General features: G+C 48.2%; 46 protein-coding genes and 1 tRNA gene (2 of these 47 only partly in view). 14 read left to right on the top strand and 33 right to left on the bottom strand.

The genetic code is table 11. The annotated features are described in order from the left end of the window. Positions 1-8: the end of a DNA polymerase I gene (gene polA / locus PKOR_RS05650; protein WP_046309628.1), read on the top strand. It extends 2,839 nt beyond the left edge of the window; 8 of the gene's 2,847 nt are visible here — the last part of the coding sequence; its start codon lies beyond the left edge, outside the window; its stop codon occupies positions 6-8. Positions 9-116: 108 nt separating this feature from the next. On the opposite strand, the gene PKOR_RS05655 is transcribed toward polA, so the two are convergent. Both PKOR_RS05655 and PKOR_RS05660 read right to left on the bottom strand, forming a co-directional pair. After that, positions 117-1,559: an SGNH/GDSL hydrolase family protein gene (locus PKOR_RS05655; protein WP_046309630.1), complete on the bottom strand. Its 1,443-nt coding sequence runs from the start codon at positions 1,557-1,559 to the stop codon at positions 117-119. A 12-nt stretch (positions 1,560-1,571) separates the two neighbouring features. Continuing rightward, the gene (locus tag PKOR_RS05660; RefSeq protein WP_052738733.1) at positions 1,572-2,801 is read right to left on the bottom strand and encodes an OmpP1/FadL family transporter; all 1,230 of its coding nucleotides are present in this window, start codon (positions 2,799-2,801) and stop codon (positions 1,572-1,574) included. Positions 2,802-3,169: 368 nt separating this feature from the next. Between PKOR_RS05660 and PKOR_RS05665 the strand changes: the two genes are divergently transcribed. Further along, the gene (locus PKOR_RS05665; protein WP_046309633.1) at positions 3,170-4,063 is read left to right on the top strand and encodes an NAD(P)/FAD-dependent oxidoreductase; all 894 of its coding nucleotides are present in this window, start codon (positions 3,170-3,172) and stop codon (positions 4,061-4,063) included. 142 nt (positions 4,064-4,205) lie between these two features. Here the strand turns inward: PKOR_RS05665 and PKOR_RS05670 are convergent, their stop codons facing one another. Together PKOR_RS05670 and PKOR_RS05675 are read right to left on the bottom strand one after the other, a co-directional pair. Further along, a complete protein-coding gene (locus tag PKOR_RS05670) occupies positions 4,206-5,021 on the bottom strand; it encodes a cyanophycinase (protein ID WP_046309635.1) in 816 nt (271 codons plus the stop codon). 105 nt (positions 5,022-5,126) lie between these two features. Next, positions 5,127-6,017: a sterol desaturase family protein gene (locus tag PKOR_RS05675; protein ID WP_148561637.1), complete on the bottom strand. Its 891-nt coding sequence runs from the start codon at positions 6,015-6,017 to the stop codon at positions 5,127-5,129. 312 nt (positions 6,018-6,329) lie between these two features. Here PKOR_RS05675 and PKOR_RS24990 point away from each other — a divergent pair, with 312 nt between their 5' ends. The 3 genes from PKOR_RS24990 to PKOR_RS05680 are packed head-to-tail and all read left to right on the top strand — an operon-like array spanning position 6,330 to position 6,940. Then, positions 6,330-6,494, top strand: a complete 165-nt coding sequence (locus PKOR_RS24990) for a hypothetical protein (protein ID WP_158453743.1) — start codon at positions 6,330-6,332, stop codon at positions 6,492-6,494. Between the two features lie 53 nt (positions 6,495-6,547). After that, positions 6,548-6,712, top strand: coding sequence for a hypothetical protein (locus PKOR_RS24995; protein WP_158453744.1), 165 nt, complete (start codon positions 6,548-6,550; stop codon positions 6,710-6,712). A 48-nt stretch (positions 6,713-6,760) separates the two neighbouring features. Then, positions 6,761-6,940 (top strand): hypothetical protein, encoded by a 180-nt coding sequence (locus PKOR_RS05680; protein ID WP_046309636.1) that lies wholly within the window; start codon positions 6,761-6,763, stop codon positions 6,938-6,940. A gap of 95 nt (positions 6,941-7,035) precedes the next feature. On the opposite strand, the gene PKOR_RS05685 is transcribed toward PKOR_RS05680, so the two are convergent. After that, positions 7,036-7,608 carry a hypothetical protein gene (locus PKOR_RS05685; protein ID WP_046309637.1) on the bottom strand — a complete coding sequence of 191 codons (573 nt, stop codon included), beginning with the start codon at positions 7,606-7,608 and terminating at the stop codon, positions 7,036-7,038. 87 nt (positions 7,609-7,695) lie between these two features. After that, a complete protein-coding gene (gene arfB / locus PKOR_RS05690; RefSeq protein WP_046309638.1) occupies positions 7,696-8,109 on the bottom strand; it encodes an alternative ribosome rescue aminoacyl-tRNA hydrolase ArfB in 414 nt (137 codons plus the stop codon). 240 nt (positions 8,110-8,349) lie between these two features. Between arfB and PKOR_RS25000 the strand changes: the two genes are divergently transcribed. Together PKOR_RS25000 and PKOR_RS05695 are read left to right on the top strand one after the other, a co-directional pair. Then, positions 8,350-8,499, top strand: a complete 150-nt coding sequence (locus PKOR_RS25000; protein WP_158453745.1) for a hypothetical protein — start codon at positions 8,350-8,352, stop codon at positions 8,497-8,499. A gap of 88 nt (positions 8,500-8,587) precedes the next feature. Continuing rightward, a complete protein-coding gene (locus PKOR_RS05695) occupies positions 8,588-9,667 on the top strand; it encodes a site-2 protease family protein (RefSeq protein WP_046309639.1) in 1,080 nt (359 codons plus the stop codon). A gap of 48 nt (positions 9,668-9,715) precedes the next feature. Here PKOR_RS05695 and PKOR_RS05700 read toward each other — a convergent pair whose 3' ends face one another. From PKOR_RS05700 to PKOR_RS24025, 11 genes are all read right to left on the bottom strand, one after another. After that, complete coding sequence (locus PKOR_RS05700) at positions 9,716-11,506, bottom strand: hypothetical protein (RefSeq protein WP_046309641.1); 1,791 nt, start codon at positions 11,504-11,506, stop codon at positions 9,716-9,718. Between the two features lie 12 nt (positions 11,507-11,518). Then, positions 11,519-11,971 (bottom strand): DUF1905 domain-containing protein, encoded by a 453-nt coding sequence (locus PKOR_RS05705; protein ID WP_235337262.1) that lies wholly within the window; start codon positions 11,969-11,971, stop codon positions 11,519-11,521. 478 nt (positions 11,972-12,449) lie between these two features. Beyond that, positions 12,450-14,693 carry a DUF4175 family protein gene (locus PKOR_RS05715; RefSeq protein WP_158453746.1) on the bottom strand — a complete coding sequence of 748 codons (2,244 nt, stop codon included), beginning with the start codon at positions 14,691-14,693 and terminating at the stop codon, positions 12,450-12,452. After that, the gene (locus PKOR_RS05720; RefSeq protein ID WP_071843116.1) at positions 14,621-16,120 is read right to left on the bottom strand and encodes a BatA domain-containing protein; all 1,500 of its coding nucleotides are present in this window, start codon (positions 16,118-16,120) and stop codon (positions 14,621-14,623) included. Before PKOR_RS05720 ends, PKOR_RS05715 begins: the two co-directional genes overlap by 73 nt. Positions 16,121-16,182: 62 nt before the next feature. After that, entirely contained in the window at positions 16,183-17,076 is an 894-nt protein-coding gene (locus PKOR_RS05725) for a DUF58 domain-containing protein (RefSeq protein WP_046309649.1), read from the bottom strand. A 54-nt stretch (positions 17,077-17,130) separates the two neighbouring features. Continuing rightward, complete coding sequence (locus PKOR_RS05730; RefSeq protein WP_046309650.1) at positions 17,131-17,670, bottom strand: hypothetical protein; 540 nt, start codon at positions 17,668-17,670, stop codon at positions 17,131-17,133. Positions 17,671-17,752: 82 nt separating this feature from the next. Continuing rightward, on the bottom strand, positions 17,753-18,748 hold the full coding sequence (locus PKOR_RS05735; protein WP_046309651.1) for an AAA family ATPase: 996 nt from the start codon (positions 18,746-18,748) through the stop codon (positions 17,753-17,755). A 230-nt stretch (positions 18,749-18,978) separates the two neighbouring features. After that, positions 18,979-19,596: a DUF4159 domain-containing protein gene (locus PKOR_RS05740; RefSeq protein ID WP_046309652.1), complete on the bottom strand. Its 618-nt coding sequence runs from the start codon at positions 19,594-19,596 to the stop codon at positions 18,979-18,981. Between the two features lie 97 nt (positions 19,597-19,693). Beyond that, positions 19,694-21,010: a TldD/PmbA family protein gene (locus PKOR_RS05745; protein ID WP_046309653.1), complete on the bottom strand. Its 1,317-nt coding sequence runs from the start codon at positions 21,008-21,010 to the stop codon at positions 19,694-19,696. 31 nt (positions 21,011-21,041) lie between these two features. Then, a complete protein-coding gene (locus tag PKOR_RS05750; RefSeq protein WP_046309655.1) occupies positions 21,042-22,688 on the bottom strand; it encodes a TldD/PmbA family protein in 1,647 nt (548 codons plus the stop codon). A 221-nt stretch (positions 22,689-22,909) separates the two neighbouring features. Next, the gene (locus PKOR_RS24025; protein WP_071843117.1) at positions 22,910-23,437 is read right to left on the bottom strand and encodes a septal ring lytic transglycosylase RlpA family protein; all 528 of its coding nucleotides are present in this window, start codon (positions 23,435-23,437) and stop codon (positions 22,910-22,912) included. Between the two features lie 304 nt (positions 23,438-23,741). On the opposite strand from PKOR_RS24025, the gene PKOR_RS05760 reads away from it, so the two are divergent. Continuing rightward, positions 23,742-24,650 carry a DUF72 domain-containing protein gene (locus PKOR_RS05760; protein ID WP_046309657.1) on the top strand — a complete coding sequence of 303 codons (909 nt, stop codon included), beginning with the start codon at positions 23,742-23,744 and terminating at the stop codon, positions 24,648-24,650. Positions 24,651-24,807: 157 nt separating this feature from the next. Here the strand turns inward: PKOR_RS05760 and PKOR_RS05765 are convergent, their stop codons facing one another. The 5 genes from PKOR_RS05765 to dgt all read right to left on the bottom strand — a co-directional run bounded on the left by PKOR_RS05765 (position 24,808) and on the right by dgt (position 32,420). Next, positions 24,808-26,898, bottom strand: coding sequence for a M16 family metallopeptidase (locus PKOR_RS05765; RefSeq protein WP_052738734.1), 2,091 nt, complete (start codon positions 26,896-26,898; stop codon positions 24,808-24,810). A 138-nt stretch (positions 26,899-27,036) separates the two neighbouring features. After that, positions 27,037-28,371 carry a M16 family metallopeptidase gene (locus PKOR_RS05770; RefSeq protein WP_046309658.1) on the bottom strand — a complete coding sequence of 445 codons (1,335 nt, stop codon included), beginning with the start codon at positions 28,369-28,371 and terminating at the stop codon, positions 27,037-27,039. Between the two features lie 220 nt (positions 28,372-28,591). After that, positions 28,592-29,809, bottom strand: coding sequence for a hypothetical protein (locus PKOR_RS05775; RefSeq protein ID WP_046309659.1), 1,218 nt, complete (start codon positions 29,807-29,809; stop codon positions 28,592-28,594). Positions 29,810-29,821: 12 nt separating this feature from the next. Further along, on the bottom strand, positions 29,822-30,529 hold the full coding sequence (locus PKOR_RS24705; protein ID WP_148561638.1) for a hypothetical protein: 708 nt from the start codon (positions 30,527-30,529) through the stop codon (positions 29,822-29,824). 517 nt (positions 30,530-31,046) lie between these two features. After that, positions 31,047-32,420 (bottom strand): dGTP triphosphohydrolase, encoded by a 1,374-nt coding sequence (gene dgt, locus PKOR_RS05785; RefSeq protein WP_046309662.1) that lies wholly within the window; start codon positions 32,418-32,420, stop codon positions 31,047-31,049. A gap of 680 nt (positions 32,421-33,100) precedes the next feature. Here dgt and PKOR_RS05790 point away from each other — a divergent pair. After that, positions 33,101-33,562 (top strand): Hsp20/alpha crystallin family protein, encoded by a 462-nt coding sequence (locus PKOR_RS05790; RefSeq protein WP_046309663.1) that lies wholly within the window; start codon positions 33,101-33,103, stop codon positions 33,560-33,562. A 66-nt stretch (positions 33,563-33,628) separates the two neighbouring features. Here PKOR_RS05790 and PKOR_RS05795 read toward each other — a convergent pair whose 3' ends face one another. From PKOR_RS05795 to PKOR_RS05835, 9 genes are all read right to left on the bottom strand, one after another. Further along, the gene (locus PKOR_RS05795; RefSeq protein WP_046309664.1) at positions 33,629-35,791 is read right to left on the bottom strand and encodes a T9SS type A sorting domain-containing protein; all 2,163 of its coding nucleotides are present in this window, start codon (positions 35,789-35,791) and stop codon (positions 33,629-33,631) included. Positions 35,792-36,000: 209 nt separating this feature from the next. Further along, complete coding sequence (locus PKOR_RS23360; protein WP_052738735.1) at positions 36,001-37,923, bottom strand: M56 family metallopeptidase; 1,923 nt, start codon at positions 37,921-37,923, stop codon at positions 36,001-36,003. Next, positions 37,920-38,309 carry a BlaI/MecI/CopY family transcriptional regulator gene (locus PKOR_RS05805; protein ID WP_046309665.1) on the bottom strand — a complete coding sequence of 130 codons (390 nt, stop codon included), beginning with the start codon at positions 38,307-38,309 and terminating at the stop codon, positions 37,920-37,922. Before PKOR_RS05805 ends, PKOR_RS23360 begins: the two co-directional genes overlap by 4 nt. Positions 38,310-38,613: 304 nt before the next feature. After that, positions 38,614-40,605, bottom strand: a complete 1,992-nt coding sequence (locus tag PKOR_RS25930; RefSeq protein ID WP_275451606.1) for an OmpA family protein — start codon at positions 40,603-40,605, stop codon at positions 38,614-38,616. A gap of 16 nt (positions 40,606-40,621) precedes the next feature. After that, complete coding sequence (locus PKOR_RS05815) at positions 40,622-41,590, bottom strand: PorP/SprF family type IX secretion system membrane protein (protein ID WP_235337264.1); 969 nt, start codon at positions 41,588-41,590, stop codon at positions 40,622-40,624. Positions 41,591-41,594: 4 nt separating this feature from the next. Continuing rightward, positions 41,595-46,610: an ice-binding family protein gene (locus tag PKOR_RS05820; RefSeq protein WP_084694733.1), complete on the bottom strand. Its 5,016-nt coding sequence runs from the start codon at positions 46,608-46,610 to the stop codon at positions 41,595-41,597. Between the two features lie 525 nt (positions 46,611-47,135). Then, positions 47,136-48,098: a PorP/SprF family type IX secretion system membrane protein gene (locus tag PKOR_RS05825; protein WP_046309667.1), complete on the bottom strand. Its 963-nt coding sequence runs from the start codon at positions 48,096-48,098 to the stop codon at positions 47,136-47,138. 3 nt (positions 48,099-48,101) lie between these two features. Further along, positions 48,102-51,740, bottom strand: a complete 3,639-nt coding sequence (locus PKOR_RS05830; protein ID WP_046314142.1) for a T9SS C-terminal target domain-containing protein — start codon at positions 51,738-51,740, stop codon at positions 48,102-48,104. A 456-nt stretch (positions 51,741-52,196) separates the two neighbouring features. Next, entirely contained in the window at positions 52,197-52,910 is a 714-nt protein-coding gene (locus PKOR_RS05835; protein ID WP_046309668.1) for a DUF8091 domain-containing protein, read from the bottom strand. Between the two features lie 267 nt (positions 52,911-53,177). On the opposite strand from PKOR_RS05835, the gene PKOR_RS25480 reads away from it, so the two are divergent. From PKOR_RS25480 to PKOR_RS05850, 5 genes are read left to right on the top strand one after another with little or no spacing between them, the layout of a single operon-like run. Continuing rightward, the gene (locus PKOR_RS25480; protein WP_235337266.1) at positions 53,178-53,522 is read left to right on the top strand and encodes a hypothetical protein; all 345 of its coding nucleotides are present in this window, start codon (positions 53,178-53,180) and stop codon (positions 53,520-53,522) included. Further along, positions 53,503-53,892 (top strand): glycosyltransferase family protein, encoded by a 390-nt coding sequence (locus tag PKOR_RS25485; protein ID WP_235337268.1) that lies wholly within the window; start codon positions 53,503-53,505, stop codon positions 53,890-53,892. Before PKOR_RS25480 ends, PKOR_RS25485 begins: the two co-directional genes overlap by 20 nt. A 26-nt stretch (positions 53,893-53,918) precedes the next feature. Then, positions 53,919-54,413, top strand: coding sequence for a glycosyltransferase (locus tag PKOR_RS25490; protein ID WP_235337270.1), 495 nt, complete (start codon positions 53,919-53,921; stop codon positions 54,411-54,413). 17 nt (positions 54,414-54,430) lie between these two features. Then, positions 54,431-55,621, top strand: coding sequence for a UDP-galactopyranose mutase (glf, locus tag PKOR_RS05845; RefSeq protein ID WP_046309669.1), 1,191 nt, complete (start codon positions 54,431-54,433; stop codon positions 55,619-55,621). After that, on the top strand, positions 55,608-57,149 hold the full coding sequence (locus tag PKOR_RS05850) for a glycoside hydrolase 5 family protein (RefSeq protein WP_200897430.1): 1,542 nt from the start codon (positions 55,608-55,610) through the stop codon (positions 57,147-57,149). Before glf ends, PKOR_RS05850 begins: the two co-directional genes overlap by 14 nt. A 175-nt stretch (positions 57,150-57,324) precedes the next feature. Here PKOR_RS05850 and PKOR_RS05855 read toward each other — a convergent pair. Beyond that, positions 57,325-57,397: transfer RNA gene (locus PKOR_RS05855), tRNA-Met, on the bottom strand. An 83-nt stretch (positions 57,398-57,480) separates the two neighbouring features. Next, positions 57,481-57,671, bottom strand: the final stretch of a protein-coding gene (locus PKOR_RS05860) for a BamA/OMP85 family outer membrane protein (protein WP_235337278.1). The gene runs 1,630 nt beyond the window's last position; the window shows 191 of its 1,821 coding nt (coding positions 1,631-1,821); its start codon lies off the right edge, out of view; the stop codon is at positions 57,481-57,483.

Raw genomic sequence — 57,671 nt, forward strand, 5'->3', positions numbered from 1 at the left:
CGCATTAACATCTTATTTATACCTCGTGGCGCACGAAGCTTCTGTGAAGGAACTGCAGACCACCAACAAAAAAAGCACCTCTTGCGGATGTGCTTTTTTTGTTGGTGGTCTGCAGTTTACTGACCCCCTGGGAATAGTACTGTATTATATTGAGTAATATCTGCCTTCGGCACGTTAGCATTATATTTGGCGTTAATAACATCGATTACCTCATTTGCCACAACTGCATAACCTCTAGGGGTTGGATGGATACCATCCAACGAAAACAGGTTACCACTAATAAAGGCAGGAGAATAGGCCACATTATTAGCGGCAAAGCCTGCTTTTATAGATTTAAAATAAGCGTTAGCATCAAACAGAGCCAGATCACGGGCAGTAGCCTGCGCCTTGATAATTTGATTATAACCGTCTGTGGCAGCTTTTATTTTAGCCTGCTCTGTTGGGTCTAGCACTAAAGCACTTGGCAGCGGATTACCGGCTGACAAGCCAAACAGAGCAGTAGTATCAATAGCATAATTAGCCAAAACACCTGCTAATGTAAGTCTTACCACAAGTGGGTCTTGGCTTGGGCTTAGCTGTTTTGCTAAGTCTCTCCAGTACTTACCTGTTGGTTGGCCAACCAAAGTGGCATAAGAGGAAGCTGTAAGCGGGAAGTAAATGCCATTTTCTGCAGCACCAATTTGAGCAGCCGTAAACGGAATGCGGTCTCTGCCTGATCCTGTAAGTGCTACCATGCCCGGAATGCTGTTTGCTTCCAGTAGCTGCTTAACAGAAGCGCCAAGTGTTGTGAAGAAAGGGACAGAGGTAACATCTGGCACAGTCATCAGCACGCCTTTCTGACTATCCGCTGTTAACACATTTAGTAACTCAGTAAATTTAGCATCGAAGTCAGCAACTGGAGTAATTTTATACCTGTTATCGCTTTCGAAAGCACCACCAGAAGTAGCGTAACCAAGTACATCGTTCTCGGCTATCCATACACTGAAGAACGTATGGTTAGCTGCCTGCGCTTGCTCCTGCACATACTGGAGGTAAGTTTGGCTAGGGTTATTAGTTAGACGCTCAAAGTAGGGGTTGCCTTGCGTACTACCATAACCTACTGTTTTGATATCAGCCGCCTTGATACCTGGGATTGCCAGGTTGTTGATGTTCTCAGTGTATTTAGTGTAAAGAGTGTCACCTTTCTCATTCTGCCCACGCACCGCCAAACCTGTTTTAACTCTTTGTGTTATTGGCTGCCCCTGCGGTGTGAAACCGGCTAGTCTTAAGTAGCCAGAGCCGTTAGCCTGCTCCTCAGAGAAGAGCGGCTGTTCAAATTCTCCCCCACCAGCTTTCTCGAACTGGCGAGCCAGAATGGCTGGGAGAGATGCCTCTTGCCCCGGACGTGTTAAACCATTATCGGCATATCCTGCACTAAGAGAGTTACCAACAGCAACATAAGAACTAAAGTCTGCTGTGCCTGAGCTTGATGATGGCGTATCGATCTCAGGGTCGCAGCTAGTAAGTAGCGCACTGGCAAAAAAGGCCAGCACACCAGTTTTATAGATTAAATTCTTCATATTCGTCTAGAACTAGAAATTATAAGTTAAAGCAAGACCAGGTATGTATGCTACCGCCTTATAAGTACCGCCTATACCTCCTGATTTGTCAGAAGCATCGGTACGCTCTTTTTTGTTGATGTATAGAAAGGACGCATCCAATTTGATGTTATCAGAAACTCTATAGCCTAAACCTACAGACAAACCACGTGCGTCTGAGTCTGGTGTCTCTGGCGTCAGGTACCCGTCCTGCACAGGGGAACTGTCATAATAGGCACCGGCACGCAGAGCTAGAGCGTCTGTGGCTTTATACTCTGCACCGATACGGTAGATGTAGGCATCTTCATAGTTGCGAGCATTCTCCGTGAAGTTGCTGCCGTTCACTGCATCCTGATAATCAAAGCGCAGGCTCTTGTAAGCACTCCACTCCACGCGGTTAACATCTACAGCAATGGTCAAGGCCTCTGTCGGCATAAAACCAATACCAAGCGACAGGGTGGCAGGCAGTGGTAGCGAAGCCGAAAATTTTGTATCCGGGAAGCGTGATTTAAGCGACGCAGCCACGGTAAAGCTGGCATCACCTTCTTCCACATCCACGTCTACCTGCGAGCGATAGTTAATGCCCAAAGATAGCTTATTGGATGGCTTAAGGTAGATACCCACATTGTATCCAACACTTGTTCCGTCGCCATCAAGCTCAGCACGGCCATAATTGCCCGCCTCATCTTGAATTGGAATACCACGTTGCAGATTCACTTTTCCTTTAACATAGGTAAGGCCGGCGCCAATACCAATCTTGTCTGTGATAGCGTAGCTCAAGGTAGGCTGGAAGTAGATAGCAGAAAGCGACAGCTCTTCTAAGCCAAAACGGCCGCTCCACTCAGTGCCCCACTTGGCAGTACTGCCAAAAGGGGTATACACGCCTAGTCCAGCTGCCAGCTTATCGTTAATCTTGTACACAGCGTAAACTTGGAACGGCGTACCCACAGGGTTATCGGTTCGAGCGGTAACCTCATTACTCTCAGGAGCTGAATAAGCAATTTTAGAAATAAGTCCACTTGCCCCAATCGTCACACCATTTTCCTGAAGGTAGCTCATTGCACCCGGGTTAAAGAAGATGCTGGAAGTACCCGTTTGGATACCAGTACCGGTATGGCCCATACCTATCTGCCTCTGGCTGGCCAGGTTTACCTGGTATCCTCCGGCCATGGCCGACGCCGAGAGAAGGGTGCTCCCGAGTAAGGCTAAAATTCTGCTTTTCATAAGGTCTAATTAGTTAATTAGGATAATAATTGCTTAAACAAATATATGCTTAATACAGCGGCCGGCAATAATTTTTCAAATAATTTTCAAAACGAGTCGAAAAATAAATATAGTTAAATTATATACTAAGGCTCACCAGACATAATAGGATTTCCGTTTATACCCAATGCCCACCTTTGCCACAGGTAAATTTTCTACCGACACACTTTTACCCCATATCACCTAAAAACATAAATACCTGTAATACAACATGATTCGAAACAACTTAGAATTTTATGTCGCGGTAAAGTATAATATTATCCTTCCTCTAGCTCTATCTTATTTTTTCGCCTTCCGTTAAAAAGCTTCTGGAACAGAAAAAGAACAACATGTACGATGTTATAATTATAGGAGGAGGGCCGGCCGGCTTAAATGCAGCCATGTTGTTGGGGCGTTCGCGCCGCAAGGTAGTAGTGTTGGATAGCGGTAAACCACGCAACCGTTGGGCCATAAAAATGAACGGTTTCTTGTCTAGCGACGGCATGAACCCACGTGAATTCATAGAAAGAGGTAGAGCGGAACTGGAAAAGTACGGGGTGGAATTAGTAAGCGTAGTTGTAAAAACTGCCACCTATACTAAAGGCGAGTTTGTGGTGAACGACGAGAACGGGAAAGTATATCGTTCGCGAAAACTATTATTGGCTACTGGCTTGAAAGATAATTTGCCAGAGCTGGAGGGTGTGGAGGAAATGTACGGTAAAAGTATACACCACTGCCCATACTGCGATGGTTGGGAAAGCCGTGATAAGGCCATAGCTGTGTATGGGCCCGAGCGCAAAGGCATTGGCCAGGCATTGGCCATGAAAAACTGGAGCGACGATGTTACCCTCTACACCGACGGAACCGACAGCCTTCGCCGGGAAGACATGGAGCTTCTGAACCGGAACGGGGTAAAAGTACAGAAGGAGAAGATTGTGCGACTGGAGGGGGAGGAAGGCATGCTACAGCACATCGTGCTAAGCAGTGGCGAAAAGAAACTACAACAGGCGATGTTCTTCTCGTTGGGCACTCTACAGCAGTCTGATTTAGGTGAGCAGTTAGGCTGTGAGTTTACAAGCAAAGGAGTGATCAAAACAAAAAAGCTGCAGCACTCTAACATACCTGGACTTTTTGTGGCCGGCGACGCTGCACGTGATATGCAAATGGTGATAGTGGCTGCTGCCGAAGGCGCAAAAGCTGGCGTAGCCATCAATATGGAGCTACAGGAGGAAGATAGAAAGTAGAAGATCTCAATTTCTCTGCTTAGTTCTAAGAGAAATGATCCAACCGCTCTCTGTTAATAAACAGGATAGGTTGGATCATTTTTTATACTCTAGCTTATTTAGTTTAGCGGTTGGCGGTTTTATTATCTATCATAGCTTCTCCTCAGGCTTCTTGCGGAATAGCCTGGAATAAGTGTTCTCTTAAACAGTAGCGGTAACCGTGCACCAGCAAGTGCATTTTCAGGTTCTCCACTGCGATTGGTTCGTTTTCATTAACCTCACGCACATTCGAGAACTTTACATCACTGGCATCGATGATTGTAACCACTCCTGTACCAAACACCTCTACCTGATCACCCTCTTTAATGATGATGCCTGTTTCCTCGCTTAAGCCGATACCTACATATTGCGGGTCGTGGGCTACAGCATGCGCCAAGCGACCAAAGCGACCACGCTCTGCAAAGTGAGTATCAATGTACACGTTCTTTATAAAAGAACAGCCTTTGGTGGTTTTCATTTCGCCTTTGATAAGCGAGTAGTGGCCATAGCCATCGTAAATCATACTATCAGACATGATGGCAGCCCCAGCGCTGGTGCCAGATATAATGATATTCTCAGTACGGTAACGCTGTCGCATAATGCGGAGCAGTTCCGTACCATTCAGAAAGCTCGCTAGCCGCACCTGGTCTCCTCCTGTAAAGAAAACCACATCTGCCTCGCGGATGCGTGCGATATTGTCTGGAGTATCTGTTTCGTGCTCCTCATCTATGCGCATAAAGTGCACGTTGGAACATCCTAACTCTTTAAAGGCATCCTTGTAGGCATTAGCAGAGTCTACGGCATCCAAGGGCTCAGGCGTAGCTGTGGCTATAACCTCTATCCGGGATGCTAGGCTGCACACCTCTGACTTGATAAGCTTAATTAGGCCATCATCGTCACCACCTCCTAGAGCTATCAATTTTCCTTTTACTGATTCCATAAGCACATCTACACTTAGATTTTTAACTTATACTGCTAAAACAGCAACAGGTTGGTGCACACACCGCCTGGCTTATGCCAGTGCTGTCTAAATATACTTTGAGCATTAAGGAATTAGTATGTTCTGAGGCAGAAGCTCTTCCCGCTCAGGCACAGTGCCATCCGGCAGTTGCCATGCCCGTTGCTTTTGAAAAGGTAGCCTGAGAAGGTATGAAAGTGTTTGCTCTGAGGGATCTTGGTAAGCTGGTACGCCAATGGTAATCTCCTGCTGCGGCACATTCAGGCGCAGGGTCTGGTGCAGGCGGTCCCACCACGAGAAGATAACAGAGTAGTTGCTGTTTGTCTCCCGCTGTACAATGGAATGGTGAATGCCGTGCATACGTGGTGTTACGATAAGCTTACATAGCTGCTTCTCCAGTTTGTAAGGCAGCCGCAGGTTACTATGATGGAAGGCGGTACAACCTTCAAAAATAACTTCATAAAAAAGCACCAGTGGCGCAGGTACTCCTAACAAAGCCACTACTCCGCCCCTAAAAGGCACAGAGGCAAAGTTCTCCCCCACATGAAAACGCCATGCCGTAGAAACATCTAAGTCTAAGTCGATGTGGTGCACATTGTGGAAGCGCCAAAGAATGCTTGACTTATGCATTAGCATATGCCATAGGTAGTTGCCATAATCCAGCAGTACAAATCCAAACATGTGTTGCGCCCAACGAGGTAAAGTCAGCCTGGGCAACAAGCCAAAGTGGTTCCGGACAGACCAGCGGGCAGTTCCGTAAAGTGCTGGCAATAAGAGCAGGCGCAGGGCAGGCAGGGCAGTAGCTGCCAAGCTTCCGTTCTCAAGCAGCCGCTCTACTTTAGGTCGAGTGCGCCGCCGCAACTGTCGCTTCGCCTCCAGTATTAATAGCGCAGCTGCTGCAACACCTAATAAAGGCACACCAACCTTATCGAACTTAGGGAAAAACACCTTCATCCTGATAGCTACCAGTGTTACCAAACTTTAGTTGCCTATGGCCACGAGCAAAAATTTTTTACTCGCCTCCAAGATGCTGCTGTGACTCAATAAATAAACTGTCCGGTGTCGAACATTAAAGTGTTCGTCACCGGACAGTTTATTTGGGACGATTTAGCTAAAAATACACGTAATATATTGATAAACAACACATTATGCAGTTTGGCACGTAAAGTGTAATATCCCAATCAGAAATAAAAAAAAATTATAGCAGCGCCAAGCAACCATTCGCATAAAGCTGCTATCTATTAATACAGAAACGAAAAGAAATCTGAAACCAACTAAATACTAAGAACTATGAAAATCGTGATCCTAATCTTCGCAATAATGACTGGCATGGGAGCCTCTATCAAAAAATCAGCTACTGACCTAAGCGAGGTAAAAAAACGCCATGAGCTGAACGAGTACAGAGGCTATCCTAACCTGTTGCCAGAGGTCGAGATTGTAGCACCAGCTGCTTAATACTGACCTAAATGAAGCCAAGTATCCACTAACCACTAAAACAAAATAAAACCATGAAAATCGTAATCCTAATTCTCGCAATCTTTTTAGCCGTAGGCGCCACTATTAAAAAATCAGCTAGCGATATCAAAGAAGTAAGTGCACGCCTAGAGCTAAATGAGTACAAGTCTCATCCAAACCTGCTTCCTGTAGTAGAGGTTGTTGCTCCGAAAGCTTAATCTCAGTCGGTTAAACTCATTCATCAACAACAAAAACAGAAGTATAGCATGAAAACTGCAGCATTGATTTTCGCCATACTTGTGAGCCTCTACATTGCCTGTAAAGACTTTTTACAGGAAGCCAAACCGAAGTTTGAGACTCCTTCTCTGGTAGCAGCACGCCAACAGTGGCTAGCTACAGCTACAACACCAGTTATAGCCTCAGCCTATACCCAAATAGTAGGCTGAGGCACTGTAACAACCTGCCTTGTATCAGGCATGAGAAGTTACAGCAGCTTTGCGAACTACATACTGTTCGAGATTAAGAGTAACACAGGAAGCTACTAATTGTCTTTCTTTTTGAAGATGTCCAGGATGCCGGGTTGCTCGTTGTTCTTGTTACTGTTCTTCTTCTTTTTACCGTTATCTTCAGCTTTTTTGCCAAACGGCCACCACTGCTTCTTCTCCTTTTTCTCTTTTACAATAACATAGCGTATAGAAACGCCAGAGGAAAGGTGCACCCAATCGTCGTGGTTGATGTGCACGGCGGGTTTGATATCAGCAGAGAGCAGGAAGGGCAGGCCATTAACTTTATACTCAATACCCAAAATGCCATCAACACCTGTAAATACGCCGCTGTCCTTTAAGTTGCCAACGTGGCCACCAGCACCCAGGTAGTAGTTAAAGCGCTTGCCCAAAATAGGCCGGTGCCATTCATACAGCACGGTGCCACTGTACTCACGGGAGCCTACCTGCACAATGCCTTCTAAGGTGCCCTTCTCGTGCAGCTTCTGCTGCACACTTACGCCAAAGCGGTCGCTCTCCAGGCGTACGCCAGCCGCTGTTCTATACTTCTGCGCTTCGGCAGTTATACTCAGTCCGCCAAAAAATGCCAACAACAGGAGTAATTTCTTCATTATAATTAAGGGTGAATGTATGTTTTGCTGCCGCTGCAAATATCTTACCTAAGACAGCAGTACAGCCATGGTGTGTTTCTTTTTAGCTTAAAAACCGCCGCGGAAGTTTCGGTTAGACTTTTTCTCGGCTTGCTTTTTCTTACTTTCTAACCGGCGTCGTACGCTGCCGTGAGTTGGTTTAGTGGCTTTGCGTTTTTTCTGTTTGGTAAATGCCTGCCGCAGCAACTCATAAAAGCGCTGCACACATAGTTCCTTGTTCTGCAGTTGGCTACGCTCCGTCTGGCATACTACCTGTAAGTATCCTTCGCTGTTGATGCGGTTGGCAAACTTCTCCTGCACCAGTGCCTTCTCTTCTTCTGTTAGCAACTCCGACTGTTGCACATGAAAGCGCAGCTCTACCTTCGTGTTTACTTTGTTCACGTTCTGTCCACCGGCTCCACCACTCCGCGATGCCTGAAACTGCAGCTCCCGCTCAAAGCCTCTATCCTCTAATTTTGTCATTTCTTATTCTCCAACTTATCCTTACAATAGTATAGATCAGCAGCTGAAAGTAGCCTCCTCAGGAGCCTAATGCGATTGCGGCTAAAGCTACTTAAACTTTAAGAGTATGAAAAAAACATTTCTTTTACTGCTGCTTGTCCTTGGCAGCCTGCTACCTGAACTTGCTCAGGCATAGCAAAAACAGTTCTTCTTTACCACCTCCGACAGTGTGTAACCAGTACGCTGAACGTTAACAACTCCTTGGAAAGTTACGCAAATGAAGGAGCACGTTTTCTGCAGGTGCCAGTGTTTACCTGCAAGTACGATTACTCCATTGGCCCGGAGCATTACAAAACATTCAGATTTCCTAAGGTCCCCTACCGGGTAATGGAGACAGGCCACTGCCTTTAACAGGAGCAATCGGACTCGGCTGTTTTCAGGCTCTAAACATTCATCCCAAACGATGCGTTAACTCACTGAACATCAAAATACATCACAAATGAAGTGGTCGCTTAGTTTAGGTAGAGTAGCAGGTATCAGAATACTCGTGCACTGGACGTTTGTGCTCCTGTTAGGATGGGTAGCCTTTACTGAAGCCCAGCGCGGCAGCGACTTAAACACAACTCTGCTGGCAATAGGGTTCATACTTGCTGTGTTCTTCTGCGTGGTATTGCATGAGCTGGGGCACGCGCTAACAGCAAAGCGCTACGGTATAAACACTAAGATGATTACGCTGCTGCCCATTGGCGGTGTGGCCAGCCTGGAGAAAATGCCTGAAAAGCCCAAACAAGAGTTAATGGTTGCCCTTGCAGGGCCTGCCGTAAATGTGGTGATCGCTCTTTTACTTTGGCTGATACTGCCCTCGCTCCAAAATATGCCGGCAGAGGACTTCTTTATGCACATCACACCGGCTAATTTCCTCTACATGCTGCTCTTCGTTAATGTGGTGTTGGTGCTGTTTAATGCCATACCTGCCTTCCCGATGGATGGAGGACGCGTGCTGCGGGCACTGCTGGCCTTTAAGCTGGGTCGTGTAAGGGCCACGCAGATTGCAGCAAATTTGGGCCAGCTGCTGGCTATCTTTTTTGTCTTTATTGGCTTTTTCTATAATCCCTTCCTGATCCTGATCGGGGCTTTTGTATACTTTGGGGCTTACTCAGAGAATATTGTTGTGCAACACCTGGATTTTCTGCGTGGCCACACTGTGCGCGAAGGCATGATGACCAACTTCGTAACACTTGCCCCCACCGACACCGTCCGCGATGCATTAGACAAGCTGCTGATGGGAGCCGAGCATGAGTTTATTGTGGAAGAAGAAGGCCAGGTAGTAGGCACGCTCACCCGCTCTCAACTCATACAGGCTGTTAAAAACGAGCAAATGCAAATACCTGTGGCCCAGATCATGACGGTGGAAGTAAAAACTTTTAACGTGCACGACAGGTTGTCCGAAGCCTATACCGAACTACAGAAAAGCCGTGCTCCCCTGTACCCGGTGCTCGAAAACGGCCGCCTGGCTGGCGTAATTAACACCGACAACATCAACGAATTTATCATGATCAAGTCAGCGTTGACGCACTAGTGTTGCTGATCGGTAAAACGAATCTGACACTCATAACGACCGAGCACACTAAAACTTCTCCTCAAGCCAAAGAAATGCGCTGCTTAGGGTAAAGAGGACAAAGAACCATATCAACAGCACCTGTTCATCTTTATAAGCAATGGAGGTACCAGCAGCGTTTATACTTTGCTGCGCAGCAAAGGCTTGTGTGGCTGCTCGTTTGCTGGCTATACTTTCAAACCTCCAGGCGGAGGTATCTTGCACAAAGAAGAAGTATGGCGACACATCAGCCGTTTGTACTTTATACCAGCCACTGCGGGTGGGCCAGAAGGTGCCGCTATACTTCTCTGGCTGATGCACCTGTTGCGCCAGGGGCAAATTTATACTTGTAGAATCAGCTATACTTATAACAGTGGCTGCGGGTACAGTAACCCCAGCCCCACGCGAGGTATAATCTGTTAAAGTAAGTAAAACAGGCTTGTATGGCTGTGGCACCTGTGGTCGCTCTACTTGCCAGAACCGCTCTTGTACTTGCTCCCGTGCTACCTCCGACAACACATGGCTCCAGTAGCTGGAATACACCTCTTCTTTCCCCTCCAACTGCCACGGGAAAGTCTGCGGCACCAGGCTTAGGGCCACTTTTCCCCAACCGGCTTTTTTAGCTCCCGCTAATACATTATCCTCTTGCTCTCTTACCAGAGGCCGTACTGCAGAGGTGCTCACCAAAGAATAAGGCGTGGCATTTGCACCTGCCGTCTCTTCTCCCCAGGAAGCACGGGTATTGCGGCTGTCCTGCTGCGACAGGCGTTTACTCTGAAAACCAGTAAAAAAGGCAGTGTTACGCGTGTTAACCGGAGCCGCCGCAATAGTAAGTATACCTAAGCCTCCTTCTGTCACAGCTTTTTGCAAGGTAGCCCTTTCCGTCGTGTTCATGCCCTCCAGCGCCTCGGGTTCGGTAACCACCACATCAAAGTTTTGCAGTAGTTTAGGGGTAATGCGGCCGAGCTCCAGCTTCGGCATGTTAAGCCACTCGCTCTGGCTAAGGTCTTTGCTGATGGTGGTATGCAATGCTACCCGATGTTGCAGCTGCGCCAGATGATTTTTCAGGAACTTGAATTCAAAGTTAGGGGAGGAGGCTAATAGCAACACGCCAAGTTGTTGCGGCGGCTCCACCTGTACCGGCACCTGACCAAGGGTATCCGTCTGCTCGCCTTGCTTCTGAAGCAACGTATAAGTGTAGCGCCCCTGCTGCTTAGGATAGTAGCGCAAACAGAAGCTGTGAGTACTGTCTGCTATCACTTCTATAGAATCGCGCGCTTTGCCAGCAGCATACAAATATAATTTTACACTTTCTGCACCTAAAGTATACTTGCCAGCCACTTCCACAGCCCCTCCGAGCTTTACATGTTGCGGCCAGCTAACCGCTTGCACACCAGTCGGAGCAGGGCTAAGGTGAGGCTGCAGTTGCAGGTGCTGTAATTGCTCAAGCTCCTCCTCTTCCAGTCCGTAACCTAGCACGTGTAATGTTTGCAGGTTTGGCGGCAACCTGGTCAACGAGCTGATAGCTGTAGCTTCTTTGACTGTAGCCGTGCTTTTGTAAGTATAAACTTGCGACTCTGCTTCCAGCTTCTGTAGTACAGCTTTCAAGGTATCAGCGTGATACCCCTCTGTTAAAAGTATGGCTGTACCGGGGCTGATCGCCTGCTGTAAGGTAGGCGGGAAGATAAGTAGCACCAAACTTACAGCTGCCACGGCACTAGCCACTGTTCGCCACACCAGCCGTTGGCTGTTAGGCCGGCGCCACGCCAGCCACGCAAGCAGCAGAACAAGAGGTATTGCTATAAGCCAAGAGTATTGCATCTTATTGTTTTGTTAGCGCGGCGGAAGGCCCAGCATGGCTCGGAAATTCTCCTTACCCTCCGGCAGCTTTTTCAGGTTTTCTATTAAAGTAATGGCACGGTCTACACGCAGCTGCGGGTTCTTCACAGCAGACACGTGGTTGAGCATGTAGCGTTGCATACCGGGTTTCAGCAACAGAAATCGCCTGCTACCTTCCTCATCCTGCAGTAGCAGTTCCTCCATTTCGGCTGGAACCTCTGTGCCGTACTGGCTATCGTCTTTCTCTAAAGTTACAGCTATTTCATCCCCTAACCTCACACCCAACTGCTGCATGCGCTTTTTGCTGATGCTGACATAAGCCTTGCCCTCACCAAGTGCCATTAAGCCACACTGGAACGAGAGTTTGCAGTTAACTGTACAAATCAGGCGGATGTTGAGAGTACCCAAAGCCTGAACTACTTCCTGCGGCACTTCCAGGTAGTGCATGCCGGGGAGGTGTTTTAGCAGGCCGATATGAGTTTGGAATTGAATCAAGCTTTTTTGTTTCTACTGTTGTTAATAGTTACTGCTTGCGCCTTGAGTTTCTGTACTTTCAATACTACTTGCTTGGCGCAAATTCCTAGCTGGCGCAGGCTTGCAGCCCGTGCCGTTTTCCACTTCCTCGCTGTTCCGGGCATCCTTGTCCAGAACTTTCCCTGCTGTGGGTCACAAGACCCGCGTAAATCATGCTTCGCTACAGTTCTTTGCAATTGGAGGCAAGCTACACTTTCTAGCCTAAGCTCATCCACGGCCTCACAATCAGCTTGTTTCATAATACACCTCCTGCGCTCAACCCAAGGACTGGGATCAGGTGCTGATAGCCAAGGCTGACGGAGCTGAGACAAGCTCCCTGCCCTGTTTTTAAGGGAAGGGAAGCTCTATGACTTTTAAACTCTTTAACCTTCTAACTTCTCAACTTTCTAACTCATTTCAGCCGCTCCATATACTCCTGCGCTAGTTTACTTCTTACCACCTGCTGCGGCTGCGGCGACTGCTTTGCCGGTGGCAGCAGCTCTACAAACGCCTGCTCCGCTGCCAGCAAGCAGGAGGAGCAGAGCTTTTCGCCTGCTTGCATCTCAGAAATCAACTGTCGCAGCTCCTGTAAAGTCCGCAGATTTTTTCCTGATTTAGCAAGCGCCTGCTCCGCCAGCTCCTGTCCTGCCTGCTCCAGTACCCGTGCATCTACTGGTTTATACTTTCCGGTCTGCTTATACTCTGCAAGCCAACTTAAGGCGGCGCGTATGTGCGGAAGCTCCTGCTTCTGCTCTATTTCGTTACGCTCGCTCAACGGCGTTATCTTGTTCAGCTCTCCCTTCAGGCGGAGCTCTGGTTCTTTAAGAGGTGGCGCTTCAAAACCTGTTTTGGCCACATAAGCCCGCTGCGACTGCTGCACATCTTTCAGCATCCGCAGGGCCTTATACTCAAACGGAAGCGCCTCTTTAGGTTTGTGCGTGCGCAGCCGAAGCTCTGCTTCCCACATCTGGGCTAAAGCTCCTTTTAACTTAGCTTTAACGGCAGGCTCAAAAATAGTGGCCTCACCTTCCTGGTCGTGCTTATGCATGTATGGGTCCATCAAAGCTTCGGCATTGTTCTGGTCTTTAAACTCCGGATGGTCGTGGCCATCACCTTCGAAATGTTCTGCCTCCTCATGTCCTTCGGCTCCCTCCGGTATGCCACCTCCCGGACCGATACCGCTTTCAAACTCCTCCCCCAGAAACTTACCGTAGCGCAGGCGCAGCAACTTCTGGTCCACCCCGATGTTGTTGGAACGCTCCTCAAACTCTACTCGGCTGATGCTTTTCTGCTCTTTTATCAGTTTTTCGGTGTCGATGATGATCTGGCGCTGGCTGCGGAAATATTCTGGTACCGGATTCACGCCGGCCGTCATGTCAAAATCTGCCTCTACAATGGTAGTGTCCTCTATTTGCACGAAATATGTTTCGGAGCGAGTGTAGCCGCGGTGCTTATCCCAGGCCTGCAGGTAGAAGTACAGTTCATCGCCAAAGCTCATGCCTAGCTTTTGCAAGTCCAGTGCCTGTCTGATGCTGTAGTTGCGGTTGTTACCGCTCAGGTTCAGCTTGATTTTTTCTTCCCGAAACTTTACCGCTTCGCCCGTGCCTTTTGCCACTGTAGCTATCATGTTTGCCTCTCGGATGCCGTAGTCGTCTGTAAGTTGTGCCTCCAGTGTTACCCGTTGCTGTTCGCCTAACCTGATCTCTGTATATTCTTTCGGTTTGCTGATCTGAATGGCAGGCGCCTCATCGGGGATGATTTCTAAAGTATAAAAAGCTGACTTCTGCCCGTTCAGGTTAATTGTATAGAGGCCAGGCTCTGTGAAACTACGCGAGAAAGTATAACGCCCCTGCACCTTTTTGAAAGCCTGCGGTTGCTGCTCACTCAGCTCCAGCTGTAACTGTGCAGGCTTGCTAGTGCGGATGTTCCAAGTGATAGTTGCTCCTTCTTCTACACGCAGATTTGGTTTGTCAGCTTTATAAGCTTGCTTACCTGTATAACGAGGCGGCGTAATGGTAATATCTATACTTTTAATCTGGGCCACAGTATCGGCTGCGACAGGTGGTGCATCTGGGAAATCAATGCTGACGTTTTCAGGGCTCTCATACGCCTGCAGGGGAGCAGCCGGCAAGTATAAAATACCGACAGAAAGCACCAGCGCCAGCCCTAGCGCAGTATAGGTAGCGGTCTTAGGTAGAGTATAGACCTTCTCCGGGTGAAGCTCCTGTAGTATGGTTGCTATTTTTTGCTGCTGTAGCCGCTGCAGCAGGTTCTGTGGCTCCTGTAGCAAGAGTTCGGTACTGTCCTCCAGCTGAGGGTACTGGCGGTTCAGGTGGCGAGTTACCTGCTGTAGGTTTGTGCTGTTGATGCGCTTCCAGCGTAACCCAAAGTATAAAATTGCTCCGGTAAGTATAGCCACTGCCACGCCTGCCAAAAAAGGCACCTCAAACTGCCAGCGGTACAGGATGGCTATGCCTATCGCCCCAGCGGCCAAAGCATGTAAGGCATACAGCCACAGCTTCGCCTGCACGTAACGGCTGCGGATGCGCTGGAGGATATGTATACTTTGCTCAACTGCCATACTTATACTTTGCTGCGCCTGCCGGCAATCCATCTTTCTACAATAAACAATAATGCCGCTGCTAATATCAGCCATTTTAAGAGTGGCTCTTGCTGCGCCTCTGGTACTGCCGCGGCTGCCACTGCTACTCGTTTAGTGGGTATTAATTGCTGCTCGTCCAGCGCCCGCACATCATGTTTAGCGGTCGTTTTTTGCTTAGGAAACAGTATAGGCAGCAGTAACTCCGGCAGCTGTGCACTTTGGCCAAGGCCGCTCCAGGCAGGGCTAAAGCCGCTTCGGAAAGTATAGATCTTGCCTTTACCAAGCTGCTGTACCTGCAGAAGTGTTTCGCCAGCATTGGTCTGCCATAAACCTGCACCTGCATCGCTACCACTTAAGCTTACCTGCCGTACCTGCACATGCTCAGCTCCACTCAAGGCCATACTTGTTTTTTGTGCGGATGGCTTTGAGGCTTGCTGTACCCACACCTGTAGCCCCTGCCGCACACGTTGACTCATACTTTGGGGTAGCTCCTCCTGCCTCAGCCAGAAAGCAAAATCAGCGGTAGCAGTGTCTGGGTTTAATGTAATAGGAAAGCCTGTGTAACTGCTAATTGCCTGTACTGCCGCCTGCAGGTATTTTACCTCGGCCTGCTGCGCCTCATTAGCAAGTATAGCTACCTGTAATGGCTCTTGCTGCACCTGTACTTGGCTGATGCCGCCGCTATAGCTTGCCTGCAACGAATCGTTCTGCCGCTGTAGCTGTAGCTCCTGGCCATTAGGCAGCTTTATACTTCGCGTTGTAATCAGAATACGATGCTTGCTGTAGGTGATAGCTTCGCGGGTGCTTTGGCCAACTACAAGCAGGAGGCCGTCGGGCGAGGTGTGCACAGCGGTTTGCAGCCAATAAGAAGTAACTTCTGTGGCAACAGGTATCCAGCGAATGTTTTCGGGTATGGCCTCGGGACGCGTGCCTGCAAAGTAGCGGCTTTGATCGGAGGTGAAAAGCCAGACACTATCCTGCAGATTTTTATACTTGCTGGTGAGCAAGGGCAGCAATGCCCAATGGTTTTGAGTGATGTTAAGTGTACTGTCGGTACTGCGGTTCTTGATCTGCCGCCACTTCTCTTGAGCTATATTTTTAAGATCAGAAGTATATGTGCACAACGTATAACCATGCTGCAACAGCGAATCAATAACAGGTTCAATAGGTTCTAAAGCGGAAGTATACAGCAGCTCCTCACTTACCAGAACTGCTTTCTGCCCCTTCTGTGCTTGCGGCTGATGCACCCATACCGGCTGCGCTAGCGCCACTGCCAGCAATATAAGTATCAGGCAGCGCAGCACCAGCAGCCAGAAGTTGTTCAGCTTTATGCTACTCCAGCGGCTGCTCGCCGATGCTTCCAGCCAGCGCAGGCTGCCTACCCTCACCGTCTTCCCCTGCCGTTTGTTCCACAGGTGAATGGCAATCGGTATTAGTATAGCCGACGCTGCAAAAAGCCAATATGGAGAGAGGAGAATCAAGAAGTTTGAAGGTTAGAGATTTAAATAGTTTAAGAGTTAATCAGATATTCACTCATGCATAATTATCCGTATAGCAGCCGTTTTTGCAGGAAGGTGCGCAGGGCTTTGTCCAGAGGTTCATCCGTTACAAAGCGGTCGTAGGCGATCTGGCGGTTGCGCATATCACGTTCCGTATTTTCTAGCCACTCCTGCAACCGTTGTAAGTATACTTTGCGCTGTTCAGCAGTGCTTACCTGCAGTGTCTGCCCTGTCTCTAAATCCTCGAAGGTGAGGGTACCGCTGTAGGAGAAGTTCAGCTCGTTGCGCGCTACCAAATGAAAAAGCAACAGCTCATGGCGCTGTGCGCCCAGCTTGTACAATAGCTCCGTTATTTCTTCCTCCTGTTCGTAAAGGTCGGTCAGGAACACCGTCAGCTCTTTCTGTTTTCGGTCGGCCAACAGGTTGGCGGCAGTTTGAGCATCCGGGAACTTGCCTTGCGGTTTTACTTCCGTTAACTGATGCCAGAAACGCTGCAGGTGCATGTTGTCGGAGCGCGGCGTTAGGTTAATAAGCTGATTCTCGTGCAGCACGTACAGCCCCACGGCATCTCCCTGGGTAGTTGCTAAGTAAGCCAGCGAGGCTACCAAAAACCGCGCATAATCCATTTTGCTCAGGCCGTTCTCATCCTCATGCGCCATTGAGGCGCTGCCATCCAGTATAAACCGCACTGTAATGTTAGTGTCTACCTCAGCCTCCCGGATGTAGTAGCGATCGGAGCGGGCAAACATCTTCCAGTCCAGCTGCCGTAGGTCGTCTCCAGGCTGGTAGCTGCGGTACTGGCTGAACTCCAGCCCCGCCCCACGCCGCAGACTCTGGTTCTGCCCCGCCAAAAAGCCTTCCACCACTGTTTTAGCCAACAGCGGCAGGTCCTTTATAGTAGCCAACACCTTCGGGTCGATGAATTTATGAGTGGTCAAAGTATTCGTTTTTCAGATATTATATTGCTCTATAAAAGTATAATTAATCACCACCTACACTAAACTCTGCCTTAGCTTCAGATCAAGTAACTCAGCCTCAATAGTCGCTTCATCCAATATAACATCCACACCACCAACTAGCTCTTCTCGCACCTTTAGCATGTACTTTTGGGTGTCGGTGTAGAGCACGATGGCAGCATCGTAATGTATGGTCTCGTCGAACTCCTGGTTCCAGTCCTGGTACACTTCAATCATCAGCACCTGCGACGACAGCACCTTTATCTCCGAGTATTGCCCCGACTGCAGCAGTTTCTCTTTGCGAAGCGGCGTTTTGCTTTCTTCTATCGCATACTCATAATAGGTGGTAGACGAACCGGACGTTAGTTTATAATCGGCGCTAATATTTATGAAGGACAAGTCGCCACGGTTGGTTTTGAGGCCAAGCGCAAACTCCGACGCCCAGTATAGCACCTGCTCACCAACAGCATGTATTTTTATGCTGTCAGTAAAGAAGTAACAGATTCTTTCCCCCACTATCTTCTTCAGGAGTTGTGTACCTGCCTCCGTCAGTTTTACATTCTCTATCTCTTCCATCTGTTTCTGCTTTTGTGTAAAATTTTTGTTCTACCAGGAAACCCCTCCTTGAGGGGAGAACTTATCCTGGCATGTAGTGTCCTTACACCAGCACCGCCTTCGGCAGCTTTATACTTTGCAGCAGCTCATCTACTACACGCTCTGGGGTGATACGCTCCGCTTCGGCCGTAAAGTTAACCAGCACGCGGTGGCGCAGCACCGGGTAGGCCATTGTTCTAATATCCTCCGAAGTAACAGCAAAACGCCCATGTAGTAGAGCTCTGGCCTTGGCAGTAAGTATAAGCGCCTGTCCGGCACGTGGGCCTGCTCCCCAGCGGCAGTAGTTTTTCACAAACTCTACAGTGGTGCTGTCGGGGCGAGTGGCGCGAACAACCTGGTTCACAAAGGACAGCAACTCGTCGCTAATGCTTACTTCCCGCACCAGTTGCCGTAGCTGAAGCACCTCCTGTCCGCTTATACTTGGCTGCACCTGCGCCTTTCTGGTGCCAGTGGTATTGGCTAGTATATTCAGTTCTTCCTGCTCAGTCGGGTACTTTATTTTGATGTAGAGCAGAAAGCGGTCGAGCTGTGCCTCGGGCAATGGGTACGTTCCAGCCTGCTCTATCGGGTTTTGAGTAGCCAGTAGGAAGAAAGGCTGTGGCAGCGGATAGGTCTTGCCCGCATAAGTTACCTCATACTCCTGCATCGCCTCCAGCAGGGCAGCCTGCGTTTTGGGCGGCGTACGGTTTACCTCGTCGGCCAAAACGATGTTGGAGAAGATTGGCCCTTCGTTAAACTTGAAAAAGCGCTTGCCGGTAACGTGGTCTTCCTCCAGCACCTCTGTACCCAATATATCTGTCGGCATCAGGTCTGGGGTAAACTGGATACGTCGGAAACCCAAGTCCATGGCACTGCTGAGCGTGCGCACGAGCAGCGTCTTCGCCAACCCTGGCACGCCTTCCAGCAAACCATGCCCGCCGGCCAGCAAGGTGATCAGCACCTCGTCTAGTACCTCCTCCTGGCCTACAATTACTTTTTGTATCTCCTGCTTTAGCTGTGGCAATTTTGCCAGCAGGTGTTTTATGTCTTGTTCAGTCATTTACAATTGACTTGTACTTCGTTGTAGTTAAGTCTATACTTTTAATTCAGCTTTTGACTCTTATCAGTTTTCCACCTCGCCAGCTGGGCCTTCCTTTTCTCCTTGATAAGAAAAGAAAGCAAAAGAATCGAGATGCTCCAAACTCGCCGAACGCTCAAACAAAAAATCGTAGTTGGTGCACACTGTTCAAACCTATACCCTGTAGGTGTAAAGAATTTGGCTATTATTCATTAACTCGTTAGCGCATACATAATAATGTTGACGCCGAATTTGGTGTTATCCTCGGCTAGCCAGCGTTTGTTTCGGAAGTCGTAGTCCCACTCGCAGCCGTAGTCTTTGTTGCTATAGAGTACTGCTATGCGCCCGTTTACTTCTATTGCCTTCAGGTAGTCGTGCACCAGGTCATCACCCCAGCCGTTTAGCTCAAATGATGTCGTAGGAGGCCCCTCATCGAAGGTGAAGAAGCTACGGTAGAGCTTGTGGTTGTTCGGAATCTTCTTCAGGGCGCTTGCCCCGAAAATCTGCCGCATCTGCTCTTCAAACGACTTGGCGAAAAGCCCGTCGATGTCGTGATTGCAGTCGTCTACAAACACAAAGCCGCCGTTGCGCACGTAAGTCTCGAAATTCTGCCGCTCCTTCTGGTTAAACTGCACCAGTTTATGCCCGCTCATGTAGCTGAAAGGATAATTAAATAGCTCTGAGCTCTCCAAAGAAATCACCTTCTCCTGCTCGTTTACCGGCACTGTAGTGTACTGGATAAGCGAGTGCAGCAAATTACTTGGCATACGCGGGTCGGTATCCCAGTTGCCGGAGCGGTATTGCAGACGCACAAAGGTGAAGGGTTGCACTTGGGTAGTTAAGAGTGTAGAGTTAAGAGCTTTTCAGTAAAACAGATGCCGCACACAGCAAGCTGTATACGGCATCGGAAGTATAAATCAGTTGCGATTATACCGCATCTGAAAGACTCGTGAACGTAAAGTCACGGATCTTCATTGGCGGGATAAGACTGCCGTTAATTCGCTGCGGTTTACCCAGGGCCTCCAGGTTGTTGAGCATGATCACAGGACTTTCGTTGAAGCGGAAGTTCTTCACCGGGTACTGAATCTTACCATTCTCGATGTAGAACGTACCGTCGCGTGTAAGGCCAGTGTAGAGCAACGTTTGTGGGTCTACGGAGCGGATATACCATAGGCGGGTAACAAGTATACCACGCTTGGTGCTCTTAATCATATCCTCCAGAGACTGGTTGCCACCTTCCATGATAATGTTACTTGGCGGCGGAACAGACACAGCACCTTTGTTAGAAGCCCAATAGCGGGTGTTGTACAGGTTCTTCACCACGCCCTTATCAATCCATGTTACTTTCTTCTGCGGACGCCCATCGCCTGCAAACGGTGCCTCTGGCACCTCCGGGTGCGCGGGATCAGAATATACCGTAATGCGCTCGTCTACCAGTTTCTCTCCTACTTTAGACTTGCCACCTGGTTTGCTCAAGAAGCTACGGCCCTCTTCAGCGTTGCGCTGGTCCATATTGTAAAACATGTTCTGCAACAAGTCGATAGAAGCGGCTGGTTCTAAGATAACGGTATACTTGCCTGGCTCCAGTGCTTTGGCGTTGCGTGAAGTAGCAGCTTTCTGGGCGGCAATTTCAGATGCTTTGCCTGTATCCAGCTTGCTTACGTCTGAAAAGTCCTGCGTTACATAACCTGAACCGGTGCCATCTTCGGTACGCATTGTTACCGAAAAGTCTACATAGGTAGATGGATGATAGGCAAACAAGCCTTTGTTATTCATCTTAGCTGTGAAATTCGTGTAGTGCTCCAGGAAACCTGCAGCCGTCAAGCCCTTATCAGTAGCCGCTTTTATACTTTTAGCTGCTGCATCGGCTCTAAAGGCTGGGTCAATCTTAGCCGTAGAGTCGAAATGAGCCTTTGTGGTGATATATTCCTGCGGCCCTAGCAGCTCCACATACTCCGGGCTTTCAGGTGCCAGGCGCGCGATCTCCTCTGAGCGGCGAATTACTTTTTCCAGGGACTTATCGTCGAACTCGTTGATGGTAGCTACTCCTGAGCGTTTGCCAAACCGGGACTCCACCGCCAGTGACACGTTTTCTTCCGCACCGCTCGTGGATACTTCGTTTCTGGCATAGCGGATGTTGCCGCCTGTGTTGCCGTTAAGTGTAATCTCACACTCATCGGCTTTCGAAAAACCCAGCGCCTTCTTTAGTATAGCCTGAGCTTCTTCTTTACTTAATATAGCCATTTTACTTAATGCTCAATTAGAAGGTGAAGGATTAGATTTTTCTGGCCGTGTTGATCACGTTCACACCATTAAAACGGGTATGGGCAGAGCCATGCGATACCGCGCTTATCTGGCTCGGCTGGCCCTTGCCATCGAAGAATGAGCCGAACAGGCGGTAATCGCTCTCGTCGCACATATCAGCGCATGAGTTCCAGAATTCCTGGGTGTTGCTCTGGTAAGCCACATCCTCCAATGGACCAACAATTTTACCTCCTTTGATCTCGTAGAAGGTAGTACCACCAAACTGGAAGTTATAGCGCTGCTGGTCGATAGAGTAGGAGCCACGGCCAGCGATGTAAATGCCTTTATCTACTCCGGAGATCAGTTGATCCACGTTCTTCTTCACCTTACCTGGTGCCAATGAAACGTTTGGCATACGCTGGAACTGTACTGAACTCCAGCTATCGGCGTAGCAGCAACCATGAGACTCAGGTTCGTTAATGATATGCGCCTGATCGCGGATAGCCTGGTAATTGACCAGCACACCGTTTTTGATTAAATCCCACTGCTTCGTCTTCACACCTTCATCATCCCAGCCAACATAGCCAAGAGAACCCTTCTGGGTTTTATCAGCAAAGATGTTCACCTTATCCGAACCATACTTAAAGTTCTTCGATTTCCACTTATCCAGCGTAGCGAAGGAGGTACCGGCATAGTTAGCCTCGTAACCCAGCACACGGTCCAGCTCCAGCGGGTGGCCAACAGACTCGTGGATGGTCAGGCCAAGGTGGTTCGGATCAAGCACCAGGTCATACTTACCAGCCATCACCGACTTGGCAGTTAACTTCTCTTTAGCCTGCTTAGCAGCCAGAGCGGCATCCTCTAGTATGTCGTAGGCGTAGCGGTAGCCAGTCAAGCCTGTACCTTCAGGTCCTTTGATCTTTTCTGATGCTTTCGGGATCATGTATTCCCAACCCATGCCCATAGGGGCACTCAGCGCCTCACGCGTTTTGAACTTACCAGAGGCTTTATCTACAGCCGTAACCGTAAAGTTTGGCCAGATGCGGTGAATATCCTGATCTATGTAAGAGCCATCGGTAGAGGCAAAGTATTTCTGCTCGTTAACCTGAAACAGGGCAGAGTTTACGAAGTTAGCGCCGTTATCCATGGCAGCGGCGTTGGCTGCTAACAGTAGATCAGCCTTCTCGCCTACTGGCACCTCAAAAGTATTCTTTTCAATTGGAGTTCTCCAGCTAACTTCACCATAGCCTTTTACAGGAGCCAGCTTTACAGGTTCTTTCTGCAGTTTAGAGTTAGCCTTAGCGATGGCTACTGCCTGCTCTGCGGCTTTCTGCACACCTTTATCAGTTACATCGGAAGTAGCAGCAAAGCCCCAAGTGCCGTTTGCCAACACACGCACACCCACACCGTAAGACTCGGCGTTTACAATATTCTGCACCTGCTTTTCGCGGGTAAAGATGTACTGCTGCAGGTAACGGCCAACACGCACATCAGCATAAGATGCCCCTTTGGATTTAGCGGAGTTTAGAGCCACATCGGCCAGGCGCTTTTTCAAGGCCACATCAACCTGCTCCAGCGCTTTCTCCGGAGAGATAATGTCGCCGAACACAGGAATTGAAGGCATCATTAAGCCTCCAAAGCCTAGCGCCGATAGTTCTAGAAAATTTCGTCGTTTCAAGGTGTAGAAAAGTTAGATAAGTTCTGTGAGTTTAGTTTTGGTATCTAAGTATAGTGATTCTATTTTTCTTCTCAAAGTATGCGCCTACCACTTAAGCTAAAAGCTAGCTTTTTATAGATAAAGAAGGCCCGCTTTTCTACCAATTTAAAGGGCATAAACAACAAAAGCGCAGAGCCTTTGCAGACTCTGCGCTTTATACAGAAATAGCGTTTTCTAATAAATTAGTTGAAGGCTCCCGAAGTGGCCATACCTTTGTTGCTGCTAAGCAATACTCCTGTGTCAATACCTGAAGCAAGCTTATTGTCAGCAAAAGAAGGCACTTCGAAAGAGAAGCCTACCGCCGACGCAAGATCGGCTCTAGACTCTAATACTTCGATTTTCACATTGCCAATACCCTCGTCATGAAAGTCGAGTTCGCGGGCTGCAGCCTCTGATACATCAATGATGCGGTCGCCTACAAAAGGACCTCTGTCGTTGATGCGAACGATAACCCATTCATTGTTGTCGAGGTTGGTCACTTTTACCTTTGTTCCGAAAGGAAGTGTTTTGTGCGCTGCGGTCATTTCGTACTTGTTGTAACGCTCTCCGCTGCTGGTTTTTCTGCCGTGGTAACGGCTGCCGTACCATGATGCCTCACCCTTTTGGGCTTTGGCTTGGCTCGTGCTGTTTTGTGCAAAAATTGGTTGGCCGATGCCGACAAATAGAAAAATGACTAATGTAAAAATAAAGCACTTTCTATTATGTATCATATCACTTAATAGTTGGTGAAGCCGCAAAATTACGGAATTTGTTTCTAAACGCGGCCTTTTAAGGCATTATTGCCTACAGAACGTAGGGGGATATGGGTAAGATGTGTAAATTTAGCCTAAGTCAGATTATGAAGAAATCACTGTTTAAAGCACGTATGGCAATATTTTCATGCATCTGAGGTATAGAAAATAGACTATAAAAAATAATGAAAAAATTTTTCTTGACAAACCGATTTTGGTGCAATTTCCTTCTGATTTTGCCTTTGCCAGACTACAAACGTATAGCAAAACAAAGCAATAGACTATGGACTTCGGAAAGCTGGCGGACATTAGCCGCGTAGATTTTACGCTGCCCCCAAACCATCCTGATACACTGCCGCTGCTACAGCAGTCTGGCTCTTATTTAAAGCCGCAGGTATACGTGGGCCTACCTGTGTGGGTAAACAAAGCGTGGGTGGGCAAGTACTACCCTGCTGGCATCCCGGAGAAGGAGTCGTTGCTGTGGTATGGCAAGCAGTTTAACACTATTGAGCTTAACAGCACGCATTATCACATTCCAAGTCCCGACACGATTGACCGCTGGCGAAACATGGTGCCACGTGGCTTTAAGTTCTGCCCCAAGTTCCCGCAGCTAATCAGCCATGAAGCAGCTTTACGCAGTACGCAAGATGTAACCGCCGCCTTCTGCTCGGCTATTGCAGGGCTTGAGGACAAGCTGGGCGAAGCATTTCTGCAACTGCCGCCATCCTTTGCACCCAATCAGCTACCTGACCTGGAAGCATTCCTGCAGTTTGTACCTGAGAGTGTACCTCTAACCATTGAGCTGCGCCACCCAGACTGGTTCGTGGACAACATAGCCAGCATGGAGCTGTTTGAGGTGCTGGAGAAATATAAAGCAGGCACTGTACTAACAGATGTGGCTGGCCGCCGCGATGTGCTGCACATGCGCCTTACTACCCCATCGGCTATGATCCGTTTTGTGGGCAATGGTCTCCACCCAACAGATTATACCCGCATTGATGCCTGGGTAGAGCGCCTGCAGGAGTGGTTCAGCAATGGACTGCGCCAGCTATACTTCTTTGTACATGAACCTGATAATACGCTTGCCCCGGAACTGGAGATTTACCTGGTAGAGCGCCTAAACAAAGTATGCGGCTTTGACTTAAAACTGCCGAAGAAGTATGTACAACCCGTGCAGGGGGAACTGTTCTGAAAAAAAGGCAGGAGGTTATACACATTTGCCTACTTAAAACTGTGCATATGTGTATAACTGCGACTATTTTCTATGAAACTTCACTATCTAGAGCATAGCATAAAAAAAGCGGCTACCCCAGATGGAGCAGCCGCTTTTACTTTCTAACAGCTAAACACTATAACTTAAACGTATCATCGCTTAAGCCTTTATTCACTTCAATATTCTGTACCTCTGCTTTAATTGTCTGAGGGCCTACAACTGTCTCAGTTACATAAGGGAACTTCACACCATTCACTTCCTTATAGTTGCCATAGGTTTTAGTCTGCGTAATGATGCCTTGCGGTGTCTCCAGGCTATTCACCTCTTTCAGGCGCAGGCCAGAATCTTTCGCGAAGTAATGGGTGGCTTTCTGGCCATTCGGCTGCGTTACCTCAACAGCGAAAGCCTCTATACCATCTACACTCTCTACCCCAGTTAGCTTGGTCTTAATGCCAAGCTTGTCGTACTGCAGCATTGGGAACAGGTTAGCCTCCAACTTCTGCACCTTTAGCTCCTCTGCGGTCATTTCTTTGTTCATGCCTTGCATCGGTGCCTCCATCTTACCTTTGTTGCCGTTGATGATTACACGCTGCATCGGGCTGTTATTCATCAGCACCTGCACGGCAAACTTATCGTCGCCTTTCTGCTGCTGCTTAAACACTAGCGTCATACCCTGTATGGTAGCGTTGCTTGTAATGCTTACATCTTTCAGCTTCTCTATATTAGCCTTTCCGCCGATAGCTTTGATGTAGTCATTAATTACCTGCTCTGCCGTTAAGCCAGCAGGAACGCCCATGGCCTTACGATCTACTTTCTCACCTATTGTGTTATAGTAAGTGATCTGGCTATCATCCTTGTCAAACTTTTTCAGCTTAGCGGCAATCTCAGAAGCATTACCTACAGCCAATACATACATCTTATCAGGGTTGATGTATTTCTGCGCCACACGCTGTACATCTTCGGCAGTTACAGCTTCTACCTTTTTCAGGTAGTTTGGATAATAGTCTTCCGGCAGGCCATAGCGAGCAGTGTTGATAGCATATACTGCTACCGTAGCCGGGTTCTCTAAGCCGCGGCCGAAGCTACCCATTACATAAGCTTTTGCATCGCGCAGTTCTTCGTCACTTACGCGCTCGCTGCGAATCTTAGTCAGTTCGTTCATGAACTCAACCACCGCACTGTCGGTAACAGCATTTCGCACGTTGGCACTAGCATTAAAGCGGCCCAAGATTTCATCAGAGTTGATAGAAGAATAGGCTCCGTAGGTATAGCCGTGCGTTTCGCGCAGGTTCTGGAACAGGCGGGCATCCATGCCACCACCTAGTATGTTGTTCATCAAAGATGCCGCTACGGCATCCTCTGCACCTGGCTTCAGGTCGATAGGATTAGTTAGCACCAGTGAGCTCTGAACTGAGCTTGGGCGATCAACAATCACCACCTGCGTTTGCTCCGGCTGTTGCGGCAGCTCATACTTAGCCTCCTGCACAGTGCCTTTTTGCCACTTGCCAAACGATTTCTTCAGGAGCTTTTTCATCTCCTTCGGAGTAACGTCACCTACTACGGCCAGGTAGCCAATGTTTGGCTTATAATAAGTGTTGTAGTAGTTCTGGATGTCCTGCAGCGTAAAGTTATCTACCGTCTGCTCTGTCATCAACTCCCCATACGGGTGGTCTTTACCGTACAGCACCAAATTATGAGTGCGGCTGGCAATAGCATCCGGGTTGTCCTTCGACTGTGCCAGACTAGCCTTCATCTGCTTTTTGATCTTGTCCAGCTCCTCCTGCGTAAACTTCGGATTCAACAAGGCATCTGTAGTAAGGTCAAGCAGAGTAGGCAGGTGCTTCTTTAAAGAAGAGGCATTAAAACCCGTAGAGGAGAAGCTCAACTCAGCACCAACAAAGTCAACCTGCTCATCAAACTGGTCTTTAGTTCGGTTAGTAGTACCGGTGCGCATCATTTGTCCGGCAGCCTGTACGTAACCTGCTTTATCGCCTTCCAGAATCGGGTCGCGGTCCAGCACCAGCGACAAAGACACTACCGGCTGTTTGTGGTTTTCTACCACGTATACTTTCAGGCCGTTCTTCAAAGTAAAGTGCTCGTACTGACCTAGCTCAATTTTAGGAGCGGGCCCCGGAGGCGGTGGTGTTTCTTTAGTTTGTGCCTGTGCCGGCATTACACACATCAGTGCCAGCGCCAGAAATGCAGTACTATATAATTTCTTTATCATGATTGCTTTCTTTAAGAAAGGATACAAGTATCGAGACACAGGACGAAAGACTTATTGTGGTTTTCAAAAATGTCTGGCCGCGTAGATCGCTTGAGGTTTGTATCTGGATACTTTGTATTACCCTCTTATGTCTAAAGTCTATTTCGGTTGAGCTGATTTTGGCAGGTAGTGAAGCACCACACGATTGTTCTTAGTCAGGTACTCCTTAGCCACGCGCTGGATATCCTCCTTCTTCACGTTCAGGTAACGCTGCAGCTCTGTGTTGATCAGGTTGGCATCGCCGAAGTACACATGGTAATTTGCCAAGCTCTCGGCTCGACCAGCCACCGTGCTGTTCTGCTGCACAAAATTGCTTTCTACCTGGTTGCGTAGCTTCTGGAATTCGCGATCAGAGAGTGGCTCTGTCTTTACGCGCTCAATCTCAACATCCATTGCTTGCTCTAGCGCATCTACCTCCACACCCATGTTGGCAATGGCAAAAGTCAGGAACAGGCCTGGGTCTTCGGTAGGGAAGGGAATAGAGGCTGCGGCCACTGCTTTCTGCTGTTTGTCTACCAAGGCTTTTGGCAAACGGGCACTCTCACCACCCGATAGCAGGGTAGTTAGCATAGAGAGGGCGTAGAAATCGTCAGTGCCTTGCTCAGGCACATGGTATGCCTGAATAACTGCTGGCAGTTGTATGTTGTCATACACTGTTTTGCGACGCTCTTCCGTCTGCTTCGGCTCTACAACGTCTGGGCGCGGGATCTCTCGGGTACCTTTCGGAATGCCTGAAAAATACTTCTCGATCATCTTGCGAGTTTCCTCTACATTAATGTCGCCAGCCACAGAAAGCGTTGCATTATTCGGCACGTAAAAGGTCTTGTAGAAATCGCGGAATTCTTCGATGCTGGCTGCGTTCAAATCCTCAAAAGAACCAATAGGCATGGTTTTGTATGGGTGCTTAGTGTAAGCCAACGAGAACACGTTCTCACCCATAGAACCGTATGGCTGGTTATCGATACGCTCACGCTTCTCCTCCTGCACTACCTTGCGCTGGGTTTCCACACCAATCTCATCCACCTTAGCGTGCTTCATGCGCTCAGCCTCCAGCCACAACCCAAGTTCCACCTGGTTAGATGGCAGTAACTCATAATAATAGGTGCGGTCAAAAGAGGTATTGGCGTTTAACGCGCCGCCTGCTTTTTGCACTAATGAGCTGTACTCGCCCCGATCAATATTTTCTGTGCCCTCAAACATCAGGTGCTCAAAAAAGTGAGCAAAGCCTGAGCGTCCTTCTACCTCATTCTTAGAGCCTACATGGTACAGCACCGACACTGCCACGTTAGGCGTAGAATTATCCTGGTGCAGGATAACATGCAGGCCGTTCGGGAGCGTGTACTCCGTGAACTCAATCTTGTTGCTCTTGCTTTGCGCCATTGCAGCCAGGCTGGTGGCACACCACAAAAGGCAGATGATAAACTTGCGTTTCATGTGTTTTATTTGGTTGAATTTAGTGAGTATGACTTTAAAGTCATCTGTAATTACTGTGCTACAGCACATAAATTTAGTACTATCTTGGGCAAGATACTAGTTTTGGAAGAGGCCGCACCTCTCGTTTCGGCCAATCAGGCGGGCATGCAGATAAACCTGTTCACTTCATAGACAAACAGGGGAGGGAAAATTTGCTGCAAGTTCTATAGAGTACCGCTGCTTAGAATAGCAGCTGCAGCTGACTAACAACAAATTTCTTAGGTACATTGAGCAACAATGATATTACAAAAAAGCCAAACAAGACATATTTAGCTCGCACCACTTCTTTGTGCGTATTGGGCAGCAAACTAAAGGTATGTATCAAACTTATAAACACAAGGAAGCTAAACGGTGAAAGAAGGCGGTAATCCAAATCGTCAAAGTGTGACAATGTACGCAGTGCCAGTATAGCCATTAAGTATAGGCTAGCTATACCTGCACAAGCAACAGCAAACTTGTTCTTCTTAAATGCTTGCCAAAAATTGAAGTGCCTGTTTATTGTAAAGCAGATGTAAAACAGTACCAGCAGTTGCAAAGCAGCTGTGACATATAGTAAATAATCTGGTTGGTTAGCAGGCCTGTACTCCCGAATGATAAGAAACTCGTTCAAAAGTCCTCTTAGCAACATTTGCACAAAGCTACCTGCGTTTTCCGTTTCTGCTTCTAGTCTATCAAAACCTGTGGTAAAACCGCTTAAGGCGTAGTTGGTATAAAGATAGGCTCCCGCAAGTATGGTTAAGAGTACAGCACTAACGAGTAGTACAATAGCCGCCCTAACGTTTTGCCTATACCCATAGTATAGCCCAAGCAACACAGGTACACCAAACGAGAAAGCTCCAACATACCGCAGTAGAAACAGCGTAAGGCAAAGCAGGAATATGAACACAGTGTTCCTATAAACATCCTGCTGCTCCCAAACCTTATAGACAAGGTGTGCTAACAGCAGCAAGCATAACAGAAAAGGAGCCTCAGACCATGTGAAGCTGTAGACTTCCATAAAAGTATAGGCTCCGTACACAGAAGCTAACAAGTAGGAGTACTGACGGTTCAACTGCCTAAACAACGCGAATCCACCTGCCAGCAATAGCAAGTTTAATACCTTCGATGACCAATATATACTTATGGTTGTAAGCTCTGAGAACAAATAAATAAGCACAGGATAACCTACTGGCCACGTAGAAAAGTAATGCCTGCCTGTTCCATCAGAGTTCAGCACATAAAATCCATAGCCATCTTTCAAATTTTGTGCTAACCCCAGATAAGCTTTTGAATCTGGGCTAAGATAGCCGGTACCCTCTACGCTAATCCTAAAGAGAATAATAACAGCCGTGGCTACATATAGCAATAACAGCAGTAAATCAGCTTTATAAAGACTTTTCTGATTAGTTAGTTTTTGCACGTGGAGTCTGTGTTATAGAAGTTGTGAAAGCAGAAACTTCTTTGGCAAATTAAGGAATAGTGATAGGGCAAAAAAGATCGCAATGATATACTTTGTGCGTTTAGCCCCTGTAATGCTATCCGGCAAAGCAACGATGTAGTTAACAACTGCAAAAAGCATCAGGAAAGTAAAAGGGGACAGGAGGCGATAATTCAGTGGATCGAACTGGGATATACTCCTTAAGAAAACCAGTACAAGTAAGTAGGCCACTGCTACTACCACAGCTATGTGAGAGAGCAAGTTCTTTTTCATCTCATAGATTACCTTTTTGCTCTGCATTCGCATTACCTTAATAATATAAATAGTCACTATCAATTGTAACACGGCAGTAGCTACTGTTAGAGCATCTGGAATACCAGACAGGTAATAATTCCTTATAAGGAACAACTCTACTGTTAATCCTTTCAACGCCATCCAAAGCACTTCAATTGGAGTCTCCATGTCTGTTGTTAAACGTTGCGCATCAGTATTGAAACCGGCTATATAATGATTATGGAACACATAGCTACAGACTATTGCCACATTAAGCACAAAGGCAGTAAATAGGTGCTTGCTTAGGCTTTTCCGCCCCTCTACCCAACTTATCAAACTAAATAACAACGTTACTCCTCCTGCAAAGAAGCCTACATACCGAATGAGGAACATAAAAGCTGCCGAAGCTAACAAAGCATAAGCCGTCATAGCTTTACCACTGCTGTACACTTTATAAAGCAACACAACGTAACACAGGCACCCAAACATAAATATACATTCAGACCAAGTGTAGGAGTACATTTCTATAACCGTGAATGATCCATAGACAGAGGCAAGAACATAAGAGTACCTCTGGTTAATATGCCGCAACAGAAGAAAGCCCATGCCCACAAAAAGCAGGTTAACTACCTTAGATGCCCAGAAGAGGCTGAGTCCGCTAACCCAGGAAACTGACACAACTAAAACAGGATAACCAACAGGCCAGGCCGTAAATGGAGTTAAAGCATTTACTTGACCTGTATGAAGCCCATATAAGTCTTTGATAATGAATTGGTCTCCATCCTGTAAACTCCTCGCAGCTTCTAAGTAATATTCAGAGTCTGGGGATGTGTAGCCTGTACCTTCTATAGTAACTCTCAGAACCACTGCTGCACAATAGAATATGTACAGCAACATCAGCAGCAGGTCTGGTCTTATTGATTTATTCTTCAGCACAATTCCACTATTAATACATCCTTGGCAACTCAATCCCTTTTATTTTGCGGTATAGCCCTAATGCCGCCTGATCTGTTAAGCTAGTAACGAAGTCGCAGATGTGGATAATGCGCTCATAGTCAGTTGTAGTGCTCGGTAGTTGCAGGTAGTGGGGCGGAATGAGTGCTGCCAGCTTACGGTGGTGCTTCGACTCAGGCTTGAAAACAGCTTTTATTCCAGCGTCTAACAATCCCCCTAACACCTCAAAGCCTGCTGCTTCTATTTCTAATACAGGTCTGTTTTGGTAGATTAACTTAATAGACAGATCCTTGACCTGGTCTAGCACAGGCTTACAGCTTAGCTCGTTTATTAGCGGCTTGTCATATGTGCCAGCTAGAATCTCTTCCTCATGCTGTAGGAAAATAACAGTGGTCTCTTCTATCAACCTGCCGATGATACGTGCACGCAGGTATCCTATTTCCTCGCGCCAGTCATAAAAAGTAAGGCTTGACTTACGGTTAGGGTCATCGTTCAGTATCTGCCGAAGCAGAGCCAGCCCTTGTTCCTGTGGCACTAAACCCAGCTTCAGCCCATCTTCAAAATCAATGATGCGGTAGCATATATCGTCGGCGGCTTCCACCAGGAACGCCAGTGGGTGCCGGTGGTAAAACACCTCTCCCTCATCCCCTTTTTTCAGCAGGCCCAGCTCTTGCGCAATGGTGTTAAACCATGCCTTCTCCGTCTGAAAGAAGCCGTACTTCTTTTCACTGGTATTTCCTTTACTTGAAGAGATAGGCAACGACTCTTTCGGATATTTGGTAAAGGTTGCCAGTGTAGTATAGGTTAAACTAAGTCCGCCGGGCAGGCTACAGTGTGCCGGGTACGTATACGTCAGTACACGAAAACCTGCAGCGTTGCCTTCGTAGCGGTGTAAGTCAGCTTTTTCAGCTTCTGATAGGTTAGCCAAGTATGGCTGCGACTCATCGCTCTGGAAGAAAGCCGAAATGGCGTCCTCCCCGGAATGCCCAAAAGGCGGGTTTCCAATATCATGAGCTAGACAGGCCGCTGCTACCACATCTCCAAAGTCAGCTTCCTGTATATTCTTTTCCTGTGCCAGCTGTGGGTAACGTTCCAGAATGCTTTTGCCTACAATCCGGCCTAATGATCGCCCTACCACTGAGGCTTCCAGGCTGTGGGTAAGGCGCGTGTGCACAAAATCACTCTCTGGCATAGGCATCACCTGCGTTTTGTTCTGCAGCCTTCTAAAGGCTGAGGAGAATACAATACGGTCGTAGTCGCGCTGAAATTCGCCTCGTACCGACTCATCTGAAGTATACTTTTTATCAGTCGTTTCGAAGCGTTTTTTAGAGATGAGTTTATCCCAGGTGGTAGTGTTGTTAGGCATAAAAGGTTAGGTAAAGGCCGAATTGATTTGGCTCTTCCAAATATAGCCTTATACCTATAACAATACCAGTTCATTAGATTAGAACCAGTGCCTCATTCAAAAAAGCTTGATGGTGTAACAATATTTTTTTCTGACCCCATGTTACAAAATGCATTCGTTTTGACAAGACAAAGTGCTACTAGTGCTTAAAAACAAGTATTACAGTTTCAGACTGCACGAATATCGGCTTATTCCTGATGTTACATAAGTGCCTATAAATACCTTGTGTTATAGAATTAAGCTGCCCAAATTTGTATCACGTGCAACGCCATCCAAGCTTAGAAAACAACTTATTGCTCTAAAAGCCCTTAACTATGGCAAGTATACTGTAGCCGGAGTTTCCATGTGTTTCGCTACTGTATCACTAAGGCCACACACTCTTAGAAGGCAGTCAGTTTATAGCTCCCCACTATAAACTAACTGCCTTTTACGTTTCTGAAGTACTGCCAGCCAGATTATCAAATACCCTACAACCTAAGCTTCTGCCAACTTCTCATATTTCAAAGTGAACGTTAATTCTACCAATGTCTATACCTCCTGTTCATTACAACACCTGATTTTAGGTAGCGTAAAAAACATATAAAACACTAACCACCAATTTATTAACATTAATAGATTTTAAAATAAGAGGAGGACAAGCTATGGCAGATTTAATAAAAAGGAGAGGAGGAGCACCGATGCGCTCTGTTTTCTCCGACTTCTTTAGCGATGTAGATCGCTTCTTCGAAAATGACTTTTTGAGAATGCCTTCACAAGTTGGCCGCCAGATGATGAGTAATGTGCCTGCCACCAACATTAGAGAAAACGAGAAGGACTTCACCATTGAGGTAGCTGCTCCTGGGCTAAACAAAGAGGATTTTCATATTGATGTGAATGAGGGTGTGCTGACAATCAGCTCTCAGCGAGAGGATGAGCGCACGGATGAACAGGAGAATTTTACCCGTCGTGAGTATAATTACAGCTCATTCAGCCGCTCTTTTCGCTTGCCCGATACTGTGAAAGAAGACGATATTAAGGCACGGTATGAAAACGGGGTACTGCACGTTTCTGTGCCCAAAGGTACAGAGCAGGAGCGGCCAAGGCGCCGGATTAACATTGACTAAGTACTTAACACAGCGGCCCCGGAGCATGTAGTTCTGGGGCCGCTGTGTTTGTGTTGTGTTTAATTATTATAGCTTCAGGATCTTCTCTGTGCCGCTCTGGTTGCTTTCCTGCCATTTAAGGAAGTAGATACCTGCAGCCAGACTACTTAGGTCGAGCGTGTATGAACTTACTCCTGTGCTGAAGTTTAACTCATACTCTTTTACAATTTGCCCCTTCGCATTGTAGAGCTGCGCCTGCATGGTTGCACCACGGTTTACCAAGTAGTAGAGGGTAAGCTGACTACCGTTTTGAGAGCCTTGCCCTGAAACAGGATTCGGGAAATACCTTAGCACCCGAATATCTGCCGGGTTAAGCACCACCACCCGTGGCGAGAAACTGCTCTCACCATTCTGATACACTACTTCTAGCCTGTAGTAGGATTGGTTTCGCAGCGGGTCTAAGTCAGTGAAAGTATACTGTAGCTCACCGCCATTGCTAGGCCCTTCAGATTCTACAGTGCCCACATCACTCCAATTTACTCCATCTGAGCTACGCTGCACTATAAAGTTATCTATGTCCTGCTCATTGCGTGTAGTCCAGCTCACTAGCACAGCATTAGATGTTGTAAATTCCGCCTCTAACGTCAAGACTTCTGGCGCTAAGTTACACTCGCTGCTTTGGCTTGGCTCTATAGGGCCAGGCATATCTCTGCAGAGGAATTCATCAAGCGTCTCGCCCTGCTCCAGGCTATGAGCCATTACCAGTTCTGCCCCTTCAATATCAAGCGAGCTTAGGTCGCGTTCTAGCCGCGCGTATTCTATGGCATAATACATAACAGCACGCGGCAGATTAACGTGGCCCAGCTGGTGCGCATGGCCGAGCTCGTGCAGCATTACAGTTTCAAAATCGAACTGCTGGCTACTTGGGCCACCAGGACCATACTGCCAGTCTATCTGCTCATTAATCTCCATATCAAACTCCGTTACCCAAAACAAAGTGTCAGAGCTGCTGGCGCAGCCTTCGTAACGGCTTATGGTTCTGGCCAAGACAGACTCTCCAACTGTAGACTGTGAGGCAAAGCGTATTACCGAAGACCCGTCATCTGCAGCAGCATTAATGGTAGTGGAGCCACCTAACTTCCAGTTAATCTCCGACACGCAAACCCATGTATTTACTGCTCGCCTGAAGCCCTCTTTGGCTGGCAGCCTATTGTCCATACTTTGGGCAAACAAGATGGTATAACCTCCAGCGTTATCTTGCTCTGTAAGTATAGGCTTAAAAGATTTATCGTCGAACTCTACGTTGGAGTAGGCAAACTGTAGCGTAATAGGAGTGACGGAGGCAAAAGAACTGCCATCGTTGGTTGTAACGCGGATAGGTCCTGAGCCGGCAGTACCCTCATCTTGCATTACCGACGGAATATACATTGTGATGCGGGTGTTTGTCCAGGAGATGTACTCTGTTGGCAGCGGCCTAACCCAAGTCTGCCCGCCATCGTCTGCGTTTCTAAATTCTACATGCCCCTCGCCACGGGTGTTGCCAAAGCCAGTACCGTTTATGGTCAGAATTCTACCCGTACCAGCGCTTGCCACTGCTGGCGAGAAGGATGTAATAACAGGTGCCAACGGAGCACTTTGATTTTGTTTCTGGCTTTCCTGAACAGCAGATACCTTAAGCTTCTGGTTCTCGGTAACGGTTCGGAATTTCTTTCCTGTTTTTTTAGTAACAGCGTCGTATAGCTCCTGCACGTTAGCATAGTTTTCAAATACTCCGCGTGCTGTTCGGTTCTTTACATCATACTGCACAAAGCCCTGCTGGCTGCCATAGGCTCGGGTACTAAGGGCAGTCTTGCCAGGCGTGCGTTGCACTAGTTGCTGCCGCTTCAGAAAGAATATCCCCTGCTGTCCTTGCCTTAACTTAAGTGCTGTCGAGAAGACGTGCTTCTTCAGGCCTATTGCGCCTCCTTCTGTCACAATCTCTACTAACTCGGTTTGTACCTCGCCTTTAAACAGCTTGTACACTTTAATGATGTTGGAAGTATAGATATTCTCCTGTCGTGCATCCCAAAACGACTCCTGTCGCACAACTTCGCCTTCTATTACCATTTCGGCCTGCTGCACACGCTCTTCTAGCGTGAGCGGTACCATATGCTGGTTATCAGAGGCAAAAGTATAAGAGGCAAACAGAGTAAGGAGCAGTGTAAGCGCAGCACGCAGACACGCCAGAGCAGGAGTATTCGTTTTAGCCATAGAGTAGTGTGGGTGATGATGATACAACAAATCTTCAGGCCAGCCGCAGAGGCAGGCACTGCATACTTACGCAATTTACCGTATACAGGGATACTTTCCCCTGTTATAAAGTATAGCCTGCCAGCTACTTAAAATAATAAAGCCTACCTTTCTTTACTTCAAAGGTAGGCTTTATTATGAAATATGTCTAGCCGCGGCTAAGGCAGAAGCTACTCCTCCTTATCTGGTGCCAACCACTTTTTATACTTGTTGTATACTTCCTGAGGCTGCTTTTTGCCGTTAATGAGCAGCTCATCATTATTGATTTGAATGCTCAGGTTGCTGCTGTCGCTCTCTATCAAGCCGTCCTTTACCAACTCCTTCTTCATCTGCTGCATTTTTTCAGCCTGCTGCTTACGACGCTTTTCCATTTCCTCCCGCCGAACTTCCATTTCGGCTCTGCGGGCGCTCATTTCTTCCTGGTGTGCTCTCATTCTTTCTGTGTGTTCTTTGTGTCGCTGTACCATTTCTGTTCGTCGTAAGCTATCTTGTTGGGTATGCCTCCTGATGACTCTTTCTTCGTACCTCATCATGCCCTGCTCCAGTTTCTGCAGCTCTTGCTCATACTGCTTTCGTTCTTCCTCATACTTCTTCAGGTCACGCTTATACGCTTCCTTTTCTTTTTTGCTTGCCCCTGCTGGTGGGGCTGGTGGGGCAGGAGGAGCAGGCGGTACACCTGGAGCCGGTGGTACCGGTGGAACTTCCATCACCTCAAATTCCCTGAAGTGTCTTCGGCTTTGCCCTCTGGCTACTGCTTCCTGTTGTCGATCTATTATTACCTCAACCTCCTCGCGCGTTGCCTTAGAGGCGTTTTTTGTTGCCTGTAAGCGCTGGTCCACGAGATCCTTATACTGATCAATGTCCTTTTTCGGGATACGCTTTCCGTCCACGTACAGTTCTTTTACCTTTCCTTTTTTGTTGGTGATGATAACGACGCTGCGGTTGTTTCCCTGAGCGTCCTGAGCCGTGTACGTTACAGCACCTGCATCATCCTCAGAGATCTCTGCAGCTGCAGCGGTTTCTTTAGCAGGCTTAACTTTCTTCTGTTCTTCTAATGGCTGCCGCTCCGCTACTGCCCCGAAAGACAAGGCCAACAAGCCTACTACCAGCACTAGCCCAGCTGCGAACCCTTCTGTAAACGTTGGCTTCAGTGGCTGACCTACCAAACGTTTGATACGGGTCATCAAGGATCCTCTGTTGCCTGAAAAAGCTACTGCCATACCTGGCGCTGCTGGCATACGCATGGCTTCCAATTCTGTAAGGGCTCGGGCATAGGTTAAGGTATCGCCACAAAGAGCTACAGCAATATCATCGCAGCAGTTTTCGCGCTCGGCTCGCACCACTCCTGATACCCACCACATAGCTGGGTGGTAGAAGTATAGCATGTCTACTACAGACTGCAACATGTTAAGCAAGTAATCCTTACGGAGGATATGCGCCAGCTCGTGGGCAAGCACTGCCTCTACCTGCGCCTGTGTAAGGCCTGTAACAGCGCCTATCGGTAGTAGTATAACCGGCTTCGCCACACCTATTGCCATCGGTACCTTTACCAATGCCGACTCTACCAATCGCACTGACTGCTGCACGCCCAACCGCTCACGCAGGGCATCTAGTTTTTGCTGCCACTGCACACCCATAGCAGACGTTTTATAGTGACGCAGGCGTTGTGTGTATGCCAGTCCACCCATAAACCGGATTGCCATCAGCGTTAGTCCCAGTAGCCACAGCGTTACTAAAAGTGGCAGCTGCTGCTCGAAATATACCTGGGTGACAGAAAAAGGATCAGCCCAGAAAGGAGTGGTGCTGACTGTTATAACAGATGCTTCAGTAGTAACCGCAGCTGTACCATACTGGCCCGGCACCTCTTGTGAGTGATTTGAGTAGTAGGCGAAAGTGCCTGCCGAAAGCACTAGTTGCAGGAGCATTGCTGAACTGGCCACTATGTAGCGGACTCTGGCTGAGTGGCGATGCAGCAGCACCAACAGCAGGCTCAGCAGTAGTGCCACAAAGGCACCCTGCCACAAAGCGTGTAGCAAGGTCCAGCCAAGGGCACTTACTAAGCCCTCCGGTATCAGGTGTTCGATTTGGTTCATTTTGTACCTCCTTCCAATTTATCTAATAGGTTTCTGATCTCATAGAGTTCTTCTTTGGATGTGCGGCTGTTGCCAAGTGCCTGCATCACTAGTTTACTGGCCGAGCCCCGGAAGGCAGTATCCAGAAACCGGTTCAACAGCTGCTGTTGTGTGTCCTCCTCCTGCAGTAGAGGTTTAAAGATGTGCGAGCGGCTTGATTTGTCGGCCTCCAGCATTTCTTTTTCTGTCATCAGCTGCATGATTTTTAAGGTAGTAGTATAGCCTACTTCCTTTGTTTTGCTTAGCTCCTCATGCACAAATCGAACTGTGCTAGGGCCATGCTGCCACAGCACCTGTAAAATCTCCAGCTCGGCTTCTGTTGGCTTTGGTGTGGATTGTATACTCATCGTTGTTAATAGGTTATACTTCTGCAATGTTGTACTACAAGTATATACGATTAGTTTCGTACATCAAGCATTTATTTACGATTTTTTTCGTAATTGCCATACATACAAATGCTACTGCACCGCAGAAGAGGGTAGAGCTAATGCTGTTTTTTATAGGGAAAGACAGAAGGTAAGCCAAGGAGGCTGCTTAAATACTTGCAGGAGACAGAATGAAACAGGCCTTAACTACCTACAAAGCAAAAGAGGCGGCAGGTATAACCCTGCCGCCTCTTTCGTATTTCTGTTAATCTGCGTTCGTGCGCCCTTACCTCAGGATTTTGAACTCTGTGCGTCGGTTCTCCTGGTGCAGTTCTTCAGCACATGATATGCCGTCTCTACACTTATTAATAAGCCTTGTTTCACCGTAGCCTCTTGCTACCAGCCTATTACGGTCTACTCCTTTAGATACCAGGTAATCTACCGCCGACTGCGCACGCAGCTGCGATAAAACCTGGTTATACTTGTGCGTCTGGCGGCTATCTGTGTGGGAGCTAAGCTCGATACGGATACGCGGATTGTCTTTCATCATCTGCACCAGCCTATCTAGCTCTAAAGCGGCAGCAGGCTTGATGTCAAACTTATCCAGGTCGTAATAGATGTTCTCAATTACGACAGGCTTGTTTGGTGTACTGCGGATAAACGTCAGTTCTACCTCTACTGTATCGGCATCATTTAAGCACTCTGGTGTAAATGCAACAGTCTGCGACAGGTATCCTTTCTTGCTACCTTTGATCTGGTACTTTGTACCTGCCATTACTGGGAAAGAGAAGTTTCCTTCTGCATCTGACTTTGTCTCAATAGCCTCTTCGCTACCATCCACGTACAGTTGCAGCATGGCATCTGGCACCGACGTTATGATAGTTTTGACCGTTCCTGATTGTGCGAACTTTTCTACAACTCTACCCACCAATAAGCATGGGCCCTTGTACTCTTCAAACGTAAGAATGTCATCGAAACCGTTATCAGATAAGCGGCTGGATGAAAGCAGCCCTTTTTTACCTGTGCTGTCTACTTCAATGCCAAAATCATCTTGGGAAGTATTAAGCGGGTACTGTAAATTCTCTACTTGCGTCCATGCTTTGTGTGTACCATTTGCTCTGAAGAGATCCAAGCCTCCCATACCCATGTGGCCGTCGGAAGAGAAGTACAGCTTACCATCCTCTCCTAAGTTTGCAAAGCTTTCGCGGCCGCTGGTGTTTATTACAGGCCCTGCGTTTGTAGGTTTTCCCCAAGATCCATCAGCCATGCGCTCACTATAGTAAATATCTGTTTCGCCATAGCCTCCGGGCATGTCTGATACAAAGTATAGTATCTTCCCGTCTGGAGAAATGGCAGGATGACCAATAGAGAATTCATCCGTATTATTATACTTGAAAGCTTCTACATTTTCCCATTTAGAGCCATTGAATTTAGACATATAGATGCCGTGGCGGTTGGTGTGGGTACCATTATCGCTGCCTTTAAACCAGCTTGTTGGATCAGAGTTCACGCTGCCGGTTGCCCTCTTTTTCACCACATGCGTGCGGGTAAAGTATAGCGTTTGGTCTTTCTCCAGGTAGTCGGCAGGGCCGTTATGGTACTCTGTGTTGATAGACGGAGGTAGCGGCACCGGATTAGCCAGAGTTGTGGTCGTGTCTGACAGCTTTTGCGCAAAGTACATCTGGATAAAGCCATTGCCAGTCCAGTTGTTACGCGCAGTCTGCTGCTTGTTGCCTACTTCCAGTCTGTCAGAAGAGAAGAGTAATCCATCCTTGGTACGCACAGGACCGAAGTCGGCGCCATCAGAGTTTACCACCTCCATCTTTTCTACTACATAAGGCTTAGGGTTTTTCATCCACTTCTTAGCTGTATCGCACGAGGCAGCCATGCGCAAGGCCACCTCGCGCTGTGCCGGCACTTTTTCGCTATACTCTAGAAACAGCTGCTTTGCCTTGTCATAGTTAGCATTACGCTTAGCCGACTCTGCATAAAGGTAAATGTTAGCAGGGTCTGAATTAGGGAAGGCTATAACCTGGGCATACCAGAATTCCGCCTCTTTGCTGTTGTTAAGGATGCGGTAGCTGTCGGCAATGCGCTGCACCACCAAGAGGCTCGGCTCCTCTTTCTCCAGCACCTTTTTGTAGGCTTCCAGAGCCAGACTAAACTCAAAGTTGTTAAAATACTTGTCAGCCTGCTTCATGTCCTGTGCCAGCACAGTCATGAATCCGCTGGCTGCCATCCAAACCAGCACCAGGGCAAGGGTAAACGTGCGCTTCATATAAGGGTATTGTAAACTATAGGTTTCTTGGAGTCAGAATTCGGCCATACTTCTTCTTCAGGAAGTAGTAACCTACCGACACCTCGTGGCTTGAGTAATTTCTAAATTTGTTGAGGCTAATATCGTAGGAGTAGCCTATGCGCAGCTTCTGTGTCGCATACACCTGTGCAATCAGCACCACAGCATTGCGCTTATCCAGCTCCTTCATCTGCTGATCCGTGAACATCGGCAAAGCAGTACGGTAAGAAGCTCCTAGCCACAGGCGGTCAAACAGCAGCACGAAGGAGTTCAGGTCAACTGCAGTAGGGCTTCTGAAGTCTTCCTTTACCAGTACACTTGGCTTCAGACGTACATTTCTGCTTAGGTCAAACACATAACCACTCGACAGGAAGTAGTGACGGCGCGGTGTGGCTATCTCTGTCTTACTGTCTTTGAATGGAACCAGGTTTGCTACCGACAGGCCTGCATAAAAGCGCTCAGTGTTGTAGAAAGCACCAATCTTTAGATCTGGCAGCACTTGCGATACCCGTCCCTCCGGGATTGCCTGGTCCGGCATCTCACTTCCTGGATCCAATCGGGTACCATCTAATACATACTGCGACACGCCTGCTGCTATACCCAGAGCCAGATCAGAGTAACGGTCCAGCCTGATTCTGGTAGAAAGAGCTCCGTAAACAGATGTCTGGCTCTGCGCTCCGATCTCATCGTTCAGCAGGTGCACTCCCCAGCCCAAGCTCTTGTTGTTCGTAGGGCCGTCTACACTCAATGTCTGAGAAGTAGGCGCACCCTGAAGTCCTGTCCATTGGGTACGGTAGGTACCGTTTATGCTTGTTATCTCCTTACTGCCAGCATAGGCAGGATTTACCACCAGCTCATTAAATATGTACTGGCTGTACTGCGGAGCCTGCTGGGCAAAGGCCGACGGAGCCAGCGCAATGCCTATCAGTACAAGAAGTTTCTTTATTGGTTTAATGTTCGTTCTCATCTCCTTACCTTACTATCATCACGTAACCTTTAAACATTTTATCCTGGCCGTCGCAGAGCTTCACACGCACCATGTAGAAGTAGGTGCCCTCGCTCAGGTTGTCGCCGTCCCAGTCGTTTTTGTAAGACTTGCTGTGATATACCTCGTTGCCCCAGCGGTTAATGATCGTTACTTCGTTATCTGGGTAGTTTAACAGGTTCCTCACCTCCCAGCGGTCATGTGTGCCGTCGTTGTTAGGAGAGAACACGTTCGGGAAGTGTAGTTCGCTATTAGCCCTGATTGGCTGAGGCGTAATGTAAAGCGGCTCATCAGTACAGCCTCCGTTGCTCACCACCACTGAAATGTCGCCGTTACCAAACCCTGCGGTTACAGTAATCTTAGGTGTGCCCTGGCCAGAGGTGATAGACCATCCTGCCGGCACCGCCCATGTATAAGTAGTGGCACCCGGAACTGGCTCTACTTCATAGCTCAGGCCTTCGCATGGCGTACTGGTATCTCTGATAACGGTAGCACCTTCAGCTGGCATAACAGCTACATCTAATGAGGCTGGATCTGTAGTACCGCATCCGTTTACACCTTTTACTGAGATGGTGCCTGCATTTTGCCCTGCTCTTACGGTGACAGTTGCCGTACCTTGACCTGATACAATCTCCCAGCCTTGCGGAACCGTCCAGGAGTAAGAAGCGCTGTTGCTTGGGTTCTGAACTGTGTAGCTCACTGTACTGCCAGCGCAAATACCCGTTTCACCAACAATGGCTTCTGGAGCAACTGGCTTAGCTGGTGATGGCACAACTTCTAATTCAGCTGTTCCGCTAGCTTGGCAGCTGTTTACAGCCGTTACTCTGATTGTGCCAGCTGTGCCGTCTACTAGTACCTCGATTGTGTTTGTATTGTGGCCTGATACAATCTCCCATCCTGCCGGCACTTCCCAAATGTAAGAGTCTACATTTCCGGTGGTGTTGGCTGTTACGCTATATGTAGTGGTTACGTCCTGGCAAGGGTTTACTGACCCGATAGAAATCTCTGGTGTTACTGGAATAGATTGAGGCGCTACATCCACACTAGCTGTTCCTCCATTGCCGCAGGCATTTACAGTTGAAACCGTTACCTGGCCTGCCATTGTGCCGGCTGTAACCGTAATGCGGGTAGTTCCCTGACCAGAAGTGATAGTCCAGTCAGCAGGCACAGTCCATGCATAAGAAGCTGCACCGCTTACTGGGCTGATGCTGTACTCCAAGCCCTCAGTACCAAGGCAGAAGCTTCCTGTTGGAGCCGTTATCGCTCCTGGTGCAACCGGAGTATTGTCAGCTACTTCTACAGCCAATGTAGCAGTTCCGCTACCACCGCAGCTATTTGCAGCTGCTACAGTCACGTTACCTGCTGTTGTGCCCACTAACACTTCAATACTTGTAGAGCCTTGTCCGCTAAGTATCTCCCAGCCCTGAGGCACAGTCCATACATAAGAAGACGCTGTATTTACAGACTCAATGCTGTAGGTGGCAGTGCTGTTTGTACATGCTTGCGGCGACCCGGCTATTGGTCCTGGTGTGGCAGGTGGAGCTGTGTTAAGCAGAATGGCCCGCGAAATAGAACCGCCATCGCCGCACTCATTTAATGTAGTTACAGTAACAGTTCCAGCCACAGTACCGACCTGTACTACCACAGTTGCCGTTCCTTGACCAGATAGAATTGCCCAGCCCAGCGGTACGCTCCATGCATAACCTGATGCGCCATCTACTTCTTTAACAGAGAAAGTAGCCTCGCCTCGGGCACAAACATCAACATTACCAAGTATAGCCTCTGGAGCAACCGGTGCTGTGGTTGATGGCACCACTTGCAGGCTACGCTCTATACCTGGCCCGCAGCTGTTTTCTGCTGATACTCTTACTGCACCTCCTGTACCGTTTGTAATTACAACAATAGATGTTCCGTTGTTCTCTAGAATTCTCCAGCCTGACGGAACACTCCAGTTATACTTGAAAGCATCTTTTACTGGGTCAATGCTAAAGGTGTAGGTGGCGCCTACACATGGCACGGTGCTACCGTAGATTGGTCCAGGCATTCTTGGCACCTCACTAGTAACCATAGCCGTTAGCTCCGACTCTTCAGTAACACCACAGGCATTAACCGCTCTCACAGTAATTACAGTCGATGCAGTGCCTGCATTTACAACTATTCTGGTTGTACCCTGACCAGAAACAATTTCCCAGCCATTATTATCGCCAACTGACCAGATATAGGAAGAGGCGTTTGCCACTGGCTCGATCGAGTATACTATATTTTGCTGTCCATTACATGCAGATGGCAACCCGTTGATAGCACCTGGCTGATCAGGGATTGATGGTAGCAGGGTTACATTTAGGCTAGCATCCGCTCCTGTGCCGCAATCATTTTCGCCTTTCACAGTTACTACTCCGCCTACTTTACCGGCAGTCACAGTTATACTGGCAGTACCTTGGCCCTCAGTGATGGTCCAGTCAGCAGGAACAGTCCAGATGTAGCTGTTCACACCTGCTATTGGATTCACACTGTACACGTAGTCAGTACCGTTCTCACAGACTTCTGCAGGACCATTGATAGGAGTAGGAGGGGAAGGAGGCGTTGTCTGAGGCACCACGTCAAGCTCGCTTACAGCACCAGTACCGCAACCGTTAATGGCGGTTACAGTAACCTTACCGTTATTTGTACCTGTCTCTACTACAATTGAAGTTGTACCCTGACCAGAGACGATCGTCCAGCCAGCTGGCACAGTCCACACATAAGAGTTTGTACCAGTAACCTCTTCTATACTATAAGTAGCGTTATTCCCCACGCAACCATATTGCATACCAGATATCGGTCCTGGCTGCAGTGGCACATCTTCTGTTGGTACCACAGTTAAAGTACTTGGATCACTAGGACCGCAATCGTTCCAGGCTACCACAGTAATCTCACCGCCGTTAGCGTCAGTATTTACAACGATTTTAACAGTGCCCTGACCAGAAACAATTTCCCAGCCGCTTGGCACCGTCCACTCATAGCTTGTGGCATTGGCAATAGGCTCTACTGAGTATTCTAAACCAACTTGATTAATACAGGTATTCACGTCGCCTATAATTTGACCCGGAGCTGGGCTTGGTGATGTTACTGGCTCTACTGGTTTAGAAATCGGCTCGCTAACACCACATCCGTTTTCAGTAACTACTGTTATTTCACCGGCCGTGCTGCCTACTCTTACCATCACTTTTCTGGTACCCTGACCAGACTGGATTTCCCAGCCAGCAGGTACCGTCCAATTATAACGCGTGGCTGTAGGCACTTCTGCCACCTCATAAGGTACCACCGTATCCAAGCACCCCTGTAAAGTGCCTATTATCTCTGAAGGCGCCTCTGGTGCAGCGTTGTTTACCTGTACATATAGCGTTTGTGGCTCACTGTCGCCACAGGCATTTGCAGCGATTACAGTTATAGTTCCGCTGTTATCCCCTGGATTTACAACAACTTCTGTTAGGTTCTCCCCAGTCATTGTAGAGCCACCCCCTGATGCGAAAGTCCAGCCATTTGGCAGGGTCCATGTATAGGAAGATGCGTTTTCAACTGGTGCAATGCTATAAGTAACGCCTGTTGCACCCTGGCAAATAGCGTCAGGGCCAGAGATAGGCCTAGGCTGAGAAGGCACTCCTGATAATAATCTTAAATTAACACTTCTTGAAGGACCAGGTCCGCAGCTATTACCAGGCGTAACCGTAATCCAACCAGTATTATCTGGGAAATTTGGATCATCACCTACCGTTACCTCTATTCTTAGAGAGGCGTTAGGTGTATCAAGCTCCCTTACTACCAAGCCATTGGAAGCTACCCATTCATAATATGTAGCTCCCTCTACACTCTCAATGCTATATACAAGCACGTCTCCCCTACATATCTCTACAGGTCCGCTAATTTCTCTGATTTCTGATAGTAGCACGCAGAAACGTACAACACTGTCATCATTAGAATTTACCTCATCAATATCCTCCCAAGAAACACTTACTAAGCTCGAATGAGAACCCGCTCTGTTAGCTTCTGCTTCAACAGTAATAGTTACTTCTTCTTGATACTTCAGCTCGGAAACCAGAAGACTGTTAGTCTTTTCTACATAAGATGTTTTGTTTGGCATAGAGGAAGTATAGCCCTTAACTAAGCCAATGAGCTGACCTAAAGGGATACTTACCCCTCTTGCATTAACAGGCCCATTATTGCGAACGGTAATGTTATAGGTAAGCTTCTCTCCTATTGTATACTTATCATCCCCGCTGACACTCGGAAGCATAGAGAGTTGAACAGCTAAGTCAGTAGGGTGATTTAAAGAATTGCTGCTAAAGATAATAGACCCTGCTTGAGTAGGCGAGATTACTCGGCCCCTTAACCGGGCTCCATCCTCCATCGTGATCTTGCCTTTGGCAAAGATGTTACCCCGCGCGGCCCCTCCACTCTTTACCACCACATTTCCGTCAACCAGCCAGAAAAGATTAATCCCCACAGCATTACTTTGCAGTTCATACTTTTCTACTCTTCCTATAGTAAGGTCGCCCTTAACTTTGATGATAAAGACAGGATTACTCTGCGAAGCTCCGTTTAACTTCAGTATTGATCCGTCATCTAGTGAGGCAGCTCCGTTTATTACATGAACACCAGGGTTCAAAGTTGCACCACTAAGGTTACCATTAGAAATGGTATTGGTAGCTGTTAAACTGGCCATATAAGCCATGGCATCCAGAGCATCTGCCACAGCTTGTTTGGCCAAGTCGTCATTCTTGTGGATGCCTCGTACAGCTGTGCCTTCACTGCCTTCATCTGGCAAGAAACCAGTCAAGTTACCGTCAGACACTCCAACCTTACCTTGCACCGTAGTTTTACCAGTGCTCGAAATACTAGATGATGCGACTGCTCCAAATTCGTACAGAGCTCCAAGAGTTGGCGCCTGCTGAGCAAGAACCCCAACAGACATCATGCAAAAGCACACTAGCGATAGTATGACTTTTTCTAACCAGCTTCTCATTAAATTAATAGTAAAATTTTCTTATAAATTCTTTATTTGAAGTGAAACATTGAGTTCTGCTCTGGCGTACTACATTGTACTAAATCAACCACTTCTGCCGGTGATAACTCATTGAGTCAGTTTTTCTGGTGCAATATTAGACTTTAAAAGTAACATTGAAAAATTATTAAAACTGCACTCTACATTTATCCTCTATAATACACCTAAAATTTCACAATTTTTGGTGCAACACCGTATTTACTCAAAAGTTAAAATAATTTCACCCGCAATCAATATAAGATCATATAGATAATGCTATTTCTATTGCTTCGGCGGCATTATTCTATAACTATAAATACACTTGCCTGCACCAATTATTTTTTGCACTTATACCTTATTGCGACCCCACACAACCCTATAACATCACATACAGGTCCTGCAAAAAAAATTTAAGAATAAACTGATAATAAATCAAATTGCCCTGGCTACTGCGTTTACAGTGGCCAGGGCAATTTGATTTATAGGACGATTAAGACTAGTTAAGTCTTACCACACCCACTGCGGACAAATGATGCGATTGTCGTTGAGCAGCTTAAAGCCAAGAACAACTTCATGCGTACCTGCACTTACCCGATTTAAGTCTGAAGTAGTAAAGTCATAGGAGTAGGAGAGGTCTAGTAATGGGCTGATGTATACACCAACCATTGCCACCAGGGCATCTTCGTGGCGGTAGGAGCCACCGACCCAGAAGCGCTCGGCGTACATTACACGCAAACTGGCATCGATAGAGGCCGGACTTGGATCGGCAAGCTTCACCATAACGGACGGAATGATATCTATATTTTCCGTAGGCTCCAGACGATAACTACCTGTTATAAAGTAGTGCCGCTGCAAGGGCAGTGCTGCCTCACCACGCCTGTCGGCATTAAAGCTGCCGGCATCTTCTAACAGCTGCGCTCCCGCTACGCCCACCGAAAAGTTACGCGAATAGAGCCATAGACCTAAGTTCAGATCCAGCACCGTATTGTTGATGTTGCCCCCACCTAGCAGCGGGTCGTTCTCGTTGGAGAAGTCGAGCTCGTTAGAGTTGACAGAGTTGCGTATTACCCCCGTAGACACGCCTCCCGAAACATTCAGGCTGGTGGTAAGGGGCAGGTGATAAGCATAAGAAACGTTTACTCCTGTGCGGCGCAAGGGGCCTGTTTTATCAGTGTGTATTGTTGCCCCCACACCATGGTGCGCTAAAGCCCGATGATATTTGTTGCTTGCCGCACCTTTATTCAGTGGGGTGTGAGCCGACACATAGTAGGTGCTTGGCGCCCCATCTATGCCTACCCACTGCCGCCGATGGCTAAGCCTGATGTCGGCATAGTCCTCAATACCTGAAATAGCTGGGTTTAGCAGGTAGTTGTTAAGCATGTATTGACTGTACTGGGGCCGTTGCTGCCCCACAGCCTGCATGGCTACGGCAAAAAGAAGCGAAAGTATAAGTATGAGCGGCTTAGTCATGTCTTATCGGATAATAGTCACGTTACCAGAAATCGGCTGTTCGTTTGTGCTGCGCAGGTAAATGAGATAGTAATAAGTTGCCACAGGCAGCTCCTTTCCGTTGTAGGTACCATCCCAAGGTTCGCCGTAGCCTCTCGAGCTAAAGACTTTGTTACCCCAGCGGTTAAAGACCTCTACCCGCATATCCGGATAGTTCTGATAGTTCTTTATTTCCCACACCTCATTCACATTATCGCCATTAGGAGTGAAGGCATTCGGCACATCTATAGCCGGAATCACCTCTACTGTTACACTAGCTGTATCTACACAGCCTTCCGCTGTAGTTATTGTAAGGGTGTAAGTGGTAGTTTCCTCAGGTCTTGCAATTGGGTTCTGCAGGGAAGGGTCGTTTAGCCCTGTAGCTGGCTCCCACAGATAAGTAGCACCACCGGAGCCACGTAACTCAGCAGGCTGCCCTTGTATAATGGTCACATCTTCGCCTGCATTGGCCTCAGGTATTACTACGGTTATGGTGGCTGGCGTCCGCACGGCGCTGGTACACTGCTGGCCATTCACGGCCTCTACATAGTAGGTTGCCGACTGTGTGACGTTATCCACAGGAAACTCTGCGCCTATGAAAACTGGGTTACCGCCTGTGGAGGAAGTATACCATCTGTACTCCAAGCCATTGGCATTGGCAACTGCCAGTGTAGCAGACTCCCCGAAGCAAGCTGTGGCATTGTTCACCGTCAACGTAGGCGCTTCCGGCAACGGAAGTATACTTATACTTGCTACATTAGAAGTATCCGAACAGCCACCGGAGAACACAATTCTACGGAACCAGGTATCGCGGTTGAGCGCGCCGGGCTGATAATTCTGCCCTGTGTTCGTGCCTGCAGCTTCCACAAAGCCTGCATCAGGACCTACTGTGCTGCTCTCCCATAGGTAAGTGTAGCCTCCGGCACCATCTGTTGGCGTACTTCCGTTAATCTGCGGTGGCTCCTGCGATTGGCACACATCAGGCTGTGTGGCCGTAATGGTGTTGTTGCGCAAAGCAGGAGCCACTCTTATCTCCAGCGCCTCAGAAGTATTGGTGCCACAGGAGGCCGAGGTTACCACGCGGCGGAACCAAGTGGTAGTGGTAAGTATACCCGGTGAATAATTCTGCCCGTTGTTAATACCAGCAGCATCTCTAAAACCTGTGTCTGGTCCGGTGGTGCTACTTTCCCAGCGGTAAGTATAGCTGCCGCTGCCGCCTGTTGGTTCAGTGCCGTTTAGTATAGGTGACGCGGTGCCAACACATACCTGCTCTTGCTCGGCGCTGATCTCGTTATTCTCCAGACTTGGGAAAAGCACAATCCGCACGGCTTCTGAGTAAGATGTACAACCGCCGGAAGTAACTGCCCTTCGGAACCAGGTTTCGCCCTGTCGTAGCGCACCAGCCGGTATCGTATAGTTCACATCATCGTTTGTGCCAGGAGCTGCTGCAAAGCCCTCATCAGGGCCGGCTGAACTCACCTCCCACAGGAAAGTATATGGTCTGCCACCGCCACCTGTAGGCTCTGAACCAATAAGTTGTCCGGGTGTGTCACCTTCGCAAACTTCTGTTGGCTCGGCAGTGATAGTGTTGGCGTTGGCTGGCACCGGATCTACCGCTATAATTGACACTACATTGCTTATGTTCTCAGAGCAACTACCGGAAAATACTACGCGTCTAAACCATGTATTACCTGAGACTGCCTGCGTAGGCGTATAATCTTTTGTATTGTTTGTGCCGGGAGCCGCCGTAAAGCCGGCAGTTGGACTGGTGGTACTGATCTCCCAGCGGTAGCGAGGCGCTGCGCCCGGGGCTCCGCCAGTAGGGGTGGAACCGGTGATAGTTGGCGGCACGGCACCTTTACACAGGCTCTGCACCTGCTCTCCCTGTACCTCTATGGTGTTATCTGCAATAGCTGGCACTACCGTGATCGGTACTGGTGTAAAGTCGCTGATACAGATAACGCTGTTAGCTGTATCTATAGCCGCTACATAATAAGTTACATCGTTTGTTAAAGATGGTGTAGTGAAGGTAGGTCCTGTAAAGATTGGAGCAGCAGCAGGATCGTTAGTGTCAAACCAAGCAAATATTGGCCCCGGCCCTGAAGGGGTGAGCTCCACCATATCGCCTTCACAAGCTGTAACTGGCGTTTGTACAATAGGCGCTGCTGGTTGCTGTAGTATAACCACCTCCTGCACAGGCGCTGGCTGCCCTTGATAAATAGCATTAGAGCTACCACACTCGTTTATGGCTTCCACCGAGACAGTATACCTACCGGGCTGCGTGAACTGGTGCCGGTACTGGAAAACATCAGAATTGAAGGTTTGTGTAGTGCTTACCGGCCCAGTAATTGTAAGTCTTACAGTAATATTTTCGCCTAGGTTTTTGTCTACAAACATGCCGCCACCAAGTCCACCTCCAGGACCACTGCTGCTATAGTCTATCTCGGTAGGGCCGCATACAGTAACACTTGGCGGTAACTGCACCTGTGGCCACCCTACCACAATACCCTGCGAGGTAGTATCAGACTCACAGCCATTGGTTACGATTTGCTCTATTGTATAAACTCCCGATTGCGTGAACCTAATGCTAGGCTCGGCAGAGGCAGAATCACCTGTTTCGAAAGTCCACCCTTGCTCCGGCTGCACCGACCACTTATATGTAAGACCCCCTCCGGTGGCACTATCAGCCAATGTCACAATAATTGGCACGCAAGGAGGCTGCTGATCTTCTTCTACCCGCTCCTTGTTCTCTACGGAAAAGTTAGCTTTAGGCTCTTTATTAACATTAAACTCCTGTGTAAACGTCACCTCACACCCATTACCCGCAATCGCTCTGATAATTATAGGGAACGTCCCAATGGTATCATAGGCGGTAGGGTTGGAGATTGGGAAGTCGCCGCGGTTATACTGCTGCTCAGGTTCGCCATTTCCCCAATCTACAAAGTAGGTGCGTATGTTTGACAGGTAGGGCTCTACTGTTTCATTGGCGATAACTGCAAAAACCTCTATTTCATCATCCTCTACAGAGTCAGGTAAACATACCTGAAAGTTCTGCTCTTCTGAGAAGTTTAATTCTGGCAAACGGTTTACAACCACATTTCTGCGCACAGTGTCTGTCTCACAACCTACCGCATTGGTTGCAAATGCCTTCACCTCAAAAGTTTCAGCATCCACTCCTATAGCAGTGTAAGTATGTGTTACTTCTGAGCCTCTGGCTGTACTACCATCACCAAAAAGCCAAGTATATGTTACATCAGGCTGAGGTGCATTAACAGAAAATGTTAGTTGGTCACCAGAGCATATAGGGTTTCCAGGAGCTGGAGTAGGGGTGACAATATAATTGAAAGGGTTGGGCTGCGGATTAACTGTGATCACTCTCTCGCTGGAGGTCGCTGTTTGGCAAGTAGCACCTGACACCCGCACCTGATAGCTTCCAGGTTCGCTCACCTCCAGCCTTTGCCCTGTCTGGCCGGGTAAATCTGCACCGTCCCTTATCCATTGATAAGTGTATCCTTCAGGCGCAACCAACTCAGTAGTTTCTCCCTGACAAAGCACAGTTCGCCCGTTAACGGTTACGTTAGTAGGACACTGCGCCCAACTAGAATGGCTAAGCAGTAGAAGCAAAGGAAGCAAGCTAAGAAACAAATACCTTTGAAAAAGAAGGTGCATCTAGGTAGGAGTTAAGGGTGATCTATAGGCTAAGTATTTTTGCATTACGAAAATCATATATATTAAGATACACAAGCCATTAGCTTTGTACCGGCCACAACGTGTCGCCATCGGGACCAGGGCAGAGGAAGAGAGCAGCGCATACTATCGGTAAGAGGTATGCAGGAGACACTAAACCACCATTACCTCTATTGCCAAAACCTGTAAAAGGTTACAGCGCATCTTTGCTTTTTATTATGTATAAAAAACTAACGATCTGGCTTCCTGTAAATTGCATCACAAAAGCACAAAAACAACAATGCCTGTAACCGGAGTTACAGGCATTACGCTGTATCACTAAATGCTATGGTAAGTGAATGCATGCCTTCATACAAAATAGGCAGCTACTAAGAAATCATAAGTAAATAGAAATCATAGGGCAGTATCGAACAGAAGCTCATTTCTTTGCTTGCCAACAACAGAGAGGGCCTCCATTTTACGCAAGCAGTAGGTAATTTGGCGGCACCTGTGTATAGGCAGTGCCAGTGCTGCGGCTAAGGTCTTGTTGGAAAAGGGTCGGGGCAAACCTAGTGGGATAAACTGTAGAAAATCTTCTGCTTTTGTAAAGCGGTGCGAGCTAACCACCTCCAGAAGCCTTCTATCTTTTATACTTTCCCGCTTTCGGTGTTTGCTGCCCTTGCCATCGCGGCAGCGCACTTCCTCCTCCCGGATCAGTGGAAACTCAACGGTAAAGTTTTCATGCTTAACCAGTTCAGGAATCCGCACCAGTTCCTCAAAAATATCAGTTAGCTTGCCTCTATATGGGGACTTGCGCCTCGACAACACCTTAGTACCGACACGGTCTACCTGCAGCACCCACTTTTCGAAGGTGATAGGATGCAGGAGATGCACCTGGTGCTCCTGAAGTAGTGTCTGCAGTTTTTGGCGAATAGCTGAAAAGTTGCGGGTCTGTATTTCCACCAACTGCTTACCACGTACTAAGTCGATAAAAAAGCCATTTAGCGGCACCTCGAACTGGTCTTCCGGCTCCGCATACCATTGCTTCAGAGCAGCATGTAAAGAGCGCTCATTTTGTACACCTATACCTTTGCTTATCACCTGCTTGCACTCCTGTTCTTTGGACATCCCCAACCCCTGCCTCCGCTATTTAAGAAATGAATTATCCCCAAAGCTAGTTATTTGAGCTGCCTTTTGCCACAAGATGTCGTCTCAGCTTTGCTAAAGCTGCATCTGCACAAAACCGCCTGCAACACTCCTTCATTACAAAAATTGCATTTATTTACTTTTTATCCTGACATTTCCTTGTAAAAAGCGTAAAAACAGAACTCGGTTGTAACACGTCCCCCTGTGCTGCACTTGAGAGCACCCCCACATTTTTAATATAATTAGTGTATGTTCAAGGATACCCCTGAGTCACTTGCCAAAAGCGAGATTGAGCTTGTATCTCAAGTAGCTACAAGCGAAAATCGTCATAAGAAAACAAACAAAACAGGTATAGAAGACTTCTTGCACCAGCTCCCGGATGTAGTAGGTCTCTCGCACCTACGTTGGGACTTTGTATATCAACGGCCACAGCATCTGTTGTCTCGCTTTACCCACTACGGACGTCTTTTCTTTATAGAGGAGCCAGTATTTACAGACACTCAGGCCCCCTACCTGCACACTTCTTCCAGAGGAGAAAACCTGGTACTGGTGGTTCCTCACCTGCCCCCACGGTTTGCAAGAAGAGCAGGTTGAAAACGCTCAGCGCCGACTGCTGAACCAGCTCTTCGTGGAGCGCCAGCTAGAGAAACCTATTCTTTGGTACTACACACCAATGGCCCTCGGCTTCACGAATCACCTGCAACCTGCTCTTACCGTGTACGATTGCATGGACGAGCTGTCGGCTTTCAAGTTTGCTCCGCCACGCCTGAAAGAGCTGGAGCAGGAGCTTTTTAAAAGAGCTGACTTGGTGTTTACAGGAGGCCAGAGCTTATACGAAGCAAAGCGGGAACAGCACCCTGCCGTGGCAGCTTTCCCAAGCAGCATCGACAAGAGTCACTTTGCACAGGCAAAAAAACATTACCACCACCCACCGACCAAGAACCCATACCTGAGCCGCGACTAGGCTTTTTCGGTGTGATAGATGAGCGAATGGATACTAATCTGTTAGCGACCCTTGCCGACGCCCGCCCGAATTGGCACCTCGTGATGATAGGCCCGGTGGTGAAGATCGACCCAAGTATACTGCCGCAGCGCCCGAACATCCATTATCTAGGAGGCAAGTCATACCAGGAGCTACCCGCTTACATCAGCGGTTGGCAAGTAGCTTTGCTGCCCTTCGCCCTCAACGAATCCACTACTTTTATTAGCCCTACCAAAACTCCTGAATACTTGGCAGCAGGAAAGCCTGTGGTATCTACTCCTATCCGGGATGTGGTGCGCCCCTACGGAGAGCAGGGCTTGGTGCACATTGCAGATACAGCAGCGGAATTTGTTCTAGCAGTGGAAGAGGCTATGACACAGCGGGATGACCAGGAATGGCAGCGCAAAGTGGAGGCTTTCATGCAGGATATGTCCTGGGATCAGACTTGGCACGGCATGGTAGAATTGATGGCTCAAGCGAGCCGTGAAAAGCACAGCATCTAAAGCGAAAGGAGGCAGGCATGTTTGATTACCTGATTGTAGGTGCAGGGTTTGCAGGGAGCGTACTTGCGGAGCGGCTAGCATCGCAGTTAAACAAAAAAGTACTGATCATCGACAAGCGCAACCATACAGGCGGCAACGCATACGACCACTACAATGAGGAAGGAATATTGGTGCACAAGTATGGGCCGCACATCTTCCATACCAACTCCAAAGAAGCTTTTGAGTACCTGTCGCAATTCACTGCCTGGCGCCCTTATGAGCACCGGGTGTTGGCAAGTGTAGACGGGCAACTGGTGCCAATCCCAATCAATTTAGACACTATCAACAAATTATATGGTCTTAGCCTGACTACCTTTGATGTTGAAGGCTTTTTCAGCTCTGTAGCGGAGAATGTAGCGTCTGTACGCACTTCGGAGGACGTGGTGGTGAGCAGGGTGGGACGGGAGCTATACGAGAAGTTCTTCCGCAATTATACGCGCAAGCAGTGGGGTGTGGACCCATCAGAATTAGACAAGTCAGTTACCTCGCGGGTACCGGTGCGCACTAATCGCGACGACCGTTACTTTACCGACACCTATCAAGCCATGCCGTTGCACGGGTACACAGCCATGTTCGAAAAACTCCTGGCGCACCCCAACATCAAGATTATGCTTAATACTGCTTATCAAGATATCGTGGATATGATCCCGTTTCGGGAGATGATCTACACCGGGCCGGTAGATGAGTACTTTGGCTACCGTTACGGCAAGCTACCTTACCGCTCGCTGGAGTTCAAGCATGAAACGCTAGATAAGCCTGTGCACTTACCTGCCGCCGTAGTTAACTACCCGAACGAACACGCCTATACCCGTATCACAGAGTTTAAATACCTGACAGGGCAGCAGCACCTTAAGACCAGCATCGTGTATGAGTACCCACAGGCTGAGGGAGATCCTTATTACCCCGTACCTCGACCTGAGAATGCAGCGATCTACAACAGGTACAAGAAGCTGGCTGATGCCACACCTGCCGTGCATTTTGTGGGCCGGCTAGCCACCTACAAATACTATAACATGGACCAGGTAGTGGCGCAGGCACTCACGCTCTTCAGGAAGCTCTCCGCTGCAAAGTCAGTTCAGGCTACAGAGAGCACTGTACAAGAACTAAACGGATCTGGCAAAGTATGGAATGACGCCATAACAGACATCAGCAACAATGGAGTTCACTGAGCAAAAGCAGGATACAGCAAACATTGATACTGCCTCTGAAAGCAGTATAGATAGGAGCACTAAAGCTAGCACAGCAAAAAGAAAAGCCCGTCCTGCATTCAAATTGGAGCAGGACCTGCCTTGGGTTCAGGTAGCCGCAGATGCACCTTACTTCATAACTGAAACCGGTGATAACTGGGCGCCCATTGGGCAGAACGATGCTATTACTTGGCCAGACTTTGCGGGCCTCTTCCGCCGGAAGAACCTGCAGCAGGTAGAGGGCCATCTGGCGTGGCTTGCTGCGAACGGAGTTACTTGTCTGCGCCTGATGTTGGAGTATGCACAGGGGAAACACCGCTACTTTGAGAAACCTGCCGGCACATTTGCTCCGAACATGGTTCAGCTCTGGGACGATCTTTTCCACCTCTGCGCCAAGTATAACATCCGTATTCTTCTAACCCCAGTGGATACGTTCTGGATGTGGATCAAGTGGAAGCACCACCCTTATAATCACCTGAATGGTGGCCCCTGCAAGGACCGCTCCGAATGGCTCCTTTGCTCGGACACTCTAGAAGTGATAAAGAACCGGTTGAGCTTTGTTGCAGAGCGCTGGGGCGGCAGCGGTGTGCTTTTTGCCTGGGATCTTTGGAATGAAATACACCCTGCTCACGCTGGTGGCAGAACAGAGGTATTCGCTGACTTTGTACAGGAACTGAGCCAGCACCTACGCCAGGAAGAGCAACGCTTGTACAGGCGCTGCCATCCGCAGACGGTTTCGCTCTATGGGCCCGTGCTGGACGAGCACCCAGCAGTGGCAGACGTTATTTTCCGACACCCGGCACTAGATTTTGCCAGCACCCACTTTTACGATGCTGCCACGATCAACAATCCTAAGGATACCTTGTGGTCAGCCATCGTGGCGGGGCGATTAGTGCGGGAGGCACTAGAGCACCTGCAGGGCAACCGCCCCTTCTTCGACAGCGAGCATGGCCCCATTCATGCTTTTAAGGACAAGCACATTAGTTTTCCGGAATACTTCGATGATGAATACTTCCGGCACATACAATGGGCGCATCTGGCCTCTGGCGCTGCTGGCGGTGGCATGCGTTGGCCCAACCGTCATCCGCACTACCTCACCCACGGCATGCGCCGTGCCCAGAAAAGCATGGCTGAGTTTGTAAAACTGATCGATTGGAAGAATTTCCGGAGAAAGAACCTAAACAGAGAAGCAAAAGTTAGTAGCCCTTCATTTGTGGTATTTGCCTGTGCTGATGAAAGGCAGGCTGTGCTATGGCTGCTTCGTACAGATAATTACGTGACAGGGGCAGATGGACTGACCATCATAAACCGAGAGGCCGAACCGCTAACGGCAGAGGTACAGATTCCGGGTATGACTTACGGAGTATATAAGGTGACTTGTTGGGATACTTTGGAGGGTATGGTGACAAGCTCTGATCTTGTACATTATACTTCGGGCCCACACCTATTGCTGCACTTACCCTCCGTTACAACTGACGTAGCCGTGGCCATACAATCGGAGCAACTGTAGATTCAGCAAGTATACCTAGAAAGTATAGTAGCAGTGGCGAGTTCTTTGTCAGCGCAAGAACACAAACGGCAAAACATTTTTAAGGCTTGTGGAGAAATTTCCTCTATAGAAAGCTTAGATATCAGAGTAAAAACAAAACGCCTGACTCATTTCTGAATCAGGCGTTTTTCTGAGGTAGCGGGGACAAGACTCGAACTTGCGACCTTTGGGTTATGAGCCCAACGAGCTACCAACTGCTCCACCCCGCACTGTTATTATGATGCAAAAGTATACTAAAGATATTTACCATGCAAGTGTGTATACCTAATATCGTTAAAAAAGTTAGTATTTATTAAAATTTACTGGTTATCCCAAAGTGAATCTTAGAATACTTAAAAGATAAAGGTTGTTGTTCTGATTGGCCAAGCGAGTAAACCAGTTGGAAGATGCCTGCACCTGTGCTGAAACTTATACCTGCTCCTACGCCAAACGGGTAATCATCCTTAAAAGACCGTTCCAAATCGCTGCGGTAGTAGCCTTGGT

The organism is Pontibacter korlensis (assembly GCF_000973725.1).
Lineage (GTDB): Bacteria > Bacteroidota > Bacteroidia > Cytophagales > Hymenobacteraceae > Pontibacter > Pontibacter korlensis.

Bases quoted from the DNA above. Each gene is read 5' to 3' on its own strand.
- PKOR_RS05655 (WP_046309630.1), bottom strand. From the start codon at position 1,559: ATGAAGAATTTAATCTATAAAACTGGTGTGCTGGCCTTTTTTGCCAGT.
- PKOR_RS05660 (WP_052738733.1), bottom strand. From the start codon at position 2,801: ATGAAAAGCAGAATTTTAGCCTTACTCGGGAGCACCCTTCTCTCGGCG.
- PKOR_RS05665 (WP_046309633.1), top strand. From the start codon at position 3,170: ATGTACGATGTTATAATTATAGGAGGAGGGCCGGCCGGCTTAAATGCA.
- PKOR_RS05670 (WP_046309635.1), bottom strand. From the start codon at position 5,021: ATGGAATCAGTAAAAGGAAAATTGATAGCTCTAGGAGGTGGTGACGAT.
- PKOR_RS24990 (WP_158453743.1), top strand. From the start codon at position 6,330: ATGAAAATCGTGATCCTAATCTTCGCAATAATGACTGGCATGGGAGCC.
- PKOR_RS24995 (WP_158453744.1), top strand. From the start codon at position 6,548: ATGAAAATCGTAATCCTAATTCTCGCAATCTTTTTAGCCGTAGGCGCC.
- PKOR_RS05680 (WP_046309636.1), top strand. From the start codon at position 6,761: ATGAAAACTGCAGCATTGATTTTCGCCATACTTGTGAGCCTCTACATT.
- PKOR_RS05685 (WP_046309637.1), bottom strand. From the start codon at position 7,608: ATGAAGAAATTACTCCTGTTGTTGGCATTTTTTGGCGGACTGAGTATA.
- arfB (WP_046309638.1), bottom strand. From the start codon at position 8,109: ATGACAAAATTAGAGGATAGAGGCTTTGAGCGGGAGCTGCAGTTTCAG.
- PKOR_RS05695 (WP_046309639.1), top strand. From the start codon at position 8,588: ATGAAGTGGTCGCTTAGTTTAGGTAGAGTAGCAGGTATCAGAATACTC.
- PKOR_RS05700 (WP_046309641.1), bottom strand. From the start codon at position 11,506: ATGCAATACTCTTGGCTTATAGCAATACCTCTTGTTCTGCTGCTTGCG.
- PKOR_RS05705 (WP_235337262.1), bottom strand. From the start codon at position 11,971: ATGCACTACCTGGAAGTGCCGCAGGAAGTAGTTCAGGCTTTGGGTACT.
- PKOR_RS05715 (WP_158453746.1), bottom strand. From the start codon at position 14,693: ATGGCTGATATTAGCAGCGGCATTATTGTTTATTGTAGAAAGATGGAT.
- PKOR_RS05730 (WP_046309650.1), bottom strand. From the start codon at position 17,670: ATGGAAGAGATAGAGAATGTAAAACTGACGGAGGCAGGTACACAACTC.
- PKOR_RS05735 (WP_046309651.1), bottom strand. From the start codon at position 18,748: ATGACTGAACAAGACATAAAACACCTGCTGGCAAAATTGCCACAGCTA.
- PKOR_RS05745 (WP_046309653.1), bottom strand. From the start codon at position 21,010: ATGGCTATATTAAGTAAAGAAGAAGCTCAGGCTATACTAAAGAAGGCG.
- PKOR_RS24025 (WP_071843117.1), bottom strand. From the start codon at position 23,437: ATGATACATAATAGAAAGTGCTTTATTTTTACATTAGTCATTTTTCTA.
- PKOR_RS05760 (WP_046309657.1), top strand. From the start codon at position 23,742: ATGGACTTCGGAAAGCTGGCGGACATTAGCCGCGTAGATTTTACGCTG.
- PKOR_RS05765 (WP_052738734.1), bottom strand. From the start codon at position 26,898: ATGATAAAGAAATTATATAGTACTGCATTTCTGGCGCTGGCACTGATG.
- PKOR_RS05770 (WP_046309658.1), bottom strand. From the start codon at position 28,371: ATGAAACGCAAGTTTATCATCTGCCTTTTGTGGTGTGCCACCAGCCTG.
- PKOR_RS24705 (WP_148561638.1), bottom strand. From the start codon at position 30,529: ATGACGGCTTATGCTTTGTTAGCTTCGGCAGCTTTTATGTTCCTCATT.
- dgt (WP_046309662.1), bottom strand. From the start codon at position 32,420: ATGCCTAACAACACTACCACCTGGGATAAACTCATCTCTAAAAAACGC.
- PKOR_RS05790 (WP_046309663.1), top strand. From the start codon at position 33,101: ATGGCAGATTTAATAAAAAGGAGAGGAGGAGCACCGATGCGCTCTGTT.
- PKOR_RS05795 (WP_046309664.1), bottom strand. From the start codon at position 35,791: ATGGCTAAAACGAATACTCCTGCTCTGGCGTGTCTGCGTGCTGCGCTT.
- PKOR_RS23360 (WP_052738735.1), bottom strand. From the start codon at position 37,923: ATGAACCAAATCGAACACCTGATACCGGAGGGCTTAGTAAGTGCCCTT.
- PKOR_RS05805 (WP_046309665.1), bottom strand. From the start codon at position 38,309: ATGAGTATACAATCCACACCAAAGCCAACAGAAGCCGAGCTGGAGATT.
- PKOR_RS25930 (WP_275451606.1), bottom strand. From the start codon at position 40,605: ATGAAGCGCACGTTTACCCTTGCCCTGGTGCTGGTTTGGATGGCAGCC.
- PKOR_RS05815 (WP_235337264.1), bottom strand. From the start codon at position 41,590: ATGAGAACGAACATTAAACCAATAAAGAAACTTCTTGTACTGATAGGC.
- PKOR_RS05820 (WP_084694733.1), bottom strand. From the start codon at position 46,610: ATGAGAAGCTGGTTAGAAAAAGTCATACTATCGCTAGTGTGCTTTTGC.
- PKOR_RS05825 (WP_046309667.1), bottom strand. From the start codon at position 48,098: ATGACTAAGCCGCTCATACTTATACTTTCGCTTCTTTTTGCCGTAGCC.
- PKOR_RS05835 (WP_046309668.1), bottom strand. From the start codon at position 52,910: ATGTCCAAAGAACAGGAGTGCAAGCAGGTGATAAGCAAAGGTATAGGT.
- PKOR_RS25480 (WP_235337266.1), top strand. From the start codon at position 53,178: ATGTTCAAGGATACCCCTGAGTCACTTGCCAAAAGCGAGATTGAGCTT.
- PKOR_RS25490 (WP_235337270.1), top strand. From the start codon at position 53,919: ATGGATACTAATCTGTTAGCGACCCTTGCCGACGCCCGCCCGAATTGG.
- glf (WP_046309669.1), top strand. From the start codon at position 54,431: ATGTTTGATTACCTGATTGTAGGTGCAGGGTTTGCAGGGAGCGTACTT.
- PKOR_RS05850 (WP_200897430.1), top strand. From the start codon at position 55,608: ATGGAGTTCACTGAGCAAAAGCAGGATACAGCAAACATTGATACTGCC.